The organism is Enterobacter sp. 725m/11, assembly GCF_011683705.1.
GTDB classification, from domain to species: Bacteria; Pseudomonadota; Gammaproteobacteria; order Enterobacterales; family Enterobacteriaceae; genus Enterobacter; species Enterobacter bugandensis.
The window spans coordinates 56,854-114,011 of record NZ_JAAQOK010000001.1 but is presented as its reverse complement, the minus strand read 5'-3'; the positions used below and the strand labels follow the sequence as shown (position 1 = coordinate 114,011).

54 protein-coding genes and 2 pseudogenes (2 of these 56 only partly in view) are annotated in these 57,158 nt (G+C 56.4%); 34 read left to right on the top strand and 22 right to left on the bottom strand.

What is annotated here, in order from left to right; genetic code table 11:
• Window positions 1–116, top strand: the final stretch of a protein-coding gene (locus tag HBA26_RS00540; protein WP_126345555.1) for a tagaturonate reductase. It extends 1,336 nt beyond the left edge of the window; only the last 116 of its 1,452 coding nucleotides appear in the window; the start codon falls outside the window, past its left edge; it ends in the stop codon at window positions 114–116.
• A gap of 200 nt (window positions 117–316) precedes the next feature.
• Window positions 317–1,231 (top strand): bestrophin family protein, encoded by a 915-nt coding sequence (locus HBA26_RS00535; RefSeq protein WP_028013153.1) that lies wholly within the window; start codon window positions 317–319, stop codon window positions 1,229–1,231.
• On the opposite strand, the gene HBA26_RS00530 is transcribed toward HBA26_RS00535, so the two are convergent.
• Window positions 1,219–1,767 (bottom strand): GNAT family N-acetyltransferase, encoded by a 549-nt coding sequence (locus HBA26_RS00530; protein ID WP_028013154.1) that lies wholly within the window; start codon window positions 1,765–1,767, stop codon window positions 1,219–1,221. The genes HBA26_RS00535 and HBA26_RS00530 overlap by 13 nt on opposite strands.
• A 144-nt stretch (window positions 1,768–1,911) precedes the next feature.
• Here HBA26_RS00530 and HBA26_RS00525 point away from each other — a divergent pair, with 144 nt between their 5' ends.
• The 6 genes from HBA26_RS00525 (at window position 1,912) to HBA26_RS00500 (ending at window position 7,381) form a co-directional block, all read left to right on the top strand.
• Window positions 1,912–2,382 (top strand): GNAT family N-acetyltransferase, encoded by a 471-nt coding sequence (locus HBA26_RS00525; RefSeq protein WP_063438013.1) that lies wholly within the window; start codon window positions 1,912–1,914, stop codon window positions 2,380–2,382.
• 12 nt (window positions 2,383–2,394) lie between these two features.
• A complete protein-coding gene (locus HBA26_RS00520; protein WP_126345554.1) occupies window positions 2,395–2,835 on the top strand; it encodes a GNAT family N-acetyltransferase in 441 nt (146 codons plus the stop codon).
• A gap of 143 nt (window positions 2,836–2,978) precedes the next feature.
• Window positions 2,979–3,974, top strand: coding sequence for an alpha/beta hydrolase (locus tag HBA26_RS00515; protein WP_048958215.1), 996 nt, complete (start codon window positions 2,979–2,981; stop codon window positions 3,972–3,974).
• A gap of 44 nt (window positions 3,975–4,018) precedes the next feature.
• On the top strand, window positions 4,019–4,759 hold the full coding sequence (locus HBA26_RS00510; protein WP_048999569.1) for a response regulator: 741 nt from the start codon (window positions 4,019–4,021) through the stop codon (window positions 4,757–4,759).
• The gene (locus tag HBA26_RS00505) at window positions 4,756–6,054 is read left to right on the top strand and encodes an ATP-binding protein (RefSeq protein ID WP_126345553.1); all 1,299 of its coding nucleotides are present in this window, start codon (window positions 4,756–4,758) and stop codon (window positions 6,052–6,054) included. Before HBA26_RS00510 ends, HBA26_RS00505 begins: the two co-directional genes overlap by 4 nt.
• A gap of 136 nt (window positions 6,055–6,190) precedes the next feature.
• Window positions 6,191–7,381 (top strand): cytochrome c biogenesis protein/redoxin, encoded by a 1,191-nt coding sequence (locus HBA26_RS00500; RefSeq protein ID WP_126345552.1) that lies wholly within the window; start codon window positions 6,191–6,193, stop codon window positions 7,379–7,381.
• Between the two features lie 6 nt (window positions 7,382–7,387).
• Here HBA26_RS00500 and tam read toward each other — a convergent pair whose 3' ends face one another.
• A complete protein-coding gene (tam, locus tag HBA26_RS00495; protein WP_045260523.1) occupies window positions 7,388–8,146 on the bottom strand; it encodes a trans-aconitate 2-methyltransferase in 759 nt (252 codons plus the stop codon).
• Between the two features lie 83 nt (window positions 8,147–8,229).
• Window positions 8,230–8,814 carry an NUDIX domain-containing protein gene (locus tag HBA26_RS00490; protein ID WP_063154080.1) on the bottom strand — a complete coding sequence of 195 codons (585 nt, stop codon included), beginning with the start codon at window positions 8,812–8,814 and terminating at the stop codon, window positions 8,230–8,232.
• 86 nt (window positions 8,815–8,900) lie between these two features.
• On the opposite strand from HBA26_RS00490, the gene HBA26_RS00485 reads away from it, so the two are divergent.
• Complete coding sequence (locus HBA26_RS00485; RefSeq protein ID WP_126345551.1) at window positions 8,901–9,656, top strand: DeoR/GlpR family DNA-binding transcription regulator; 756 nt, start codon at window positions 8,901–8,903, stop codon at window positions 9,654–9,656.
• A 57-nt stretch (window positions 9,657–9,713) separates the two neighbouring features.
• On the opposite strand, the gene HBA26_RS00480 is transcribed toward HBA26_RS00485, so the two are convergent.
• Complete coding sequence (locus HBA26_RS00480; RefSeq protein WP_126345550.1) at window positions 9,714–10,085, bottom strand: VOC family protein; 372 nt, start codon at window positions 10,083–10,085, stop codon at window positions 9,714–9,716.
• 99 nt (window positions 10,086–10,184) lie between these two features.
• Window positions 10,185–10,628, bottom strand: coding sequence for a PACE efflux transporter (locus tag HBA26_RS00475; RefSeq protein ID WP_048958800.1), 444 nt, complete (start codon window positions 10,626–10,628; stop codon window positions 10,185–10,187).
• A 386-nt stretch (window positions 10,629–11,014) separates the two neighbouring features.
• On the opposite strand from HBA26_RS00475, the gene HBA26_RS00470 reads away from it, so the two are divergent.
• Window positions 11,015–12,052, top strand: coding sequence for an aldo/keto reductase (locus HBA26_RS00470; RefSeq protein WP_126345549.1), 1,038 nt, complete (start codon window positions 11,015–11,017; stop codon window positions 12,050–12,052).
• Between the two features lie 141 nt (window positions 12,053–12,193).
• On the opposite strand, the pseudogene HBA26_RS00465 reads toward HBA26_RS00470, so the two are convergent.
• Both HBA26_RS00465 and HBA26_RS00460 read right to left on the bottom strand, forming a co-directional pair.
• A pseudogene (locus HBA26_RS00465) lies at window positions 12,194–13,373 on the bottom strand (aldo/keto reductase).
• A gap of 46 nt (window positions 13,374–13,419) precedes the next feature.
• Entirely contained in the window at window positions 13,420–14,406 is a 987-nt protein-coding gene (locus tag HBA26_RS00460; RefSeq protein WP_049137955.1) for an aldo/keto reductase, read from the bottom strand.
• 211 nt (window positions 14,407–14,617) lie between these two features.
• Here HBA26_RS00460 and HBA26_RS00455 point away from each other — a divergent pair, with 211 nt between their 5' ends.
• Window positions 14,618–15,526, top strand: coding sequence for a LysR family transcriptional regulator (locus tag HBA26_RS00455; RefSeq protein WP_126345547.1), 909 nt, complete (start codon window positions 14,618–14,620; stop codon window positions 15,524–15,526).
• Between the two features lie 36 nt (window positions 15,527–15,562).
• Here the strand turns inward: HBA26_RS00455 and HBA26_RS00450 are convergent, their stop codons facing one another.
• A complete protein-coding gene (locus tag HBA26_RS00450; RefSeq protein ID WP_047368561.1) occupies window positions 15,563–16,462 on the bottom strand; it encodes a LysR family transcriptional regulator in 900 nt (299 codons plus the stop codon).
• 176 nt (window positions 16,463–16,638) lie between these two features.
• Entirely contained in the window at window positions 16,639–17,751 is a 1,113-nt protein-coding gene (locus HBA26_RS00445; protein ID WP_069732955.1) for an alkene reductase, read from the bottom strand.
• Between the two features lie 97 nt (window positions 17,752–17,848).
• Here HBA26_RS00445 and HBA26_RS00440 point away from each other — a divergent pair, with 97 nt between their 5' ends.
• The 9 genes and pseudogenes from HBA26_RS00440 to HBA26_RS00400 all read left to right on the top strand — a co-directional run bounded on the left by HBA26_RS00440 (window position 17,849) and on the right by HBA26_RS00400 (window position 24,535).
• Complete coding sequence (locus HBA26_RS00440; protein ID WP_072032014.1) at window positions 17,849–18,232, top strand: helix-turn-helix domain-containing protein; 384 nt, start codon at window positions 17,849–17,851, stop codon at window positions 18,230–18,232.
• 184 nt (window positions 18,233–18,416) lie between these two features.
• A complete protein-coding gene (locus HBA26_RS00435) occupies window positions 18,417–18,737 on the top strand; it encodes a superoxide dismutase (RefSeq protein ID WP_166720725.1) in 321 nt (106 codons plus the stop codon).
• A pseudogene (locus HBA26_RS00430) lies at window positions 18,715–19,047 on the top strand (type 1 glutamine amidotransferase domain-containing protein); the annotation flags it as partial. The gene HBA26_RS00435 and the pseudogene HBA26_RS00430, both read left to right, overlap by 23 nt.
• 84 nt (window positions 19,048–19,131) lie before the next feature.
• A complete protein-coding gene (locus tag HBA26_RS00425) occupies window positions 19,132–20,079 on the top strand; it encodes an aldo/keto reductase (protein WP_126345545.1) in 948 nt (315 codons plus the stop codon).
• Window positions 20,080–20,181: 102 nt separating this feature from the next.
• Window positions 20,182–21,216 carry an amidohydrolase family protein gene (locus tag HBA26_RS00420; RefSeq protein WP_126345544.1) on the top strand — a complete coding sequence of 345 codons (1,035 nt, stop codon included), beginning with the start codon at window positions 20,182–20,184 and terminating at the stop codon, window positions 21,214–21,216.
• 150 nt (window positions 21,217–21,366) lie between these two features.
• Window positions 21,367–21,939, top strand: a complete 573-nt coding sequence (locus tag HBA26_RS00415) for an NAD(P)H-dependent oxidoreductase (protein WP_126345543.1) — start codon at window positions 21,367–21,369, stop codon at window positions 21,937–21,939.
• A gap of 2 nt (window positions 21,940–21,941) precedes the next feature.
• Complete coding sequence (locus HBA26_RS00410; RefSeq protein ID WP_126345542.1) at window positions 21,942–22,961, top strand: aldo/keto reductase; 1,020 nt, start codon at window positions 21,942–21,944, stop codon at window positions 22,959–22,961.
• 59 nt (window positions 22,962–23,020) lie between these two features.
• Complete coding sequence (locus HBA26_RS00405; RefSeq protein WP_194385846.1) at window positions 23,021–23,716, top strand: antibiotic biosynthesis monooxygenase; 696 nt, start codon at window positions 23,021–23,023, stop codon at window positions 23,714–23,716.
• A gap of 15 nt (window positions 23,717–23,731) precedes the next feature.
• Window positions 23,732–24,535 (top strand): carboxymuconolactone decarboxylase family protein, encoded by an 804-nt coding sequence (locus HBA26_RS00400; RefSeq protein WP_049137962.1) that lies wholly within the window; start codon window positions 23,732–23,734, stop codon window positions 24,533–24,535.
• A gap of 118 nt (window positions 24,536–24,653) precedes the next feature.
• Here the strand turns inward: HBA26_RS00400 and HBA26_RS00395 are convergent, their stop codons facing one another.
• On the bottom strand, window positions 24,654–25,559 hold the full coding sequence (locus HBA26_RS00395) for a LysR family transcriptional regulator (RefSeq protein ID WP_048958224.1): 906 nt from the start codon (window positions 25,557–25,559) through the stop codon (window positions 24,654–24,656).
• Window positions 25,560–25,676: 117 nt separating this feature from the next.
• Here HBA26_RS00395 and HBA26_RS00390 point away from each other — a divergent pair, with 117 nt between their 5' ends.
• Window positions 25,677–27,077 (top strand): MFS transporter, encoded by a 1,401-nt coding sequence (locus HBA26_RS00390; RefSeq protein WP_126345541.1) that lies wholly within the window; start codon window positions 25,677–25,679, stop codon window positions 27,075–27,077.
• An 83-nt stretch (window positions 27,078–27,160) separates the two neighbouring features.
• Here HBA26_RS00390 and HBA26_RS00385 read toward each other — a convergent pair whose 3' ends face one another.
• Genes HBA26_RS00385 through HBA26_RS00375 form a run of 3 tightly spaced genes read right to left on the bottom strand, consistent with a single transcriptional unit; the run spans window position 27,161 to window position 29,871 of the window.
• A complete protein-coding gene (locus HBA26_RS00385; protein ID WP_126345540.1) occupies window positions 27,161–28,156 on the bottom strand; it encodes a DUF2891 domain-containing protein in 996 nt (331 codons plus the stop codon).
• A 9-nt stretch (window positions 28,157–28,165) separates the two neighbouring features.
• Window positions 28,166–29,152, bottom strand: coding sequence for a DUF979 domain-containing protein (locus HBA26_RS00380; protein ID WP_041909955.1), 987 nt, complete (start codon window positions 29,150–29,152; stop codon window positions 28,166–28,168).
• Window positions 29,149–29,871 (bottom strand): DUF969 domain-containing protein, encoded by a 723-nt coding sequence (locus tag HBA26_RS00375; protein ID WP_028013182.1) that lies wholly within the window; start codon window positions 29,869–29,871, stop codon window positions 29,149–29,151. Before HBA26_RS00375 ends, HBA26_RS00380 begins: the two co-directional genes overlap by 4 nt.
• A 199-nt stretch (window positions 29,872–30,070) precedes the next feature.
• Here HBA26_RS00375 and HBA26_RS00370 point away from each other — a divergent pair, with 199 nt between their 5' ends.
• Window positions 30,071–30,616, top strand: a complete 546-nt coding sequence (locus HBA26_RS00370) for a winged helix DNA-binding protein (RefSeq protein ID WP_041909953.1) — start codon at window positions 30,071–30,073, stop codon at window positions 30,614–30,616.
• A 1-nt stretch (window position 30,617) separates the two neighbouring features.
• Here the strand turns inward: HBA26_RS00370 and glgX are convergent, their stop codons facing one another.
• Genes glgX through treZ form a run of 3 tightly spaced genes read right to left on the bottom strand, consistent with a single transcriptional unit; the run spans window position 30,618 to window position 36,961 of the window.
• Complete coding sequence (glgX, locus tag HBA26_RS00365) at window positions 30,618–32,693, bottom strand: glycogen debranching protein GlgX (RefSeq protein WP_126345539.1); 2,076 nt, start codon at window positions 32,691–32,693, stop codon at window positions 30,618–30,620.
• A gap of 15 nt (window positions 32,694–32,708) precedes the next feature.
• On the bottom strand, window positions 32,709–35,177 hold the full coding sequence (treY, locus tag HBA26_RS00360; protein WP_126345538.1) for a malto-oligosyltrehalose synthase: 2,469 nt from the start codon (window positions 35,175–35,177) through the stop codon (window positions 32,709–32,711).
• Window positions 35,174–36,961 (bottom strand): malto-oligosyltrehalose trehalohydrolase, encoded by a 1,788-nt coding sequence (gene treZ, locus HBA26_RS00355; RefSeq protein ID WP_126345537.1) that lies wholly within the window; start codon window positions 36,959–36,961, stop codon window positions 35,174–35,176. The genes treY and treZ overlap by 4 nt, the downstream gene beginning before the upstream one ends.
• A 132-nt stretch (window positions 36,962–37,093) precedes the next feature.
• Between treZ and HBA26_RS00350 the strand changes: the two genes are divergently transcribed.
• The 4 genes from HBA26_RS00350 to HBA26_RS00335 all read left to right on the top strand — a co-directional run bounded on the left by HBA26_RS00350 (window position 37,094) and on the right by HBA26_RS00335 (window position 40,495).
• On the top strand, window positions 37,094–37,621 hold the full coding sequence (locus HBA26_RS00350) for a GNAT family N-acetyltransferase (RefSeq protein WP_041909946.1): 528 nt from the start codon (window positions 37,094–37,096) through the stop codon (window positions 37,619–37,621).
• A gap of 77 nt (window positions 37,622–37,698) precedes the next feature.
• The gene (locus HBA26_RS00345) at window positions 37,699–38,451 is read left to right on the top strand and encodes a 5'-nucleotidase, lipoprotein e(P4) family (RefSeq protein ID WP_047365145.1); all 753 of its coding nucleotides are present in this window, start codon (window positions 37,699–37,701) and stop codon (window positions 38,449–38,451) included.
• Between the two features lie 141 nt (window positions 38,452–38,592).
• On the top strand, window positions 38,593–39,579 hold the full coding sequence (locus HBA26_RS00340; RefSeq protein ID WP_126345536.1) for an MBL fold metallo-hydrolase: 987 nt from the start codon (window positions 38,593–38,595) through the stop codon (window positions 39,577–39,579).
• A 4-nt stretch (window positions 39,580–39,583) separates the two neighbouring features.
• Complete coding sequence (locus tag HBA26_RS00335) at window positions 39,584–40,495, top strand: LysR family transcriptional regulator (protein ID WP_126345535.1); 912 nt, start codon at window positions 39,584–39,586, stop codon at window positions 40,493–40,495.
• Here HBA26_RS00335 and HBA26_RS00330 read toward each other — a convergent pair.
• A complete protein-coding gene (locus HBA26_RS00330; protein ID WP_126345534.1) occupies window positions 40,486–41,370 on the bottom strand; it encodes a LysR substrate-binding domain-containing protein in 885 nt (294 codons plus the stop codon). The genes HBA26_RS00335 and HBA26_RS00330 overlap by 10 nt on opposite strands.
• Before the next feature lie 113 nt (window positions 41,371–41,483).
• Here HBA26_RS00330 and HBA26_RS00325 point away from each other — a divergent pair, with 113 nt between their 5' ends.
• Entirely contained in the window at window positions 41,484–42,971 is a 1,488-nt protein-coding gene (locus tag HBA26_RS00325; protein WP_126345533.1) for a UbiD family decarboxylase, read from the top strand.
• 24 nt (window positions 42,972–42,995) lie between these two features.
• Here HBA26_RS00325 and HBA26_RS00320 read toward each other — a convergent pair whose 3' ends face one another.
• Genes HBA26_RS00320 through opgC form a run of 5 tightly spaced genes read right to left on the bottom strand, consistent with a single transcriptional unit; the run spans window position 42,996 to window position 47,102 of the window.
• Window positions 42,996–43,421: an ATP-binding protein gene (locus HBA26_RS00320; RefSeq protein ID WP_069732941.1), complete on the bottom strand. Its 426-nt coding sequence runs from the start codon at window positions 43,419–43,421 to the stop codon at window positions 42,996–42,998.
• Window positions 43,422–43,760 (bottom strand): STAS domain-containing protein, encoded by a 339-nt coding sequence (locus HBA26_RS00315; protein WP_028013194.1) that lies wholly within the window; start codon window positions 43,758–43,760, stop codon window positions 43,422–43,424.
• On the bottom strand, window positions 43,750–44,964 hold the full coding sequence (locus HBA26_RS00310; protein ID WP_126345532.1) for a SpoIIE family protein phosphatase: 1,215 nt from the start codon (window positions 44,962–44,964) through the stop codon (window positions 43,750–43,752). Before HBA26_RS00310 ends, HBA26_RS00315 begins: the two co-directional genes overlap by 11 nt.
• Before the next feature lie 9 nt (window positions 44,965–44,973).
• Window positions 44,974–45,873, bottom strand: a complete 900-nt coding sequence (locus HBA26_RS00305; RefSeq protein WP_126345531.1) for a hypothetical protein — start codon at window positions 45,871–45,873, stop codon at window positions 44,974–44,976.
• Between the two features lie 11 nt (window positions 45,874–45,884).
• Window positions 45,885–47,102: an OpgC domain-containing protein gene (opgC, locus tag HBA26_RS00300; RefSeq protein WP_048999590.1), complete on the bottom strand. Its 1,218-nt coding sequence runs from the start codon at window positions 47,100–47,102 to the stop codon at window positions 45,885–45,887.
• A gap of 280 nt (window positions 47,103–47,382) precedes the next feature.
• Here opgC and HBA26_RS00295 point away from each other — a divergent pair, with 280 nt between their 5' ends.
• The 7 genes in view from HBA26_RS00295 to HBA26_RS00265 are tightly spaced (at most 11 nt apart) and all read left to right on the top strand, a layout consistent with a single transcriptional unit that may run on beyond the window.
• Complete coding sequence (locus HBA26_RS00295) at window positions 47,383–49,200, top strand: cellulose synthase catalytic subunit (RefSeq protein ID WP_126345530.1); 1,818 nt, start codon at window positions 47,383–47,385, stop codon at window positions 49,198–49,200.
• On the top strand, window positions 49,197–50,516 hold the full coding sequence (locus tag HBA26_RS00290) for a DUF3131 domain-containing protein (RefSeq protein ID WP_126345529.1): 1,320 nt from the start codon (window positions 49,197–49,199) through the stop codon (window positions 50,514–50,516). The genes HBA26_RS00295 and HBA26_RS00290 overlap by 4 nt, the downstream gene beginning before the upstream one ends.
• Window positions 50,513–52,060 carry a DUF3131 domain-containing protein gene (locus HBA26_RS00285; RefSeq protein WP_126345528.1) on the top strand — a complete coding sequence of 516 codons (1,548 nt, stop codon included), beginning with the start codon at window positions 50,513–50,515 and terminating at the stop codon, window positions 52,058–52,060. Before HBA26_RS00290 ends, HBA26_RS00285 begins: the two co-directional genes overlap by 4 nt.
• Window positions 52,045–53,439, top strand: a complete 1,395-nt coding sequence (locus HBA26_RS00280) for a DUF3131 domain-containing protein (protein ID WP_126345527.1) — start codon at window positions 52,045–52,047, stop codon at window positions 53,437–53,439. The genes HBA26_RS00285 and HBA26_RS00280 overlap by 16 nt, the downstream gene beginning before the upstream one ends.
• Window positions 53,436–53,861: a globin gene (locus HBA26_RS00275; protein WP_166720723.1), complete on the top strand. Its 426-nt coding sequence runs from the start codon at window positions 53,436–53,438 to the stop codon at window positions 53,859–53,861. The genes HBA26_RS00280 and HBA26_RS00275 overlap by 4 nt, the downstream gene beginning before the upstream one ends.
• 11 nt (window positions 53,862–53,872) lie before the next feature.
• Window positions 53,873–56,539: a PAS domain-containing hybrid sensor histidine kinase/response regulator gene (locus HBA26_RS00270; protein WP_126345526.1), complete on the top strand. Its 2,667-nt coding sequence runs from the start codon at window positions 53,873–53,875 to the stop codon at window positions 56,537–56,539.
• Window positions 56,536–57,158, top strand: partial view of a glycoside hydrolase family 2 TIM barrel-domain containing protein gene (locus HBA26_RS00265; protein WP_126345525.1) — the start only. It continues 1,552 nt past the right edge of the window; only the first 623 of its 2,175 coding nucleotides appear in the window; its start codon is at window positions 56,536–56,538; its stop codon lies beyond the right edge, outside the window. The genes HBA26_RS00270 and HBA26_RS00265 overlap by 4 nt, the downstream gene beginning before the upstream one ends.

Below are 57,158 nucleotides of genomic sequence, written 5' to 3'. Positions count from 1 at the left end.
AAGCGCACTGGGAGCAGGACCTGACGAAGGTGGACGGTCTGGTTGATCAGGTGACGCGGGATCTTGATGCCATTCTGCTGAAGGGCATGCGCGCAGCGGTGAAGCCGCTTTGCTAATTACGTGACCCGGCTTCGGCCGGGTTTAAACAGGCATTATTTTAGTTACAACATACTATTTACCCTGTTTTTAAAATCAAATGCAGCACCGTGCGGTTTTCATTCTTCAGGTGAGAGAATGCAATGTTCCGTTAACATGCTTGCAACCGTGATGGGGATCACGTTTAATAGCCACGCTCTTTTCTTGCCTGAAACTCACTATGATTGTTCGTCCTAAACAGCACTGGCTACAACTGATTTTTGTCTGGCACGGTTCGGTACTTCCCAAAATCTATACCCGACTGCTGCTCAACTTCCTGCTTTCTATCGCCGTTATCCTGATGCTGCCGTGGTATACCTCGCTGGGCATCAAATTTACCGTGGCGCCATTTAGCATTCTCGGCGTGGCGATCGCAATCTTTCTTGGTTTCAGAAACAACGCCTGCTATTCACGCTACGTTGAGGCTCGCCAGCTGTGGGGGCAACTGATGATAGCGGCACGCTCGCTGTTTCGCGAGGTAAAAAACACTTTGCCGGACGATAAGCACCTGGGGGAATTTGTCCGCCTGCAGATCGCCTTTGCCAACTGCCTGCGCATGACCCTGCGCCGGGAAATGAACGCTGACCAGCTCTCTCGCTATCTTGCCCCGGACGTTTTAGCTCAGGTAATGGGCGCCAACTCGCCGGCGAACCGTATTTTGCTGGTCATGGGGGAGTGGCTGGCCGTGCGGCGGCGTAACGGGCAGCTTTCGGACATCCTGTTCCACAGCCTGAACAACCGCCTCAACGATATGTCCATCGTCCTTTCCGGCTGTGAACGGATTGCGACAACGCCAGTGCCGTTTGCCTATACGCTGATTTTGCACCGCACGGTGTATCTGTTCTGCATCATGCTGCCGTTCGCGCTGGTTGTGGATCTGCACTACATGACGCCGTTTGTCTCGGCGCTGATCTCATACACCTTTATCTCGCTGGACACCCTGGCGGAAGAGCTGGAAGACCCGTTTGGCACAGAAGATAACGACCTTCCGCTGGACGCCATCTGCAACATGATGGAACGCGATCTGCTGCAGATGAACGATGAAGAGAACATTCCGGAAAGGCTGATGCCGGATAAGCACTATCAGCTGACCTGATGGGCGTTCCACTCGTCGCGGGTGATCTCCCACAGTTCGGAGTCCAATATCCCGCTGACGTAGGCTTTCTTTTCCGTTCTGATGAGCCGCATGCCGCTGCTGTCTGAAATACGACGGGAGCGGCTGTTCGCGGCGGCCTTCGGCGCCCGCAAAACGGGTTTGTTGAGCGTATTAAACCAGTAATCCGTCGCGGCAATGCTGGCCTCACGCATATATCCCTGTCCCTGAAACTCCGGCGCCAGCCAGAATCCGCGGTTATTATCGTCAACATCGTACAGACAGATAATCCCCATCAACGCATCCGGCACCTCACGACGGCGGATGCTCCAGATCCAGGCTATCCCTTTTGCCATATCCGGCAGCGCGACGTTATTCACATAGTTTTCCGCGCCATTATCCGGGTAGGGCCAGGGCACGGAAGAGACCAAATAGCGAACGATCTCCCAGCGCGGATACAGCTTTTGAATCTGAACCGCATCTTCGGCGACCAGCGGTTTCAGCAGGAGACGTTCTGTCGTGAGGGTCGGTATTGTCATCTGCGGATCTCCTTATTTAAGCGTTATGTTTTTGTTTGCGTTCTGGTATTTTCATCTCTATCACATTCTGGTGAGGCGTGCTGTGGTTATTCACTACCAAAAATGGGCAACGTCTCTTTAATGGCGAAATATTGAAGAGGTGATATGACGTTACGAACTGCTCATCCACAGGAAGCCGAAATACTCTGGAATATACGCAATCAGGCGATTCGTCACGGCTGCAAAACCAGCTACGACGCTGACGTGATTGCACGCTGGACGCCGGATCTTATGCCCGAGCATTACCGTCAAATGGTCATTGATTACCCTTTTTACGTGGTGGAAGACGAGAAGGGCGTCATTGCGGCTACCGGCTATCTGGATCTCGATACCCATTGCCTGGAGGCCATATTCACCTTGCCCACAGCCACCGGAAAAGGCATGGCGACCCGAATTATCGAGGCGCTTACACACGAGGCGCGCAGCCGGGGGATAACCCGCCTGAGGCTGGATGCAACGCCTAACGCCCACGCCTTTTATCAGAAGCTGGGGTTTGTGACGCTGCGCGAAAACTATCATCACTCGCGTATGGCGGGGGCTGATTTACGCTGTTTTGAAATGGCAATCGACTTGTAATGTGAGGAACGCATGGCTGTCACGGTAAGACCTCTACGCGAAGATGACTATCCCCAGTGGCGACCGCTGTGGGATGGCTATACCCATTTTTATGATTGCTACCTCGAGGAGTCCGTTACCGCATCGACATGGGAAAGGGCGCTTTCAGCGCATTCACCGATGTTCTGTCGGGTGGTAGAGAAAGACGCAAAGGTCATCGGTTTCGCAATGTGTGTTCTGCACGAAGGAACCTGGTCAACCGCGCCCATCTGCTATCTGGAAGATCTGTTTGTTGATGCAGCCGAGCGCGGCGCGGGAGCGGGTAAGGCGCTGATTGATGCCTTGATAGCGGAAGGCAAGCGCGAAGAGTGGTCAAAGCTCTACTGGGTTACCCGGGAGAACAATCCGGCACGTAAACTCTACGATCGATACGGTGACGCTGACGATTACGTTCGCTATCGTCTCTCCCTTTAAGGCAGCAGCCTGTGTTTGTATCACACTGTATCAGTGTTCCAGATACATACACAGGCTTGCAATAAACGCGTTTCCGCACATATCCGCTATACATTGAACTGTTGTTATATCTCCGTGAATTGTACTCAACCGGAGATACCAACATGTTCAGCAAACTCGCTTATTCAACGCTTGCTCTCACCGTTTCCCTTGGCACCGTCATGTCATGTCAGGCCGAAGTCACCGGCACTAACTTAGCGGCGGCTTTCGATCGTCCACAGCAAATTAACGCCGGCGATCTTAACGTCGGGTATGTCGACATTGGTCCTAAAGACGGCCAACCGGTCATTCTGTTACACGGCTGGCCCTACGATATTCACAGCTACGCTGAAGTCGCGCCTGCGCTGGCGGCAAAAGGCTATCGCGTGATTGTGCCTTCTCTGCGCGGCTACGGTACTACGCGCTTCCTGTCGGCAAAAACGCCGCGCAACGGCCAGCCTTCCGCGATGGCGAAAGATATCGTGAACCTGATGGACGCCCTGAATATCAAGCAGGCGGTGTTTGCAGGCTATGACTGGGGTGCCCGTACGGCCGATATCGTTGCGGCGCTGTGGCCAGAGCGCGTTAAGTCGCTCGTTTCGGTAAGCGGTTATCTCATCAGCAGCCAGCAGATTGGTAAACAGCCGTTGCCGCCAAAAGCGGAGCAGCAGTGGTGGTATCAGTTCTATTTCGCCACCGAGCGCGGCGCTGAAGGCTATGCCAAAAACACGCATGACTTCGCTCGTTTGATCTGGTCTCAGGCCTCACCTGACTGGAAATTTAGCGACGCAGTCTTTAACGCCAGCGCCAAATCCCTTGATAACCCGGATCACGTTGCGGTAACGCTCAGCAACTATCGCTGGCGCTTAGGGCTGGAAAAAGGCGAGCGCAAATACGACGCCTACGAACAAAAACTGGCCACGCTGCCGAATATCACCGTTCCGACGATCACCATCGAAGGCGGAAACAACGGGGCGCCGCATCCGGCACCGCAGGCCTACGCGGGTAAATTCACCGGTAAGTATGAACACCGTACCTTCGGCGCAACCGTGGGGCACAATCCGCCTCAGGAAGATCCGCAGGATTTCGTCAAGGCAGTTGTTGACGCTGACAAACTCTGAAATGTGCTATTTTCAGTACGTTACCCTTCGGTCTGGAGATTTCGGTGGAGCATATTGATCATATCCTTGTCGTCGATGACGACAGGGATATTCGTGAACTGATTATCGACTATCTCGTTAAGTCCGGTTATCGCGCCTCCGGCGCGGCAAACGGCAAAGAGATGCGCGTCGTGCTGGAGAAGCAGCATATCGACCTGGTGGTGCTGGACGTTATGATGCCCGGCGACGACGGGCTTACGCTGTGTCGGCAATTACGCGTCGGGAAATATAAAGATCTGCCCATCCTGATGCTGACGGCGCGCAACGAGGAGACGGACAGGATCCTGGGTCTGGAAATGGGAGCCGACGATTACGTCGTAAAGCCTTTCGTCGCGCGAGAATTGCTGGCGCGTATCAAAGCGATTTTACGCCGTTTTCGCACGATGCCGCCCAATTTACAGGTGACGGAAGCAGGGCGGCTGGTGACGTTCGGCGAATGGCAGCTCGATACCGTTGCCCGCCACCTGATCGACCCGGAAGGGGTGATTGTGGCGCTCAGCGGGGCGGAGTATCGCCTGCTGCGCGTTTTCCTTGACCACCCGCAGCGGGTGCTGACCCGCGATCAGCTGCTCAACCTGACGCAGGGCCGTGACGCCGAGCTGTTTGAACGCTCAATCGACCTGCTGGTTAGCCGGGTTCGCCAGCGTCTGAATGAAGATGCCCGTACGCCCGCGTATATTAAAACCGTGCGCAGCGAGGGCTATGTGTTTACCATGCCGGTCACCATCATAGAGGCTAACGAATGACGCTCTGGCCTCGCTCGCTGCTGGCCCGCTTGCTGATCGTCGTGCTGCCCGGCCTGTTGCTCGCCAATGCCCTGAGCCTGACGCTGGTCATGATAGAGCGAATGCACAGCGCCCGAACGGTGATGCTCGGTAATCTGGAATACGATGTCGCGACCAGCGTGGCTATTTTAGACCGCTTACCCGCCAGCGAGCGCGCGGCCTGGCTGCCGCGACTTGAACGGGGTAACTATCGCTATATTCTGGGGCCGGGAGAGCCCGGGAACGCGCCGACGGACAAGCGCTCCCGGGACGCCATCCGAACCTTAAAAGCGACGCTTGCGGAACAGTACCCGCTCAGCTTCACCGCCGTTCCCGGCGCCATTTCACATATCCAGGCGCATCTCACGCTACATGATGGCGCACCGCTGACCATTGACCTGATCCCTCGGATGCCGCCGGTCGCCAGCTGGCTGCCCGTTGTTCTTATTCTGCAGTTGCTCGTGCTGGCTGCCTGCTCCTGGATCGCCGTACGCCAGGTGATACGGCCTTTTTCACAGTTTACCCGCGCGGTAGACTCCCTGGACCCGGCTGCCAATTCGCCAATGACGGAAAAGGGGCCGATCGAGGTGCAGCGGGCAGCACATGCCTTCAACGCGATGCAGGCGCGCATTCAGTCCTATCTCAGGGAGCGGGCGCAGATCCTGGCATCCATATCGCACGATCTCCAGACGCCCATTACCCGCATGAAGCTTCGTGTTGAAATGGCGGATCAGCCTGACCTGCGCGACAAGCTCTTAAACGACCTTGATAACATGTCGCGTCTGGTGCGGGAGGGTATTGCGTATGCCCGGTCATCAGAATCACTGGAAGAGACCTCGCTGAAGCTGGAGCTGAACGCCTGGATAAACAGCATCGCCTGCGATTATCAGGACATCGGTAAAAACGTGCAGTTTCAGGCAGGCGAAAACCGTTTGCCCATCGTCACGCGTCCACAGGCGCTGCGCCGGGTGTTGACCAACCTGCTGGATAACGCCCTGAAATTTGGCGACTACGCCACCATTAGCATTGATGACTCGGCTGCCGGAGAGGTGGTGATTCACATCATGGACGGCGGGCCTGGGATACCGGATGCCGAACTGGAGGCGGTATTACAGCCGTTTTATCGGGTAGAAACATCACGCAACCGCGACACCGGCGGGACAGGACTCGGCCTGGCGATCGCAGCGCAGCTCACCGCTCAGCTGGACGGAAAGCTAAAGCTGGAGAACCGCGCAGAGGGCGGGCTGGACGTTTCGATTACTCTCCCGCGCCTTTAATTGTACGGTTCTGTATCTCCCCGCGAGGCCGATACAGAGCCAGACAAAAAACCACGCTTTTACACATATCCTGAACACATCCGCACGATGAAATAGCCTCACTGCAGCGTCGCAGGACTTGTATTGTGAGGTGTCTATGTTTCTGATAATTGCTTTCCTGGGCGGGATGATAAGCCTGCTCAGTCCATGTACGCTCCCGGTAATTCCTCTCCTGTTCGCCGGTTTTCAGGGGCAGCGGCGACATATTCTGGCGCTGCTCGCGGGGATGATCGTCATGTTCACCCTGGTGGCGATGGTCGTCACCGTCGCCAGCGAGTGGATAGCAGAGGCAACTATCGTCGGGCGCTGGGTCGCGCTTATCGTCCTGGCCACGGCCGCGCTGGCCTTAATTTTTCCGGCCTTTGCCCAGCGTATCGCCGGGCCGGCAGTCAGCGCGGGAAATGTCCTCAACACCCGAAGCGGGCAAACGCGTGGTATGGCATCGGCTTTTCTGGCCGGGCTTGCTGTCGGGCTGCTCTGGTCTCCCTGCGCGGGACCGATTCTGGGCGCCATTTTCAGCATCAATATTGCCGGACACTCGGCCATTGCCACAGGAGCCTTGCTGGCCGCCTATGGTAGCGGCTGCGCGCTGATGCTGGGCCTGCTCGTTTTCGGAGGCCGCACGCTGATGGCGCCGCTGAGAGCAAGATCGGCGCTGATGGAAAAATTACGTCAGGGGGCAGGCGTGGTGATGTTAGCGGCCGTTGTCTTTAACGCAACGGGGATGACGTCTGTTCTGCAAGGCGCAAACGGCGTCGCGGATCGTCTTGAAACCGCGCTGCTGAATCTGGCAAAGCCCGTCGCGCAACCGGCGAAGCTTCAACCGGTCGTCATGACCGAGCCCAGCAGCCAGCTGCCTTCATTAAGCGGTGGAACAGGGTGGGTAAATGGTGACCCTGTCACGTCTGAATCACTGCGCGGGAAGGTGGTTCTGATCGATTTCTGGACCTGGGACTGCATTAACTGCCAGCATACGCTTCCGCACGTGCGCGACTGGGCAACAAAATACCAGTCTCAGGGCCTGGTCGTCATAGGGGTACACACGCCTGAATACCCCTGGGAGAAACCGATCGCCTCGGTGAAAAACGCGGTAAATAAATGGCAACTGCCGTACCGGGTTGTGACGGACAACAACTATCAGATCTGGAACGCTTTTGGCAACCAGTACTGGCCCGCGCACTACTATTTCGATGCTAAAGGTCAGCTACGCTATACCTCGTTTGGCGAAGGGAATTATGAGCAGCAGGAAAAGATTATCCAGCAGCTGCTCAAAGAGGCCCGTTCATAGCGCCGTTCAGGGCTGACGCTGGGCAACCATAAACAGTCGAGGAAAAGCCAGCAGTATCTGCCCGTTTTCCTGGAGCGGATACTGCTCTTCCAGCAGTTCATGGTAGCGTTTCAGGAAACGTTGCTGCTCGCTCTCGTTCAGTTCCTGGAGCCACGGGCGCAAACCGGTCGCACTGACCCAGTCAATAATGGCCTGGTGCGAACTCATTTTATGGAAATAGGTTGTCCGCCAGATATCCACATCGCAGCCGGCCTCCGACAGGATATCGTAATAAGCATGCACGCCAGGCAGCGGCTCGCGGCCACGGTCCGGGTAGCCTTGCTCCAGCGCCACTTCACGCATCGCCACATGCGTGGGCTCAAGCCAGTTGTCCGGCATCTGGATCGCCAGCACGCCATTGAGCGCGAGCAGTGACGCCAGATGCGGCAGGAGATCGTAATGGTCAGGTATCCACTGTAGGGATGCGTTCGCATAGATGAGGTTCAACGGCTGGCCTGGCCTGAACTGGCGGATATCGGCCTCAACGAACTGACAGTCGGGCAGTGCGCTGCGCGCCTCTTCCAGCATAGCCGGTGAGTTATCGACGCCGACAATCTGCGCTTTTGGCCAGCGATGCTGCAACAGCGCGGTGCTGTTTCCCGGCCCGCAGCCCAAATCGGCAATGGTGGCAACGTCACTCAGGGGAATTCTGGCAAGCAGCTCGGCGGCAGGGCGCGTTCGTTCAGCGCCGTATTGCAGATAAAGCGAAGGGTTCCAGTCGGCCATCTTCAGATCTCCGTTTTGCGTGTTTCAGCAAGGATAGCACAGGCCGACACCTGCACCGGGACAGGCGTCGGGCGACCGGCAGGTTACAGAATGCCTTTCAGTGCAATATGGTAGAGCAGCATGATGGTTTTTCCGTCGACGATTTTGCCCGTATCAATTCCCCGCAAGGCCTCTTCAAAGGGCATTTCCAGCACGTCGATATCTTCTCCCTCCGCTTTGATACCGCCGCCTGCGCTGGTTTTGTCCTTCGGCTGATACTCGGCAATATAGAAATAGAGTTTCTCCGTTACGGAGCCTGGGCTCATGTAGGCTTCAAAGATTTTCTGCACGCTCGACACGTTAAACCCGGTCTCTTCTTCCGCCTCTGCTCTAATGCGGCTTTCCGGATCCATGTTATCAAGCAGGCCGGCCGCCGCCTCAATCAGATTGTCCTCATGGCCATTAATAAAGACCGGGAAGCGGAACTGGCGGGTCAGAATCACCGTTTTTTGGTCACGGTTGTAGAGCAGGATCGTGGCGCCGTTCCCCCGGTCATATACTTCACGCGTTTGCCGCTGCCATTCGCCATCGCGTCTTTGCAGGTCAAAGGTATATTTTTTAAGTAAGTACCAGTTATCGGACAGGGTTTCACTGTCAATGATGCGCACATCTGCACGTTTTGATTGCACGTTTCGTCCTCCTTACGTAGAGTAACTATCAATATCAGCATTATCGTGCACTTTCAAGATTAAACATGCAACATCAGGAATACATCATGCTCACCAGTCAGCGAAAACAGTTGATCCTTGAAAAACTCGGTGCCGAAGGTCAAGTCCAGTCAAAAGCGCTTAGCGTTCTCTTCGACGTCTCTGAAGACACCATCCGACGCGATTTGCGCGAGCTGGCGGCAGAAGGGCGTTTACAGCGGGTTCACGGCGGCGCGCTGCCGTCGTCTTCCGCTACTGTGCCTTTCGCGGAACGACAGTCCGTTAAAATGGATGCCAAAAGAAAGGTGGCGCAGAAGGGGGCGCAGCTGATTTCTTCGGGCCAGGTGGTGATCGTTGACGGTGGAACGACCACTTCAGAACTGATCGCCTTTTTACCGCATGACCTGCGTATTACCGTGGTGACGCACAGTCCGAGCGTTGCCCTGGGGCTTGTTAATCATCCTTTTATTGAGGTGATTCTGATCGGCGGCCGTTTGTATAAACACTCGATTGTCGCCGTCGGCGCGGCGGCCATCGAAGGTATCGAAAACATTCATGCGGATCTGTTCTTTATGGGCGTGACCGGTATCCATCCGGAAGCAGGGCTGACGACCGGAGATTTCGAAGAGGCGTGCATCAAACGTGCATTTTCCGGCAGAGCCGCCGAGACGGTTGTCCTGGCGTCGCCGGAAAAAATAAATACGGCGTCATCATTTGTTATTGGCGATGTGGCGCTGGCGAATACGATTGTCGTCGAAGGCGATACCGACCGCGGCTGGGTCAATGCGGTATCGGAAAAAGGGGTATCGGTCGTATTGGCCTGAGCGTGAGCCAGCCAGAAAACTGGCTGGCGCGGGTACTCGCAAGCGAGTGAAATTAAGTTATCTTTCTTCGGGGGCATGGCATACCGCTTCGATATTATGACCATCAGGCGCAATGACAAATGCGGCATAGTAATTTTTACCGTAGGAGCGTAATCCCGGTGCGCCATTGTCGTGTCCGCCTGCGCGCAGCGCGGCATGGTAAAAGTCATCAACCTGCTGGCGTGTCGTGGCCACAAAGGCCAGATGAAGCGGAGCGGGTTTATCATTCGACTGAAAAAGGCAAAGAGAAACATCGCCGGAACTCATTTCGACGCCATAGTCAGGAGAGCCTTCATCGACGAGTTCGACACCGAGCGGTTGAAGCGACATGAGGAAGAAGGTTTTACTTTTCTCATAATCGCTGACGCCGAATTTTACATGATCAAACATTATGGACTCCTCAAAAGTGATGGTGAAATGAGAAGTATAGAAAGAGAGTGGAGTCCAACACGATCAAGGGGTTGCGAATGTGACCGATATCAATACTCGCTACACAGCAGACCGTTTACTCCCTACGAATGTCCAACGCAGATAATCATAGAGCCAGTTAAAAAGCATCGTGTATGGCAGGAAAAACAGTACAAGGCCAATCTCAACAAAAAATGCCTCCGCGATCGTTAAATTCAGCATGAACATGGCCACAGGGATTAAGGAGATGATAAGGCCCGTTTCAAACCCAACTGCATGGATGGCGCGAACGAGAAACGTTCGTTGAAACTGATGTTTTTTCTGAAGGGCGTCAAAGAGCTTATTGAAGAAAAAATTCCAGACCGTTGCGGTAAGTGCAGATATCACCGACAACGAACCCGACTGGAGTACCGAAACGTTCATCAGCCACGCAAGAGACAGAGCGATGATAACGTTGGCCGTCACTTCAAAAATGACAGCGTGGAAAATCCTTTCTTTAAAGCTTTTATTGAGTTCGATTTCCATAGTCTACAGCAGCGGTGGTCAAAGCCAGGAGTATATCAAACGTCTTTTAACATTGGATAAACGTAGAAGTTGGGATTTCACAAGCTATCAATGAACCGGGGCAATCAAATCACGACCGTAGAAAGGCAGATTTTGACTGGTATTACGTTGGTGCGCATAATGTATATTATGTTAAATAAGAATATTGCCGTGCCTCAGGAGGTATCCCTCCTCAGTCTTGAGGATTCACCGTTGGCCACGCAGTTTGTATGTAAAACCCACTGACGATTACGCCCATCTGTGAAAAAAACTCATAACACCATTCGATGGCGCATGCTGGTTCCCTTCATGTCAGTGCAATACCCTTTCACATACAGAATTGCTGGCAATAAAAGAAGGAACACAGAATGAAGTATGTGAATCTGGGTCGTAGCGGTTTGCAAGTCTCCCGTCTTTGTCTCGGTTGTATGAGCTATGGTGAACCTGAACGCTTGCCTCAACCCTGGTCCCTGGATGAAAAGGCGTCACGTCCGCTCATCCGTCAGGCGCTTGAAGCAGGAATTAATTTTTTTGATACCGCGAATATCTACTCGGGCGGAAGTTCTGAAGAGATCACTGGAAAAGCGCTGAGAGAAATGGCCAGACGCGATGAGATCGTTGTGGCGACAAAGACCTTCTTTCCGTGGCGCAACTCCCCCAATACCGGGTTTCTTTCCCGCAAGGCCATTTTTCAGTCTATTGACGATAGCCTGATGCGCTTAGGCATGGATTACGTGGATCTCTTTCAGATTCACCGCTTTGACCACTCCACGCCTGTTGAAGAGACCATGGAGGCTCTGCATGACCTCGTTAAATCAGGAAAAGTACGTTACATCGGCGCATCATCTATGGAAGCCTGGCGCTTTGCAAAAATGCAGCATACGGCAGAGCGTAACGGCTGGACCCGATTTATTACAATGCAACCGCAATACAACCTGCTTTACCGGGAAGAAGAGCGCGAGATGCTGCCCCTGTGTGAAGACCAGGGCGTTGGTGTGATCCCCTGGAGTCCGATGGCACGCGGCAGGCTCACGCGCGACTGGAGTGTCACGTCCCGACGAACGCAAAACGATGCCTTTGCGTTAAAAATGTATGAGAACGCAGCCCTTCTGGATAAGCCCGTTATTGATGTTGTTGCCAGCATTGCTGAAAAGCACCATGTGCCAAGAGCCCATGTTGCAATTGCCTGGTTGCTATCAAAAACGGTCATCACAGCACCGATCATCGGCGCGACGAAACCAGAACATCTTTCCACGGCTATCAGCGCGCTGGACTTTTCACTTAGCGATGCCGAAATCATGGAACTCGAGGCACGCTATCTGCCGCACCCCGTCGACGGGATCATTCCCCCGCTTCCGGATATGCCACCTTCACTCACACCGCCTTCAGCAATACAGGACTGTTAATGCCCTACCCTGGCCCGGCGTTGGTTCGGTTCCGCTGTTGGTGACAATGAACAACTCTTGATGTCCGGGTCGGATCGCCAGACAGGGAGACTTTACCTACAGTCTCCCTGTGACAGTAAGTATAAAGGTGGCCATCACCGTTTAACTTTTATCAAACTGACTTTCGGTAAACGGATCTGCGCGACCGCCCTGCAATGGGATCCTGGCAAGCGCTGCATCGATTTCGCGTAACTCGTTGTCCGTCAACCGGACTTGCGGTGCACCGCTATTTTCTATCAGGTGCGGATATTGCGTCGTACCCGGGATGGGGACAATCCATGGCCGTTGTGCCATCACCCAGGCCAGCGCGAACTGAACCGGAGTGGTGTTTTTGCGGCGGGCCCACGATTGCGCAAATTCAAGCAGTACCATGTTTTTGGCCAGGGCATCGGGCTGGAAGCGTGGCAGGTTATGCCGCCGATCTGTGCTGTCGAACCGCTGATCTGGATTGACTGCCCCGGCAAGGAAACTCCGGGCGGTCGGGCAGTAAGGTACAAAGCCGATACCCAGCTCTTCGAGTGTTGGAAATATCCGCGTCTCCGGTTCACGCCACCACATGGCATACTCACTCTGTACTGCAGTCACAGGGAGTACCGCATGTGCGCGGCGGATTGTCCTGGCACTCGCTTCCGACAATCCCCAGTGTTTCACTTTACCCTCCTGTATCAACGCCTTCACGGTTTCCGCCACATCCTCGATCGGCACATTCGGATCGGGGCGATGTTGATAAAGAAGATCGATGTGCTCCGTTTTCAGACGCTTTACGAGCCCTCTACGGCACGGCGAATATGGTCAGGATGGCTGTTAAGGGAGGTTGGCTTCCCCCCTCCACGCCGAAACCGAACTTAGTGGCAATCACCACACGATCGCGAACGGGGGCCAGTGCTTCCCCGACAAATTCTTCACTGAGATAGGGACCATACACCTCGGCAGTATCAAAGAACGTAATGCCTTGTTCGAAGGCGGCCCGGATGAGCGACACCATGGCTTTGCGATCGCGCGGACCACCGCCGTAATACCCCACCATGGGCAGACACCCTAGTCCCATGCTGGAAACCTCCAGCGAGCCGAGTTTACGCGTGGTTAAGGTCTCCTTCTGGACGGGAACAGCATCCGAAGGGGCGTTCGACGAGTCCTGACCAGCCGGGTTCGCCATCACTGCACCGCTCCTGCCAAGGGTGGTGGCGGCCAACGCCAGACCGGCGCCGGCGATCAGACAATTGCGACGATCCCGGGAAGCGGGTACGGAAGCAGAATGCTGGTCATGCATCATCTTGCTCATAAACTGGAACTCCCTATAGCGAAGAAAGGATTCATTAATTTGGTCATTACCAGGCATAAGCCTGGGGCGCTTCTCCCCCGGGGCCGGGCCAGATTTCGTCGAGACAGCTCATGGTGTCGTCTGATAGCGTGATTGTCGTTGCGTGAAGCGCCTGCTGGAGTTGTTCGACCGTACGAGGCCCGATAAGTGGAGCAGTAACCACAGGATTCTGCAGGAGCCAGGCAAGCGCCACATCGGAAGGGGTTTCGCCGAGGTCCTCACATAATCCTTCGAAGGCTTCCAGCTGCGGACGATACTGTTCGATTAGACGGGCAAACGCGGGCCTTGCACGGCGCCCGCTTGCCATCTTTTTCAGTACGCCGCCAAGCAACCCTCCGGCAAGTGGGCTCCAGGGAATCAGTCCCAGGCCAAAATGACGGCATGCGGGAATGACCTCCAGCTCAACGGTTCGGGCAGTCAAATTGTAGAGACTTTGCTCAGCAACCAGGCCCAGGGAATGACGGGCCGTGGCCACTGACTGCGCAGTCGCAATGTCCCAGCCTGCGAAATTGCTGCTACCGATATAAAGCACTTTTCCCTGCTGAACAAGGAGTTCCATGGCCTGCCAGACCTCTTCCCATGGTGTATAACGATCGATGTGATGCATCTGATAGACGTCAATATGGTCGGTCTTAAGCCGTCGCAAGCTGTCCTCGCAGGCCTTGCGAATATGGTAAGCAGAAAGACGGCGATCGTTCGGACCCGGTCCCATAGGCTGATAGGCTTTCGTCGCCAGAACGATACGGTCACGGTGGCCACCCTGCTGGAGCCAGCGACCAATAATCTCTTCAGACAGCCCCGAACCTTGCTGGATATCGGGTGATTGCTCGGTGCCATACACGTCTGCTGTATCAATGAAATTGATACCCGCCTCAAGCGCTTCATCCAGAATGCGGGCGCTGGTTTTCTCGTCGGTGACGTCACCAAAATTCATGGTTCCGAGACAAAGGCGGCTGACTTTCAGGCCGGTGCGGCCAAGATGCGTATAGTTCATACACGGCTCCGTTAGGTGAATGTTCCGCCCTGACTGACGGCCAGAGCACATAATTTTCAAGAATAACGAAGCACAATGTGTTCAGTGAGAGGCGATGGGTGGATGGACTTGTGAAAAAAATCCAGCAACGGATTAGCCCTGGTCGGTCTATGGTGTATATCATTTCCGTATCAACGCATTCGGCCTTAACGCACAAGGAAAACGATTCTGTATGCAAATAAGCAGAGCTGATGTCGCCGATCTCATTTATTTCATGGCTATTGCACGTCATCGCAGTTTCAGCCGTGCGGCGATTGAATTAGGTGTCAGTGCATCAGCGCTTAGTCATGCCCTGAAGGGACTGGAAACCCGGCTCGGGGTTCGCCTCCTTAATCGCACGACCAAGAGCGTTACCCCTACGGCTGCAGGTGAAGAACTGGTTCAGTCTGTCCTTCAGCCTTTCGACAAGATAGAAGGCGCGCTTGAATCGCTTAACCGGTATCGTAATACGCCTACCGGGCGTATCCGCATCAATGCAGCCGTTGAAGCGGCCAATCTTTTGCTTGCACCGATTATGCCCGCGTTTATGGATCGCTATCCCGATATTGAAATCGATATTGTGGCCAGCAACCGTATGGTTGACGTCACTGATGCGGGCTTCGATGCCGGTATCCGCTATGGTGGCACCGTCCCGGAAGACATGGTTGCCCGGCGTTTATCTGCCGATATTCGCTGGGTTATCGCCGCATCCCCCGACTACCTTGAACGCTACGGAACGCCTGAACATCCGGATGATTTGTTACACCATCGCTGTATAAGCAATCGTCTCGGCGACGATCGGATTTATCGCTGGGAACTTGAGCGAGATGGCGAAACGTACCAAATCACTGTGCCTGGCTCAGTGACGGTCAACCAGGCTGAAACGGGTCTTGTGGCCGTATTAGGCGGGGCCGGCCTGATGTATTTTCCGGAGCCTATTGTTGCACCCTGTGTGAAGGATGGACGGCTCCGCCTGGTGCTTACGGAATGGTCCCCGCTGGAGGAAGGTTTTTATATCTATTATTCAAGCCGCCGGCAACTGCCGACCGGGCTTCGCCTTCTGATTGAGTTCATACAGGAGGCCAGGCCTCTGGGGTTGTGAAATAGCGCTTCCATACGGGACGATGCGTTATCGTCTTTATCGCCCCGTAGCGGATATCAGAAAATCAATCAGGGCCTTCACTCTTTTCGTTTTGCCCGCGTTTTTGGGATAATAGAGATACACTGGCGGGTAGGTTTTCCAGTAGCTCTCCATCACGGGTATAAAGCGCTCCCTGTCCGGCTGTAACTGCCAGATGGGTTCAAACAAACGTCCAATTCCCAGCCCGTTACGGATCCCGTCTGCCATAACGTCAATATCGTTGCTGATTAACTGTCCGGGCATCTCAACCGTCAACTGCTCTCCGCGATCGTTCAGAATCAACGGAAGGATGCGGTTGTTAGTAATAAAACGGTAGCCAATCAGCTTGTGTTGACTGAGATCTGACGGCACCTCAGGCGTTCCATGCTCGCTGAGATAGGCTGAGGATGCATATAACCCTTCACGAAAGGGTTTCATTAACGGCCGTGCTACCACCCCACCCTCGAGGATATCGCCAAAACGGATCCCAAGATCAAAACGCTCTTCGATAACATTCACGGTACCGTCGTAAACCGAAATTTCCAGCTGTATACCCGGATATTGCTGACAGAATTTCGCCATTGCAGGCTTAAGAATTAACAGATAGGCAAAACGCGAGAGCGTGATTCGCACGATACCAGAGGGCTCCTGATTCTGGTCGCGAATGCTTTCAAGCGAATTTTCCAGCGACTCCACCGCCGCAGCGGTCTGTTCCAGCAACAGCTGCCCGGTTTCCGTCAGCTCAATACGGCGGGTCGTACGCACAAAAAGCGGATGGCCAATATGATCTTCCAGCAGCTTAAGCGCATTGCTGACGGAGGGAGGCGTAATTTCCAGTTTTCTTGCGGCTGCCGAAATATTGCCCTCACGTGCAATGCTCTGAAAGATCCGTATCTGGTTATATAGGGCGTTATTCATAATGTGTTCCTTAAGCAATCACTGCTTAATTGTTAACTACAGCCTAAGGATGCTTAAGTCAATAATATCCCTTTAGTTCGTTTTTACTGATGCTGCGATCCACTGTTAACCACGTATTTTGAAATACACCTGTACTCATTCAGATGACATTCACGGCACAGAATGGATTAAGGTATTCATGTTTTTTTACTTTTGTTTAGTGTGGGATAGTCAGTGTAGCCCACCGCATCGTTGTGTCCCGGCGCATAGAAGGTTGCAGGGTCCGGAACGTTGAGATCGCTGCCGCACGCAAATCTTGCGGGTAAATCGGGATTGGCAATAAATGGAACACCATAGGCGATGAGATCGGCCTCACCCTTGTTAATTGCATCCTCACCGGTCTGAGCATCATATCCACCATTCAGAATAAAAGTTCGCGAGAAACACTGACGAAGATAAGGTGCAATCCGCTGTGAACCTGCGACCGGAGCATCGGGCCCGGCAATACCTTCGGTAACGTGAAGGTAGGCGATGCCAATAGCGTCGAGTTGAGTCGCTAAATAACTGAATGTTTCAACCGGCGAAGAATCAGACATACCATGTAGCGACATGTTTGGACCAACCCTGAAACCAACGCGATCGGCGCCGAGCACTTCGCTCACTGCACTGACGACCTCCAGAGGAAAACGTGCACGGTTTATAATAGTCCCACCATAATGATCTTCTCGTTTGTTAGAACCGTCACGAAGGAACTGGTCAAGGAGATATCCTGAACTACCATGTATTTCTACTCCATCGAAACCGGCTTCAGAAGCTTTTTCAGCACCCTGACGAAACTGTGAGACGACATCGGCGATTTCACTTGTTAAAAGCGCGCGAGGGACAGGAGTTTGTGCTATTCCAGTAGACGTAAAAACGTCTGCCTCTGCATTAATTGCAGATGGGGCAACCGGAAGGACACCATCATGGAACTCAGGATGCGAAACGCGTCCGACATGCCACAGTTGCGCAAAAATAATTCCCCCGGCTTCATGAACTGCATCTGTTACGCGACGCCATGCCTCAACCTGCGCGAGGGAATATATTCCCGGTGTTCTTATATATCCGGTACCTTGACGGCTAACCTGCGTAGCTTCAGATATTATCAACCCTGCCTGCGCCCGCTGCGCATAGTAAACAGGAGCCAGAGGGTTAGGTACATTACCGGTAACGGCCCGACTGCGGGTCATTGGGGCCATTACCATTCTATTTTTTAGTGTCAATTCCCCGATGTTATATGGGGATAAAAGCGTAAGGGGGGCATTTTTCAAGGAGCAGTACCTTTATTCTCAGTAAGAAACGAGTCGTTTTGTTTTGTAACCAGGGCTATATTACATACCGTTATTTTACCCGCAAGAAGGCACATTCATGATACCGTCAGATAAACGGACAGCACCCACCTGCAATATTTTCACCCGCGAATTGCTCAGTCGGATTGGTGATAAGTGGAGTATCTTAATCATTGCTCATCTTGCCGAGGGACCTTTGCGGTTTAATATACTCAGACGTACCATCGGTCAGGTCTCTCAGAGAATGCTGACGTTAACACTGAGAAGTCTTGAACGAGACGGGTTAGTATCGCGGACGGTATTCCCTTCGATCCCGCCACGTGTTGAATATGAGCTAACACCACTTGGACGGACATTAATGGGGCCAGTTATGACACTTATAGACTGGTCCTTGATTCATCAGGGCGAGGTTGAAAAGGCACGTTCTGAATATGAAAGCCAGCCCGAGTTTTCGACTGATTAAGCCAGACTATTCATATACAGATGCAGGAACAGACATGTCTGGCATAGATTTACCCTGTCGCACTCCTCACCTGATTATTAAGTACAGACTAAATATGCTTAAGCCAATGGCCACCTAATCTTCTCAAAATGGCGCTCATATACTCTTCTCTCTTTCCCTTTAAACCTGAGAACAAGAGATACTTATGCGAATTTTATGTCTGGATATCCCCGCACCTGGAGCATCGCTGGAAAAGTATGCTCCACACCTTAACGCTGAAGCACTGCACGCCTGGGGATTGTATAAATCCGGCTTCATCCGCGACATCTACTTCCGTCAGGACAGACCTGGCGTCGCTATTTTTCTTGAATGTGACTCTGTCGATGAAGCGATGAACGTAATGGCCGAATTCCCGCTGGCAAAAGCAGGCTTATTAAGCTTTGAGTGCATTCCGCTTGGCTCCTTTATTAACTGGGAAAATCTCTTTGCCGCTGAATTTAAAAATAAAGAAAGTGTATGTAAGTGATGGGATTGTCGCAGCCGTCTGCCACGGACCTGCGGCTCTGGTTGACGCAAAGCTCAGCAGCGGCGAATACCTGGTGAAAGGCAAAAACGTGGCGGCCTTTACCAATAAGGAAGAGGAAGAAGTTCACACCACAGATGTGGTTCCCTACCTGCTTGAGACTGCACTCCGCGAGCATGGCGCGCTTCATCATGAAGCCCCGAACTGGTCTGAAAATGTGGTTACTGACGGTCGCCTTATCACGGGGCAGAATCCCGCTTCAGCGCACGGTGTCGGTGTGGCGCTGTTAAATGCCCTCCGCCAGCCAACTTAATTCATTCATCTGTCTTTCATCGTTACTCACCCTCTTTGGCCGGTTTACGTCAGCAACGTTCCGGCCTTTTTTCAGGAGCTGAATATGAAAACTCTTCCTCCAGTCGCGCTCGGCACATGGTCCTGGGGCACAGGCTTCGCCGGTGGCGACACCGTCTTCGGCAATCATCTTTCTGATACTCAGATGGCAGACGTGTTCACCACGGCCATGAGTAAGGGTCTGAATCTCTGGGATACCGCAGCAGTATATGGCATGGGGAGTTCCGAGGCAGCGCTGGGAGCATTAGTCCGTCAGTTCCCCCGCGAGGAGATGATTTTATCCACCAAATTCACACCGCAGATTGCGAACGAACAGTCAGCGCAGCCTGTTAACGATATGCTTGAGGCCAGCCTTGGACGTCTGGGTGTGGACGCGATTGATATCTACTTGATCCACAATCCCCTCGACGTTGAGAAATGGACGCCAGGACTGATCCCACTTTTACAAAGCGGTAAGGTCAAACGCGTCGGGGTTTCCAACCACAATCTGGCACAAATCAGACGCGCCAACGAAATCCTTAACGCTTCCGGTTATTCCCTCAGTGCAGTACAGAATCACTACAGCCTGCTTTATCGGGCCTCTGAAGAGGCCGGGATCCTTGATTATTGCCGACAAAATAACATCACGTTCTTTGCTTACATGGTCCTGGAGCAAGGCGCGCTCAGTGGTCGTTATGATTCAAATCATCCCATGCCTGCCGGGAGTGGCCGGGCCGAAAGTTATAACGCAGTACTGCCGCAGATAGAAAGATTAACCGCCGCCATGAAAAAAATGGGAGCCGAAAGGAATGCCAGCGTTGCACAGATAGCCATCGCATGGGCTATTGCAAAAGGTACCCTTCCCCTCGTTGGTGCGACTAAAGTCCATCACGTTCTGGACGCCGCATGCGCTTCAGACATCCAGTTACGCGATGAGGAAATCATCCTGCTGGAACAACTCGCCACAGAGACCAGAGTGGATACACGAGGCGCCTGGGAAAAACCGATGGTGTAAACCCTGTCCGGGACAGACTGTCATGAATGACACTCACGAACGGGCTGTTCCGGGCGATCCTAATCTGCATCACTTTTACTGCTTTGTATGAAGGGTGAGAATATGAAAATCATTTGCCTCGAAGAACATTATCTCGACAGCGAGTTAGGGCGAGCGTGTATGACTGTTGCGCTTGAGCAGGCACCTTTCCTTGGCGACTGGGGGAAAACCGTCGCTGATGGTCATAATCCTGACCGAAGCCGGCCGCAGATAGAAAAGAATGCGCTGATAAACGCGAAAGGCGCTGATTTGGGAAGCCGCCGCCTCAGGGATATGGATGAAGCTGGAATTACCCTGCAGATCCTCTCTGTGGGCGGATTTCCCCAGCTGGCACCCGGGGATGAAGCGGTAACATTAAATACGGCGGCAAACGACCGCCTTGCCGGGGCGGTAAGAAATCACCCGGATCGCTTTGCGGCATTTGCCACACTTCCCTGGGCACAGCCGGAAGAGGCTGAAAAAGAGCTTGTCCGCGCAGTTGAAAAACTGGGGTTTAAGGGGGCACTTCTGAATGGCCGACCCTCTTCATGCTTTCTCGATCATCCTGACTATGACTCCCTGCTTTCCCGCTTTAATAAACTGAATGTGCCACTCTATCTTCATCCCGGATTACCGGTTAAAAGCGTGCAACAGGCCTACTTCACGGGCTTCAATGCAGAGGTCAACGCCCGGCTCTCTATGTTTGGCTGGGGCTGGCATCACGAAGCCGGGATCCATTTGTTACGGCTGATGTTATCGGGCGCATTTGATAAATATCCCCACCTGCAGGTAATCAGTGGCCACTGGGGGGAGATGCTGCCCTTCTGGCTGCAGCGTCTTGATGACAGCCTTCCGCTGGCTGCAACGGGTCTGTCACGCACGCTAACGAGAACCTTCCAGGAACACGTTTACGTTACCCCGTCAGGTATGCTGACACTGCCGCACTTCCAGTTTATCTACGCGTTAATGGGGGCAGACAGGATCCTGTTCTCCGTTGATTACCCCTATCAGACCCTGGACGGTGTAAAAACATTTATCGACAGTCTGCCCGTCAACAAGGCTGAAAAAGAGGCCATCGCGTTTCGCAATGCGGAACGTTTACTGGGCATCATGGCGTAGTTCACGGGTTCATGATGACCGGGCACAATGAGAACAGTCGACCATTATTAGTTTTTGTCTAAAAGTGAATGAGCCTTTACTGCTCTAAAAAAAATAATGGTGTCACTCTATACTGGACTAAAAATTCACCAGCCTCTTTAACGTATTGAAATGAAAAATATCCTTGTTATTTCAGGTCATCCTGAGCTGAACCATTCCGTCGCCAACGCCACTATCCTTGACGAAGTGGCGACCGCCCTTCCCGATGCTGAAATTCGTCGTCTGGACTGGCTCTATCCGGACGGCAAATTCAATATCGCGGCGGAGCAGGAAAGTCTGCTCAGGGCCGATGTGATTGTCTGGCAGTTTCCTTTTTCCTGGTATGGGCTGCCCGGGTTAATGAAACAATGGCTGGACGAGGTCTTTGTCCACGGCTTCGCGCATGGCTCAACGGCGAAACTGGGCGGTAAAAAGCTGCTCCTCTCCTTCACTACAGGGGCGCCACAGGCGCTCTATACCGCTGACGGTTTCTTTGGCCATGCCATTGAAGAGTATCTTATTCCGTTCGAGACCACGGCAAGACTGTGCAATCTTGAGCTGCTGGCGCCGGTTTATACCTGCGGTATCAGCTATGCCGACCGGGATGTCGACAAAATCGCGCGGCAAAAAACGCTTGCCCGGGAACACGCTTCAAGGCTTGTCGATCTGCTCAATTCCGTCGTGAATAATCCAGAGGGAGAATAACAATGCAGTATACCCGGCTCGGTAAAAGTGACTTACTGGTCTCCCGCATCTGTATGGGATGTATGGGGTTTGGCGACCCGTTAACGGGCCAGCATCGCTGGACGCTGGACGAAACAGCAAGCCGGGACATCATCCGCTACGGTCTCGAAAAGGGTATCAATTTTTACGATACCGCCATCGCCTATCAGAACGGCTCCAGCGAGCGATACGTTGGCCGGGCGCTGCGGGAGATGGCAAAACGCGAAGACGTGGTGCTGGCCACCAAGTTTCTGCCACGAACCGCCGCGCAAATTGCCGCGGGGATCGGCGGAAAAGAGGCAATAGCCCGATCGCTCGACCAGAGCCTGCAGAATCTTGGGATGGACTACATCGACCTCTACATCTACCACATCTGGGATTACAACACGCCAGTTATTGAGGTGCTTGAAGCGCTGCATGCCGCCGTTACTGCGGGCAAAGTGCGCGCTATTGGTATTTCCAATTGCTATGCCTGGCAGCTGGCGAAAGCGAACGCCCTTGCCGAACGCGAAGGGCTGACGCCCTTTGTTTCCGTGCAAAGCCACTACAACTTGATTATGCGTGAAGATGAACGAGAGCTCTTCGGTCTGTGCGCTGAAGATGATATCGCCATGACGCCCTATAGCGCGCTCGCCAGCGGCCGTCTCGCCCGGAAAGAAGGCCACACGCGGCGAGCCACGGAGGATGATTATGCGCGCGGGAAATATGACAGCACGGCTGAACAGGATCGGATCATTATCGAGCGCGTCGCCGAGCTTGCTGAACGACATCAGGTGTCCATGACGGAAATCTCACTCGCCTGGCTGCTGACAAAGGTCACGTCACCTGTCGTAGGGGCCACAAAAAAAGATCACGTTGATGGCGCGGTAAACGCCGTAAATCTTCAACTGAGCCTTGAGGAAATCCGGTTTCTGGAAGAAACCTACCAGCCGCACGTTCTGACGGGGATTATTGCGCAAAACACGCCGCAAACGAAAGACGTTAAGCAGGTCTGGACGCCGTAGCAAACAGTCATTTCAGTAAAAGGATCAACGTGAAAAAGCCCCTTATGCTTTTAATTTGCATGCTAATAAGCAGCCCTGTCTTTGCAACAAAACTGGACGCGCCGGATAAGCGAGTGATGAATATCTTTGAGCTCGGCGTCAGGCCCGATCGGGACAAAGAGTTTGAAGACGTGGCCAGACAGACGATTTCCGCTTCGGTTGATCATGAAGCAGGTACGCTGGCGATGTACGCCCTGCAACGAAGCAACAAGCCACGTAAGGCATTCATGGTCGAATTCTATGAAAACGAGAGTGCTTACCGCAAACATCTGAATGCCGAACCATACAAGGCATTCGCTGCCCGGGCACCTGACATTATCGATCGGAAAAATAAAATCACTCTGGAGCCCCAATTTCTGGGGGACAAACACATCATACCGAATGAGCGAACCATTAATAATCTGGTGATCGTCGAGGTAAAGCCTGAATTTCAGACCGAATTTAAAAACATCGTCCTTCCTGAAATGGCCGAGTCGCTCAAAGTAGAGAAAGGCGTGTTAGCCATGTATGCCGCTACAGACTCACAGAGTCCGAACCGCTGGTATTTCTATGAGATTTACGCCAGTGAGGAGGATTATCAACTGCACCGACAAACGCCGCACTTCCTGGACTATCTCAGGCAAACGGCGCATATGAGCGCCAGGAAGGACGCTATCCCGGTAAAACCGGTATTTCTTCGTAACAAAGGCGGAATCAAACAGGATCCGCACCGTTGACCAGTGAGGATTAACATGAAAAGCGTAATTGCAGCGGCGGCCATGTCGCTTGTTATTTCTGATTTTGCTAATGCTGAGGAAACAAGAGGTAAAGCTATGATGAAAATTGAACCTTCAGCGATTCCTGAAGCTGATATTCGTTCTGTCTCACCGGCTCTTGCGCGCTTTGGTCGAGAAGCGATTACTGAAGATCTGTGGACACGCGATGCCCTCTCGCCCAGGGATCGTAGTATGGTGACCGTCGCCATGCTGATTGCCCGTAACCAGCCTGCCGAGCTTAAGCACTACATTGACGTCGCTCTCGATAGCGGCGTTACGCCAGCGGAATTATCAGAAATCATTACCCATCTGGCGTTCTACTCAGGTTGGCCAAATGCCATGTCAGCCGTCAGCGTGACCAAAGCAGTATTTGAAACTCGTGGCGTCACGGCAGATGCACTTCCTGAAGCTTCTCCGGACCTGCTTCCTCTCAATCAGGAAGCAGAAAAGCAGCGTTCAGAGACAGTGGAAAAAAATGTAGGCCCAATATCTCCAGGCCTGGTTAAATTTACTGCTGACCCCCTGTTCCTGGATCTCTGGCAAAGACCCGCGCTGAAACCCCGCGACAGAAGCCTGATTACGGTCAGCGCGTTAATCGCATCCGGACAGAGCGCGCAGATTGGCTATCACCTCAACAGAGCGATGGATAATGGACTTTCTGCTGAGGAAGCTGGGGAGATCGTTACCCAAGCCGCGTTTTACGCTGGCTGGCCAAACGCATTTACCGCTGCTCCTGTTGTCGGAGAGGTATTAAGCAATCGCTCATCGAGTAAAAGGTAATATTACTGAACACTAAAACCTGACGCACATCACAAAATTAGAACGAACGTTCGCGTGGAATCGGATGCGGTATCGACGCGCTTCATTCTCTCCGTGCCGAAAAAAGTGGCCTGAGCCGTCAGCGTACAGCGCGGCACACCTCCAGCACCTTTTCCCTGAGCCAGCGATGCGCCGGGTCCTTTTCCATGCGCGGATGCCACATCTGTGACACCGTAATACTCCGGGTTTTAAACGGCAGTTCAAAGACGTGCACGCGCTCGGTCATCGGCTGATTGAGCAGATAGAGCGCCGGCACCATGGCAACGAGATCGGAGACCAGCGCCACCGATAACGCCGTCGGGAACCCTGGCACCACGCTGGCAATTTTGCGCTTCATCCCGCGTTCCGCCAGCGCCTCATCGACAAATCCGTGTAACGAGCCGTCGGGCGAGGCCACCACGTGCCCCCAGGCGACATAATCCTCCAGGCTGACTGACGACAGCGAGGCCAGCGGATGCCCCTGGCGCACCGCGCCAACAAACCGGTCCTGAAAGAGCCGTTGCAGACGAATTTCAGGCCCCATATTGCTCTGCACGCCGATCTCCAGGTCAACCAGTCCCTCACGCAGATAGCGCGACGTTTTCTCAGGTTTCGGCGAAAAGCGAATGCAGACGTCGGGCGCCACCGCCGCCACTGCGGCAATGAGCAGTGGCCCAAACGCCACCACAAAGCCGTCGTTGGCTCGGATGGTGAACAGGCGCTCCATACGCTCAACATTCAGCGTTTCCGTGGAGGGTTGCAGTACTGCCCTTGCCTCATGCACGGCGCTTCTGGCCCGATCCCGGGTGGCTTCGGCCCAGGGCGTCAGCACCATCTGCCGACCGGCCCGCACCAGGATAGGATCGCCTGTCACCTCCCGCAGCCTGCTCAGGGTACGGCTCATGGCGGAGGTGCTCAGGTTTAAGCGCCGCGCCGCGCCAGCCACGCTGGCTTCGGCCAGCAGAACGTCGAGCGCAACCAGAAGGTTAAAGTCAGGATCGGACACGATGGCTCCTCAGATAAGGCGTTATATGCAACGATAAAGTGCAAGCGCTGCGTCTTCCGCCCTGTATACCCCATGATTATAGTTTCGTCATTACTATTCTTATGCGGAGTAACGACGATGACGCTCTTTTCAAACCAGCCCGGCGATGAAGGCTTACCCGGTCATGAACGCGCCCGGGTGATGGTCGCCGTCATGACCACCACGCTGATGGGCGTCTTTGACGGCACCATGATCAACATCGCTCTGCCCTCCATGGCAAGGGCGCTGCAGGTCCCCGCGAACGTTGCTGTGTGGTTTGCCAACGGTTATCTACTATCGGCGGCAATGACGCTGGCCATCTTCGCGGCGCTGGCGGCGCGCGTGGGCTTTCGACCGGTTTTTCTTGCCGGGCTTGCCACCTTTACGCTCACCTCGCTCGGCTGCGCGCTGGCGAAAACGCCCGACATGCTGATCGGGATGCGTATTCTGCAGGGCATCGGCGGCGCGGCTACCCTGAGTATCGCCCCGGCGATCCTGCGTTCCGTTTTTCCGGGGCGACTGCTTGGGCGTATTCTTGGGCTGCACGCCCTGCTTATTGCCGCCAGCACGGCGATTGCCCCTGTACTGGGGGGAACGATACTGGACGCGCTGAGCTGGCAGTGGCTGTTCGCCATTAACCTTGTTCCGGGAAGTATTGCCCTGTTGCTGGCATGGCGGGCGTTGCCGCGCCAGTCGGACGTTGACCGCTCCCCCTTTGATGCGCCGGGCGCCGCGCTCTCCGCCGTGCTGTTAGGTTCTGCAATCATGCTGGCCGACAGCCTTCAGCACATAACGCAAGGCATTAACCCAGCAGCCGCTGGCTGGGGGCTTCTCACGCTGGTCAGCGCTATCGCCTTCGTCTGGCGTATTCGGCGCGCGCGCAGTCCCATACTGCCGCCCGTTATGTTCAGAAACGGACGCTTAACCCTCGCCGCCCTGACCTCGCTGGCCTCGTTTGTCAGCCAGGGCATCACCTTTGTCGCGCTGCCGTTCCTGTTTCAGAGCGTGTATGGCTACAGCCCGGTGGTTTCGGCGCTGCTGTTCACCCCGTGGCCAATGGGCATCGTGCTGATCGCACCGCATGCGGGGCGCTGGGCAGATACCCTTTCCGCGCCGCTGATCTCGACTATCGGCCTGATGATTTTTGTCGGTGGGCTGGTCCTGCTGGCGACGTTGCCGGAAAACCCGTCCGCATGGAATATCTGCCTGCGCAGTCTGGTTTGCGGGATTGGGTTTGGCTGCTTCCAGAGCCCCAATAACCGGGAAATGCTCTCTAATGTGGCACGGGAATATGCCAGCTATGCCTCAGGGGTGTTGTCTATCGTCAGGACGTTCGGGCAATGTCTGGGGGCCGCCACCGTGGGGGTGCTGCTTGCGACGACCGGATCAGAACACGATCGGGCCGTGCATCTGGCATTGTGGATCGCCGTCATCGCCTCGACGGGAGCGGTTTTGTTTAGCCTGAGCAGGATGCGCCCTGCGGTTCGGGCTTCAGCCTGAATCGCCCGGCGGCGCTACGTTTGTACGGTACAACGGCCGGGTAAGGCAAAGCTGCCACCCGGCATAAAAGACGACTCGTTCGTTTATTCAAGCGCCAGCAACGCAAAGCTCGCCAGCCAGTGCCCGCCGCTGTAGTGGCTGCCCACCACGTGCCCGACGCTTGCCGCCAGGTGTTTTGCCACGGCATCACGCAAGGCCTGCTGGGCCGGGTGGTTTACCGGAAGCGCCCTGGCGATATGCTTCATACACCAGGCGCGGCTGAGGTTTAACCCATCCAGATGGGCAATTTTCGGGTCGGTACGGTCGCTCACTTCCGCCGGGTTCATCAGCGCCGCAATGGAGCCGATATCCGGCAGAAACGCGTCAAACCAGGCCGGGAAATTCTCTGCGACCTTGCTCATCAGCAGCGCTTCCGTCAGCGCACCAGAGATGTACTCATCGCCACCCGGCTCGTAGTGGGCCGGGTAGCGCGTGTCGGCGAGATAAAACCGCTCCGCCGCCGTCACAATCGCCTGCTCAAGCGCGCTATCTTCCACGGCTCGGGCGTAGTCCAGCCCCAGCGCGAGCGCAAACGCCGTGTTGTAGTGCGTTCCGACGCGGATCGGATAGGTTAGCTTGCTGAGGTAATCCACCAGCCGGTTGCGAATATCCTGGGTGAGCGGCTCCAGCGTCTGGTACCAGCCTGTGGCCTGCGGCAGCGACGATTGTTTCATCTCCTGGGCCAGCGCCAGCAGCCATCCGTAGCCATACGGCCGCTCAAACGAGGCGCGGAACGGCGCGGTGAAATAGGCCAGCTCCTTCGCCACGTTCTCGTCGGTCAGGTGCTCGTCGAAAAGCGCGACGATGTCATTCCGACACGGTAGATCAGGATAGAGGCGCACGCAGCGCAGCAGCAGCCAGTAGCCGTGCACCGCCGAGTGCCAGTCGAAACAGCCGTAGAAAATCGGGTGCAGCTCGCGAGGCGGCAGAACGTCACCGTCATCATTCAGCAGATGCATGATGTGGTTCGGGTATTCCTGGCGCAAATAGGTTAAAGGCATGCGGGCAAACGCGTCAGCCTGATGTTGCGTCAATTCCATAACAGCTCCTTAGCGAAACACGAGGAAATACATGAGGAACACGTTCACCACCAGCAGGGTTAACGCGGTCGGGATCTGGATCTTGATCACCTGATATTTGTCTTTCAGCTCCAGCAGCGCGGCGGGAACGATATTGAAGTTCGCGGCCATTGGCGTCATCAGCGTGCCGCAGTAGCCCGCGTACATGCCGATCGCCAGCAGCGGCGCCGGGTTGCCGTGATGCACGTTGATCAGGAACGGCAAGGCGATCCCCGCGCTCAGCACCGGGAAGGCCGCAAAGGCGTTACCCATGATCATGGTAAACAGCGCCATCCCCACGCAGTAAATGACCACCAGCATGAAACGGCTGTCCGGGTTCACGAACAGGCTCACCACCTTCTGCACCGAATCACCGGTATTGGCCGCCACGAACACGCCGCCGAGCATGGCCAGCATCTGCGGCAGGATCACCGCCCAGCCGATGGTATCGACAAGACGACGGGACTGGCGAATGGCGTGCAGCGGCGTGCCTTTGGTCAGCCACCAGCCGGTGAGGATCGCCGCGACGCAGGCCACGCACAGCGCCGCCAGAGTGAGCTGTTTCTGGTCGAGAAGGTAAACACCGCCAATCGACACCCCCTTCAGGAACAGCGTCCCGATTACCGTCACCACCGGGATCATCAGCGCGGGCAGGAACAGCCAGTTTTTAAGGCGGTTTGACGAGGCAATGCGCTCCTCGTCGGAGGCCATTTTATAGTGGCCTTTCCCGACCAGGCCAAAACCCGCCAGCAGCGCGATTGCGATAACGCAACCGCCAACGATCCGGTACGCCAGCGATTTGCCCAGCTCCTGAACCATCAGGTCACCGAACAGGAAGATCCCGCCGAATAAAAACCAGAACAGCGCGGTGGTAAAACGCTTCGGATTAGCGCGGTCGCGCAGGGTCATGACAACCAGCAGCATCACAACAAAGCCGATCAGGTAATACACGCGGTTAATGGTGATAAGCGTCATCATTGCGCGGCCCCCTGCGTACCCTGCTCTGCACGCCAGGCCATGACGTCGCGGCGGATGCTGGCATCCAGGCGCAGCAGGCGCGTCATATGAATAATCAATGCCGCAATGGCGGTGGGAATGGCCCACAGGCCGATATGCAGCGGCTCGATCCCCTCGATCCCGTTTTCCTTAAGAAACGCGTCAATCAGCAGCACCGCACCGAAGGCGATAAAGATATCTTCCCCAAAGAAGACCGCGATGTTATCGCACGCCGCGGCATGGGCCTTGATTTTGTCGCGAATGTGCTGCGGCAGTTCGCCGTATTCGTTCAGCGCTGCCCCTTCGGCCATCGGGGCCAGTAGCGGGCGTACCGTCTGGGCATGGCCGCCCAGCGACATCAGCCCCAGCGCGGCGGTGCCTTCACGCGCCACGAAGTAGAGCATCAGAATACGCGCCGAGGTGGCGCTGGCGATCTTCGCCACCCAGGCCTGGGCGCGCTCTTTAAGCCCGTAATATTCCAGCAGACCAATTACCGGCAGGATCAGGATGAAGGTCGCCAGCGATCGGCTATTGACGAACTTCTCGCCAAAGGTCTCCAGCAGCATCCCGAAATCCATCCCGACCAGCAGGCCCGTCGCCAGACCCGCCACCACGACGACCAGCAGCGGGTTGAAGCGCAGTGCAAAACCAATGACCACGATCGGTATCCCGATCAGCGGCAACAGCGTAGTACCGTCCATAACGTTTACCCTATCGAAAGTGAGCGTTGCGCGCCGACGGCTATTTTTTTAATTTGCGGCGAGCGATGTTGTGTTTTTCGCCAGGCTTCACAAAACCTGCGCTAAAAAGCTATATCTGAACCTCAAAAACATGTAAACAAATTATCAATAAAATGTTCTTATTTTATCGACGAGTTTACATTTCTGGCTAAGGAACGTTATGACCTCGAAAAAGAGTGCTTCACCCGATTGCAACGATATCAACGATGGCCGGATCGTCTCCTCCCGCCATCTGGTGTCGGAGCGCTGCGCGGAACTGTCAGAGCTGGAGTACGCGCTGATCATGACCGGCAACGCGTTTAACAAGTGGATGGTGCGCTGCATGGCCGCAGCCGGAGAGCCGGATATGGGCGCTTTTGACGTCTCGCTGCTGCATCACGTGAACCACCGCGACCGCAAGAAAAAGCTGGCCGATATCTGCTTTGTTCTCAACGTGGAAGATACGCATGTAGTGACATATGCCCTGAAAAAGCTGGTTAAAGCGGGCTACGTGACGAGCGAAAAAGCGGGTAAAGAGCTCTTTTTCTCCACCACGGAGGAAGGGAAAGCGTTGTGCATGAAGTACCGGGACGTGCGCGAAGCGTGTCTGATCGCCATTCATGCGGAGAGCGGCATTTCCGGGAAATCGATCGGCGAAACCGCGCAACTGCTACGCGCGATCTCCTCCCTGTATGACACCGCCGCCCGCGCGGCGGCATCCCTCTGAACTACGGACGTCTGAACAGGGTAATGCTGCGTCCGGCCAGTTCGTACTCTACGGTTTCGGTGAACGCTGTCCCGGCGGCAGCGTCATCCGCCGTAGAAAACTCCAGCACCCATCCCCCTTCGCCAAACTGCGGGATCTGGAACGGCACGGTGCCTTCAAACGGATTGAACAGCATCAGCACGTCGTGCCAGATGCCGTCCTCCTGCTGAAGATCCGGCCTGCTGATGGAGACCCCGAGCGTTGAGCCTTCATCCCACTGCTCGGCCTGCTGCGGACCGCCTCCGGCATTGAACCAGCGGATCTCCAGCCCATCGCGCCAGCTCTCACGACGCAGCAGCGGCTGCTGCGCGCGCAGGGCAATGAGCCGGCGGGTGAACTCGCGCAGCGCCGCGTCGTTTTCAGACAGCCCCTTCCAGTCGATCCATGAGATCTCGCTGTCCTGGCAGTAGCCGTTGTTGTTGCCCTTCTGCGTGCGGCCAAACTCGTCCCCCGCCAGCAGCATCGGCGTACCGTGGGAGAAAAGCAGCGTGGTCAGGAAATTACGCTTCTGCCGTTCGCGGGTGGCGATAATGTCCGGGTTCTCCGTCGGCCCTTCTTCGCCATAGTTGTACGACCGGTTATCGTTATGCCCGTCGTTATTGTCCTCACCGTTGTCGACGTTGTGCTTCTCGTTGTACGACACCAGGTCATTCAGCGTAAAGCCGTCGTGGGCGGTGATAAAGTTGACGCTGGCCCACGGGCGACGCCCGCGCAGGTCGTACAGATCCCCGGAGCCCAGCAGACGCGCGGCAAAGTCCGTCGAGACGTTGTCCCCCTTCCAGTACTCGCGCACGGTATCGCGGTATTTGTCGTTCCACTCTCCCCAGCCTGGCGGGAAGCCACCGACCTGATAGCCGCCGGGGCCAATATCCCAGGGCTCGCCAATCAGCTTGAGCTTAGAGAGCACCGGATCCTGGGTAACGGCGTCGAAAAAGCCCCCGCGCGGATCGAACCCCTCAGGCTCGCGGCCCAGAATCGTCCCCAGGTCGAAACGAAAACCGTCAATGTGCATGGATTCGGCCCAGTAGCGCAAGGAATCCATCACCATCTGCAGCACGCGCGGGTGGGAGGTATTCACCGTGTTCCCCGTCCCGGTGTCGTTAATGTAATACCGGTGCTGGTCCGGCAGCGTGCGGTAGTAGCTGTAGTTATCAATGCCCTTGAATGAAAGCGTTGGCCCCAGCTCGTTACCTTCCGCCGTGTGGTTGTAGACCACGTCCAGAATCACCTCGATGCCCGCGTCATGATAGGCGCGCACCATGTCGCGAAAGCCCTGGATCCCCGCCGGGCCATAGTAGCGCGACGCCGGAGCAAAAAAGCCGAGCGTGTTATAGCCCCAGAAGTTCTTCAGGCCACGGTCGAGCAGATGCTGGTCGTCCGGGAACCAGTGAACGGGCAGCAGCTCCACCGAGGTAATGCCCAGACTCTTGATGTAGTCGACCGAGGCTTTATGTCCCATCCCCTCGAACGTCCCGCGCAGCTCGGGCGGGATGTCCGGGTTCATCTGGGTAAAGCCCTTCACGTGGCTCTCATAGACGACGGTATGTGGCCAGGGCACGTTTGGCCGGTTGTTGTCCTGCCAGTCGAAAGCGTTCGGATCGATAACCTTGCATTTCGGCGTGAACGGCGCGCTGTCCCGCGTATCGAAGCTAAGATCCAGTTCGTCATGCCCCAGCTCATAACCGAAATGGGCGTCGTTCCAGTCGATATCGCCCACCAGTTCACGGGCATACGGGTCAATAAGCAGCTTATGCGGGTTAAAGCGGTGACCGTTTTCCGGATCGTAGGGGCCGTAGACGCGATAGCCGTACAGCGCACCGGGTTTCAGGTCAGGCACATAGCCGTGCCATACCTCATGGGTATACTCCGGCAGCTCCAGCCGGGCGATTTCTGTTTTCCCGGACGGGTCAAACAGACAGAGCTCCACCCGCTCCGCGTGCGCGGAGAACAGCGCGAAGTTAACGCCCTTCCCGTCATAATTCGCCCCCAACTGCTGGCCATGACCGGCCCGAATTTCAAACGTAGTTTCCTTTGCCATTTTCGTTCTCCACGATTATTCGCAGGTAAGCAGAACCAGTACACATCCCTTTTCTGACGTTAAATCCAGCGTCTCTTGCAGAATGCGGCTTTCACCGCTGAACAGATCCCGATAGCGCTTCCCGGCCAGTTCGTCGGGTATCGCTACCGTGGTATTGACCCACAGCTGATGATTATCGGTGATGCCAAAAACCAGACGCGGCACGGCAACGATCAGCGCCTCCTCGTCTTTAACGCGCGCATAGACAATCAGGTTCTCCTCGCGCTCACCGGAAACCTTGAGCGGCAGCCAGTCGCCGTAGCGGAAAAGCGCGTCGTAATGTGGTCGAAGCCGCAGCAGCGTGGCGGTGACAAACTGCTTTACCCTGCCGTCCCGCCAGCACGCCGGGTGTTCAAACACTGAAGCATCCGCCGCGCTGAGGTTTTGCACCAGCGCGTTGAAGTCCGGCTCCCGCCGGTTATCCGGGTCGACGAGGCTAAAGTTGAGCGCCTCGCTGCCCTGATAGATATCCGGCACGCCGGGCGCCGTCAGCTTGATGACCGTCTGGCTGAGGCTGTTCATCAGCCCGGCGCGGATAAAGGGCTGCATCGCCTCGCTGAAATCGTGCAGGAACGGGGCGTTATCCGGGGAAAGCAGATGCCGCGCATAGCTCAGCACCACGCTCTCATAGCTCTCGTTGCTGTCGATCCAGTCGGTGCGCTGCTTCGCCTCGCGAAGCGCTTTCTCAAGGAAGCCGAGGAAACGCGTCTCCAGCGATGCAAGCCCTTCGGCATCGTCAGGCGACAGCGTGGCGGGCCAGACGCCCGCCAGCGCCTGATAGATCATCCAGGTATCGGCGGCGTTCGGCGCGGTGCCGTCGTTGAGAAAACGCACCTGGGTCTGGTTCATCTGCCGCCAGCGGGCGAGATTTTCTCCCCAGCGTTCCGGCGCCTCCGTCAGGGTGTAGAGCCGCGCCCGGGCATCTTCTCCGCGCTTGGTATCGTGCGTGGAGGTGCCCAGCAGCGCGTCGGGCTGACGGGCGAGACGAATGCGCATCTCCTGGTGAAAGCGGGATAACGAGAACGCGCGCGGTGTCGGGTCAGCGCCCACTTCATTGAGCGCAAGCTCAAGGTTCAGACGAAAAAACAGCGTATCTTCCACCGACTTCGCCATCAGCGGCCCGGTCAGCTGCTGGAAGCGGGTTCTGAAAAGCGCGGCGCAGTCGCGGCAATCTTCCGGCAGATCGCCGGTAAGAATGCGGACAATCAGGCTCAGGGCCGCTTCGGACGTATTTACGCCGGCGACCACGCGGCTAAGCAGCGCCACGTCAGGTGGGGTTAATCCCTCGCGAGTGCCGTAGGTGCGGTACACCGGAAAGGCGATAAGCAGCTCGCGCAGCGCGTGGCGGATCTCCTCGCGCAGCAGCGCAACGTCATTGCGGCGGGCCAGATCGTCCGCAAGGTTTAGCAGCGTGGTGAACTCGCCCTCAAAATTACGATCGGTCATCAGACCCTTGGCATCGCGCAGTTCGGCGTGGCGATCGACCGAGACGCCCAGCGTCTCGTCGTGGATTGTCTCCAGGTGCGAGAGGTTATCGTCGTCGACCAGCACCTCCGCCAGCGAGGCGATAAACTCGTAGCCGGTGGTGCCGGAAACCGGCCAGTCGGTGGGGAGCTGCTCTCCCTTCGCGAGAATTTTTTCGACCGTGATGTAACAGTCAGGTCCGGCTGCCTGCCGCAGCTTCTGCAAATAACCCAGCGGATCGGCCAGGCCGTCAATATGGTCAATGCGCAGGCCGTCAACCACGCCCGCGTGAACCAGCTCAAGAATGAGACGGTGCGTATCGTCGAAGACCGCCTCGTCTTCAACCCGTACGCCTACAAGACCGGTGATCTCGAAGAAGCGCCGCCACGAGAGCTGCTTCGGCGCTTCCCGCCAGGACATCAGCCGCCAGCTCTGCGCCTCATGAAGTTCGGTGATGCTTTTATCCTCGCTGTACGTGCCCGGATTAAGCGGGTACGCCGTGTCGTAATAGACCAGAGAGGCTTTATTCGTGACAGGGTCACGTTTTAACGTAATGGCACCCTTCTCCAGCTCCGCCTCAAAGGTGTCGCCGAGAAACGGCAGCGTAAGCGGGCGCGACGCGTCGATATCGAAATAGCGGAAATAGCGGCTCTGCTGGCCGTATTCAATCACGTCCCGCCACCAGGCATTTTCCAGCGAGGTGGACATATGGTTCGGGACAATATCCAGAATCAGCCCCATGCCAGCCTGCCTGAGCGCCGCGGCCATGCGGTCAAACCCTGCCCGACCGCCAATCGCGGGGTCAATTTCATTCGGGTTGGTCACGTCATAGCCGTGGGTGGAACCCGTTGTGGCGGTAAACACGGGCGAGGCGTAGAGGTGACTGATGCCGAGGTCTTTCAGATACGGCACCAGCTCGACAGCGCGGTCAAACGTCATGCCGTTGCGGAACTGAATACGGTACGTGGCGGAAGGGATCATAACGATGCGTCTCCATCAGCAAAGCGAACGACAATACTGTTCGGCGGCAAAACGTCGTTTACCTCCGGCCAGGCGAAGCGCGTCTCCCCTGCGAGCGCGGGCACGTCGACAGGCTTAGGGCCAATATTGAGCGCCAGAGAGAGCGTCCCGGACGGGAAGCGCCAGCTCACCGCCACCATGCCGGGCGCGGTCTCGATCGCCTTGCCCTCAACGATGCCGCCCTGATGCAGAAGCGGAACGATATAGCGATGGCGCAACGTCAGCAGGTGGCGGGTGAAGCGCAGCCACGTTTTCCCTTCGTCGGTAGCAATCTTATGCCAGTCGAGTTTTGAGCGAACGAAGGTGTTAACGTCGTTCGGATCCGGGACGGCTTCATCGTGCCCGGCGTGGCCGGTAAACTCTTTCGCGCGCCCTTCCCGCACCGCTTTTGCCAGGTCGCCGTGAAAATCGGTGAAGAACAGGAACGGATGCGTTTCACCGAACTCCTCGCCCATAAACAGCAGCGGGATATGGGGAGAGAGCAGCAGCGCGGCAAGCAGCACCCGCGTCCTGTCGGCCCCCGCCAGGGTGATGAGCCGCTCCCCCTGGGCGCGATTGCCGGTCTGATCGTGGTTCTGAATGAAATCGACGAAGAACTGCGGCGGCTGGGTACGGCACTCCACCCCGCGAGATTCCCCGGTTTGCAGCGAAATCTCGCCCTGGTAGACAAACCCTTCCGCCAGCGCACGGGCGAACTTTTTCTCCGGCTCACACGCAAAATCCTGGTAGTAGGCGTGCGTTTCGCCGGTGGCAAACACGTGGGCAGCATTGTGGAAGTCATCATTCCACTCGGCGGTGAACAGCGGCGTGTTGCCCTGTTCATCGCGCGGATGCAGGAAAATCACGTTGCGGCTGTCTTCCGTGGTCAGGTGAACGTGACGGTGCGGGATCGCCTCGCGGATCTTCGCGGCAATCTCCTCCAGAATGTGCGTCCCGGAGCTGTCTTTAATCTGGTCGATGGCATCAAAGCGCAGGCCGTCCAGACGGTACTCCGTCAGCCAGTAGAGCGGTGCGTCGGTGATGTACTGCCTCACCGGCTCGCGCTCGTAAGCGATGCCGTTGCCCCACGGCGTCATTCGATCCGCATCAAAAAACGCGGGCGACAGCAGAGGGAGATAATTCCCCTCCGGGCCGAAGTGGTTGAGCACGATATCCAGCACCACGGAAAGCCCCAGCCCGTGCGCGGCGTCGATAAACGCGTGAAAATCCTCCGGCGTGCCGTAGGCAGCGTGCGGGGCATACAGCAGCACGCCGTCGTAGCCCCAGCCGCGGGTTCCGCCAAACTGGGAAACGGGCATCACTTCAAGCTGGGTGATACCGAGCTCCGCCAGATAGGGCAGCTTGTCGATGGCCGCCCGGAAGGTGCCCTCCGGGGTAAAGGTGCCGACGTGGAGCTCGTAAATGACCGTCTCTTCCCACGGCCGCCCTGCCCAGTCCTGGTTAACCGGCTGATAGCGTCGGGGATTGATAACAACCGATGGCCCGTTAACGTCGCCCTTTTGCGCGCGCGATGCCGGGTCGGGTACCGTCATGCCGTCCTGCAGGACAAACTGATACTCTGCACCGTGCGTGACGCCGGGGACGTCTGCCTGGAACCAGCCGTGCCCCACCGCCGTCATCGGCACGTCGGTGGCAGCCAGACGTAGCGTAAGTTCTTTCTGTCCTTCTGCCCAGACGCGAAAACGTACCACGTCATCGGAAATAAACTCAGCACCCCACTGCTTTTGAAATGTCCTGAATTCCATTCATTGTCCTCGAATGACCCACATTTTACGCGGAACGAAGTACAAGCTTAGTTCAGGATCACAAGTGCGTGAGCTCAGCGGATTTAACCGCGTCGTCTATTCTTTATGAAATAACTCACTATCGGGAATACTATGCAGATTCGAAAAGGATTAAATACGGACCTCGTCCGTCTTGAATGTTGTGACTTTTCTTTCACCATTAGCCACATTGCGCGAGAGCCCTTTATCCATTGTGATTTGCATATTGAAGCCGTCGCCGAACCCTGGATAAAAACCTACGAACTCGACATCCAAACGCTTGAAAACCATTGCGTTAATCCGGACGCCATATTTCTTGTTGCGGAAACCGATGACGGTGAATTAGCCGGATTTATTACCGCGTCAATCGGCTGGAATAAATTTATTTCAGTGGATTATATTGCCGTTGATCGCACCAGACGCAGAACCGGCGCCGCGCAAAAATTAATGGCTGCCGCGCACGTGTGGGCCCGCAGCGTAAACGCGCCGGGATTACGCCTTGAAACACAAAATGTGAACGTCTCCGCCTGTCTGTTTTACCGTAACTACGGGTTCACCCTGGGCGGGTACGATCGGTATCTCTACAACGCCTTACCGGAAAAAGACGAGGTCGCCCTGTTCTGGTATTACATGCTGGTGTAGCGCCGCTGCCTTCATATTTCTGTCATTGAACTTCATTACGCTTTCGGGATTTTAACCACGGTGTTGAGGAAAGAAGTGTGAATTCAATGGCTAAGGCATTACTGCTGGCATTACCCGTTTTGAGTGCAGCGGCGACGGCCGCTGAGCGCGAGCTGTGTGAACCCAAAGCGTACGAAATGGCGCTGCGCTATCAGCAGAAATCGGCTGAGATTCTGGCCCTTCAGCTGCAGACGTATCGGTTTGCCACCGAGCGTTTCAACGAAAAATTAAAAGATCTGAAAACACCTGAAAATTACGCTGTGGTGATGGACCTGGATGAAACGGTGCTGGATAACACCCCTCTGCTGGTGCGCGACATGGCGCAGTGTCACGACTATACGAAATGGGATACCTGGAGCGACTGGGAAAAACAGGGAAAGCCCGGCTTAATCCCGGGAGCGAAGGCGTTTCTTGACCATGTGAATCAGAGCAAGGTCAGGATCTATTATGTTTCGGATCGTATGCAGGAAAACAAAGCCGACACGCTGAAGACGTTAAACGCTCTCGGCCTGCCGCAGGTGTCTGACGAAAGCGTGCTGCTGGATACGGTCAGCAAGGAAGAGCGCCGTCAGAGCATCCTCAAAAAGCAGCAGATCGTGATGCTGTTCGGCGACAGCCTGCCGGACTTCGCCGTACAGTTCAAAAACAAAAAACCGAGCGAGCAGCAGCGTGAACTGGTTGAGGCCAGCGCGGAACACTTCGGCAACGACTGGATTGTGCTGCCTAATGCCGCTTATGGTGCCTGGTCCAGGGCCACGCTGGATAGCTGGAACGCACCGCTGAAAAAATAACGCTTTACGGGCCGGGAAAGGCTTCACCACCACCCGGCTGTTGCGCTGTGCTATTTATCTCGTTTATAGGTCCTATCATTTCTGAGCAGGTTCTTATAATTTTACGGAGCAGTAAGATGAGCGCTTTCAAAGGAGACTCGTATGCTTACCGTGAAAAAACTTGCTCTTTCCACGCTGATTTCCAGTTCATTGCTGTTCTATCCTGCGCTGCAGGCCTCGGCCGAAACGCCGCAGCACGTCGTTAAACAACCAGCGGGCGGTTACAGCGTGCAGGTCGGTGACGTTTTGGTAACGTCGTTTACGGACGGGACCGTTGCGCAGGATCTGCACAAGCTGCTGCGCCGGACAACGCCGCAAAACATTGATGCACTGCTCGCGAAAAACTTTCAGACAAACCCGGCGGAAGTGTCCATCAACGCCTTCCTGATTGCGATGCCCGAACACAAAATCCTGGTGGATACCGGCTCGGGCCAGCTCTTTGGCCCTGGCAACGGCGGACGTCTGATTGAGAGCCTCGCCACCCAGGGAATCAAACCCGAGGACATTACTGAAGTCTTGCTGACCCACGCCCATTCCGACCACGCGGGTGGCCTGGTGAAAGACGGCAAGGTGGTGTTCAGCAACGCGCGCGTTTTCGTTGGCAAACCGGACATCGACTTTTTCTTTAACGACGACAATCAGAAGAAAACCGGCTACGGCAAGAGCTACTTCGATGTCGCACAGAAGACCTTAAAACCCTATCTTGACGCGGGTAAAGTGGTGCCGTTTAGCGGCACATCGGAGATTCTTCCGGGACTGACCGGCACGGTTCATCCCGGACACACGCCGGGTTCAGCCTTCTACACGCTGACAAGTAAAGGCGAGAAGATCACCTTTGTCGGCGACATCATTCACGCAGCGGCGGTCCAGTTCCCGCAGCCTGCGGTGACCATCACCTACGATGAAGATGAGAACAAAGCGGCAAGCGTACGCGAGCATGCGTTCGCTGACTTTGTGAAAAATAAAGACCTTATTGCCGCGCCCCATCTGCCTTTCCCGGGCATCGGCTATGTGACGAAAGGTGAGAAAGGCGGCTATGCCTGGGTCCCTGTTACCTATACCAACCGGGACGCCAGCGGCGCGAAGTAGAGTGATGTCGCGTATATCTGACATGGACATCGACCTGCTCCTGGCGCTGGACGCCCTGCTTCAGGACAGGAACATCACTCATGCGGCCACGCGGCTGGGCATCAGCCAGCCCGCGCTCTCTGCCCGACTGGCGCGTCTGCGCACGCTCTTTGGCGAACCGCTGTTTATTCCCTCCCCACATGGACGTGGGGTGTTACCCACACCGAGAGCGGAGGCGTTGAGGCCACAGGTTGAAAGCGTGCTACGCGGCATCCGCGCGATGTTCGCTCCCACCACGTTTGAGGCGCAAACCAGCAGCCGGACATTTGTTATCGCGCTGCATGAAAACCCGGCGCTGATGCTCGGCACCGCGCTGCTTAACCAGGTGAGTACCGATGCCCCCGGCATCCGCCTGCGCTTCGCCCTGCCGGAGATGGTAGACCTGCCGCAGCAGCTGGAAAACGGTGATGTGGATATCTACATCGGCGTGAGCGCGGGCGCCCATGACGGATGGGTGAGGCGCAAACTTCTCGACGACGCGTTTGCCACTGCCCAGCGCAAAGCTCATCCGCGTGGAACAGGTCCGTTAGATTTGGAAAGCTACTGCGCGCTTTCCCATCTGGTGGTGTCGTCGGCGGGAGATCCCTTTACCGGATTTGTCGACCAAACCCTCGCCGGGCTGGGCTATCAGCGACACGTTGCCATGTCCACCCAGAGCTACGCTATGGCGCCTGCGCTGGTTGCCGGTACCGACCTGGTATGTACCCTGCCGGAACGGATGCTGAAGCAGTTTGCCAGCATACTGGATATTTTCCCACCGCCGCTGCCGCTCCAGCCGATTACCATCAACATGTACTGGCACCCGAAAAACAGCCAGGATCCGGCGAACGCCTGGCTGCGCGGGCAGCTGCTGCGGGCCGCCGGACGTCAGGTGTGATCGAGCGTGACCAGAAACTTTTTAAGCACTTCTGAACGAATAATCCGGTGGCAAACCAGGGTGAGTTCGCTCTCCCGCAGCCGGTCGAGGATGTCCACGTAGACGACATTCTCAACGCTCACTGCCTTTGCCGACACGGGCAGCAGCGCCAGCCCAAATCCGGCCGCAACAAGGCTTATCACCGTGGGCACGTCGGTCGCGTTTTGCACCACGTCCGGCTGAAAGCCCGCGCCGCTGCAGGCGTCATAGAAGTACTGCTCCAGCCCCATTCCCTCCGGATCGCGCAGCGAGATCCATTTTTCGTCTTTCACCGACGAAAGCGTCAGCGCGGACGATCCGGCGAGCGGATGCTGACGAGAGAGCGCCAGCACCGTTTTCTCCGAGGTGAACGGCCGGCTTTGCAGATCGTCAGGCAGCGACGGCAGCGGCGCGCGGATGATGGCCACGTCCAGCTGGTTGCTCTGCACGGCGGCGTAGAGCGTCTGCACATTTCCCGTCATCAGGGACATGGTAATGGCCGGCCAGCGGCTGTGCATCTGGCGCAGCGCGGCGGGTAGCCTGCCGTCAAACATCGCACTCGACACGCACCCCAGGTTTAACTCCCCCTGCTCGCCCCGTGCCGTTTGTCTGGCATCCAGCACCGCCTGCTCGGTCAACGAGATGGCAAGCCGGGCTTTGACCAGAAACGCTTCGCCCGCGGGCGTCAGGGTTAAGCGGCGGTTCGCCCGGCTGAAAAGCGTGACGCCTAAACGTTCTTCCAGCGCCTTTATCTGCTGGCTCAGCGCCGGTTGGGCGATGTTCAGATGCTCGGCGGCCCGGTGCATGTGGAGCTCTTCGGCAACGACAATGAAGTGGCGCATCTGACGAAACTGCACGAGACGTCTCCCTCTATTGATATAAATTTACTTATCAATTTAACAGAAATGATGAAATTGATGCTATTGGTCTTTGCCATAAAAATGGAGGTATTCAACCGAGGGAGGAAAATATGGAAAACCAAGTCAACGATCTCCGCAGCGCCATCGCCTTACTGCAGCGCCACGAAGGCCAGTATATTGAAACCGATCATCCGGTCGATCCCAACGCGGAACTGGCGGGTGTCTATCGCCATATCGGCGCAGGCGGCACGGTCAAACGTCCGACCCGCACGGGTCCGGCCATGATGTTCAACAGCGTTAAGGGCTATCCGGGCTCCCGCATTCTGGTGGGCATGCACGCCAGCCGCGAGCGCGCGGCGCTGCTGTTAGGCTGCGAACCGTCTGATCTGGCAAAACACGTTGGCCATGCGGTGAAAAAGCCGGTCGCACCGGTTGTCGTTCCGTCCTCGCAGGCCCCCTGCCAGGAACAGGTCTTCTATGCTGACGATCCTGACTTCGATCTTCGCAAGTTGCTTCCGGCACCGACCAATACGCCAATTGATGCCGGTCCGTTTTTCTGCCTGGGGCTGGTGCTGGCAAGCGATCCGGAAGACAGCTCGCTGACGGATGTCACCATTCACCGCCTCTGCGTGCAGGAGCGCGACGAGCTTTCCATGTTCCTTGCCGCCGGGCGACATATCGAAGTCTTCCGTAAAAAAGCGGAGGATGCCGGAAAACCGCTGCCGGTGACGATCAACATGGGTCTCGACCCCGCCATCTATATCGGCGCATGCTTTGAGGCCCCTACCACGCCGTTTGGCTACAACGAGCTGGGCGTCGCCGGGGCGCTGCGCCAGCAGCCGGTCGAGCTGGTGCAGGGCGTTGCGGTCAAAGAGAAAGCCATCGCACGGGCGGAAATCATCATCGAAGGCGAACTGCTTCCGGGCGTGCGCGTAAGAGAGGATCAGCATACCAACACTGGCCACGCGATGCCGGAGTTCCCGGGCTATTGCGGTGAGGCGAATCCCTCCCTGCCGGTGATCAAAGTGAAAGCCGTGACCATGCGCAACCACGCGATCCTGCAGACGCTGGTGGGACCGGGGGAAGAACATACCACGCTGGCCGGACTGCCGACCGAGGCCAGCATCCGTAATGCCGTTGAAGAGGCAATTCCGGGCTTCCTGCAAAACGTCTATGCCCATACCGCGGGCGGCGGTAAGTTCCTCGGCATATTGCAGGTGAAAAAACGCCAGCCGTCAGACGAAGGACGCCAGGGCCAGGCGGCGCTCATCGCCTTAGCCACCTATTCGGAGCTGAAAAACATTATTCTTGTCGACGAAGATGTGGATATTTTCGACAGCGACGACATCCTGTGGGCGATGACGACGCGCATGCAGGGCGATGTGAGCATCACCAATATTCCGGGGATCCGCGGCCACCAGCTGGATCCGTCCCAGTCGCCGGATTACAGCACCTCGATTCGCGGCAACGGCATTTCCTGCAAGACGATCTTCGACTGCACGGTGCCGTGGGCGCTGAAGGACCGCTTCGAGCGCGCGCCGTTTATGGAAGTGGATCCACGTCCGTGGGCGCCGGAGCTGTTTGCCGATAAGAAATAAAATCACGCGCGTATGGCCCGTATGTCATACGCGTATTTTCTTTTCAAGCGTGGCGATATTTTCACCCGCCACGCGTTCAACAGTGAAACGATCGACGCTCAGCAATATGAGCATTAGCCCCCTGCCGCTCTCCAGCAGCGGCGACATTTCGCAGAAACGGTCTCGCCGGGCGATCTCAAGACGCTCCTGCGGGAACGCGTCACCCGCGTCGATAAAAACAAGGCTGACGTCATTGCCGCGGATGGCGAACTGTACGCTAAAGACGCACGAATTATCCTCATGAAGCGCGTAGCGGATGATATTCGTTGCCACTTCACAAACGGCGAGATCGAAGGCGAAACGCCACTCGTCATCGACGGGAAGCGCGCTCAGCCTGTCTCTCAGCCAGTCGGACAGCGGCGTCAGGGACGCGATCGCCGCCGGAAATTCAGCATGCTCTGGCCTCTGCATCTACTGCCCCAGCTGCGCAAGCGCGCTATGTTTATCCGGATAGATACGGAAGATGCGATCCATTCGGGTCAGGGTGAACATGTTCATGATCCCGGGGTTCAGAGAGCACAGCGCCATGTCGCCTTTCCCGTTCATCAGCTTAAACAACGACACCAGCATCCCCAGCCCGCTGCTGTCGATGAAATCCACTTTGCTAAAGTCGACGATTAAGGCTTTACGATCGCTGCCGATTTCCTCCGTCACGGACGCTTTAAACGTCGCAGCAACGGAGGCGTCCAGCCGTCGGACCGCGGGCGTGAGAATGTTGGCATGCGGTAATCGTTCGGTGTTAATTATCATTCTGTTCTCCCTGACGCTCAATCACGAGCAGTGACACGTCATCGGTTAAGGCGATCGGTTCATCACGGTTTGCATTGCGCCAGCCGGTCAGGTGGTCACCGAACCGCGGCAGGAGCTGGTCAACGGGGAGCCGGGCATGCTCATGAAGCCAGCGTTCGAGACGTAGCGGGCCAAACTGCTCGCCGCTGACGTTCTCACACTCGGTAATACCGTCACTGAATAAGCATAAGCGATCCCCCGGATGGAGGGTAAACGCGACGTCTTCCCAGCTCAGATCCGGGATTAGCCCGACCGGCGGTCCGCCATCGCCCACGGACGTGACGGCGCTGTCCGCATTCACAATGAAGGGAGTAGGATGCCCGGCCTGGCACAGCCACCCTTCACCAGTCTCTGGATCGATCACGCCGTAAATGAGCGTGAAATAACTGGTGATGTCGCTCTCTTCACCGCAAAAGCGGCTGTTCAACATCCTGACAACCTCTGCAGGTGACTGAATCCCCCCCTCTTCGGTAAACAGAAAGCGATCCACCACCCGGCCATGTAAAAACTGGCGAGCCACCGCGAGGGACATCATCGCGGCCCCCACGCCGTGACCCGAGACATCAACGCAATAGAATCCCAGATGTGAATCCAGAGGGAAAATATTGAACACATCGCCCGAAACCCAGGCTGACGGCAGGAAAAGCCAGTCGGAGAAGTAGTCGCCATAGCGTAAGCGGCGTGAAGGCAGCACCGAGTGCTGAACTCGCGCAGCCAGTTCCAGATCTTTTTCAATCTGATGCAACGCTTCACTCAGGCGCTTGTTGTGCGCCGCGAGGGTCGCCTCCAGCGTCAAAATACGGACCCCGGCATGGAGCCGCGCCCGCAGTTCAGCCTGCTCAACGGGCTTACTCAAAAAATCATCCGCTCCGGCATCAAACCCCTGCGTCACGTCCCCGGCATTCTCGCGGGCCGTCAACAGGATGATATACACGTAGCGGCCAAACTGACGGTTGCGGATGGTCTGACACAGCGTCAGTCCGTCCATTTCCGGCATTTCCCAGTCGCTTATCACCATGCTGACCGGCTGGCTGGACAAGATTTCCAGCGCGTCGACACCATTTTCCGCCTCGCTCACGATATATCCCCACTGGGTGAGCATTCGGGAGAGTAACCGACGATAAATCAGCGAATCTTCAACGATTAACACGTGCAGCGCCGACATACATCCCTCCTAAAGCGGTAAGAACCAGATGAGGCTCAAGGTCCCTTCCCTGAATTTTGCATTCCCGTCGCCGTGCCCCGGATAGCGCGTTCCTGCATAGTTCGCGTACTGGATGGAGAACGAACCCGGCGTATAGCCGGCATAACCGAAGCTGTAGCTGTAATCGCCGTTCCAGGGCTGCTGCTGGCTGCTGTCCGGGAACCAGAATGCCGTCGCGCGAACGAAGAAATGTTGTTTGAAGGTGTAGCCGCAGCCGCCGAGCATGACGTTTTTATTTTTGCGGATGTCATCGCTGCTGAGGTCGTAGTAGCGCGGTACCCAACTGTACCCGACCTGGCAAATGATGGAATCCCCTTTATTAATCAGGAGCGTGTTTTCAACCGGTTTCGGTAGCGAAAACTTATAGGCCAGAGTGAAGGCGCCCTGTTCGAAATAGGTGTGTCGTCGGCTGCCCGATGTCCAGAAATGGTTATCGCCGTAGTTGCTGTAAACCAGACTCACGGTGTTGGCGTGCCAGTCATCGTAGCCGAAGCTGTAGCGAAAATCGGCGGTGTAGCGGCTGGTGTCTCTGACCGGCAGTCGGGACGTAATGTTGGCAAACCAGAAGCTGTAGGGGGAATACTGAAGGCTGAGATTCAGCGTCTGGTTAATCTTTTTCTTTTCCGTGGCGGTGTCTGAACTGTTAGGAATGCTCATCCACTGCTCTTTCAGTCCCGAGCTAAAGCTCAGCGCACCTGAGAATTTCTTGTCGTTACCCGAGAACAGGCGCCCCCAACGGCTGGTAAAAACGCCTGCCTGAACGGGTTCACCGTTCTTATCGCGCAGGGTTTCTTTATCACTGCTTTGCGCCGCCTCCGCGGCGGGTATCGCGGCGAGCAGCACGCCCGCCAGAAGCCATTTTTCGCGCATAACCGCCATCCTTAGTTAGGTATCCAGCGTGCGCCGACGTCGTATTTTGCCATCAGCCACAAAATACCCAGTGCCGCCGCATGCACTAACGTGTTCTCTATCCAGGCGTGACGCCATAAATCGAAGGTGATGAACTGACTCACCAGCAGCACCACGTAAACATGCAAAATAAAGGTATAGAGCGAGTGCTGCCCTAGCGGGATGAGGAACCATCCCAGCAGGCGGTTGAGCGGCGTCCAGCAATACGTCAGCACCAGGTAGACGGTGACCATCAGGGCGATATCGTTCAATACCCGCACCGGGCCCAGCCCATTCTTCGCCGCCCAGGTGTGATAAAACGAATTGAAGCTGTCAGGCGGGATGACGTGCATCAGCAGCGCGGGCGGCATAAACGGGTTGGTATGGTTCTGGGCAACAAATCCCAGCACCAGTGACACCATGACCAGCGCCACCACCACCCCTTTGCCCGGGGGCGTCCGGGCGAACGAGAGCAGTTCGGCTTTATACCAGCCGCTGGCCATGCCCAGCACAAAGATGAACTGCCAGGCGAGCAGCGGGAAGGCAAATTCGAATTCCGACGGCGTCAGCCGGAGCGGCCACCGCTGCCACAGGCTGTACACCAGCAGCGACAGCCCTAACAGCCACCAGACTTTTCCTTTCTGCAGCATCCCTAAAAATAGCGGACTGAGTAGCAGCAAAAAGATATACAGTCCGAGAATTTGCGTCTGGTGGGGGCCGATCTGCAAATAGAGAATAATGTTGAACCAGGTCTCTTTAATTTGCGGCGTCACAGGATAAAGCGACCAGCTTTGACCTGAAAATCGGTCGGTAAAATGGGTGACCTCGAAAACGTTAATATGTGGGATATAGGCCAGCAGAATAAACGACACTATGATAATGATATTTACGCGATATATTTTCCATGCCCTGAGATAAAGGCCCCAGGAAACCGTAAGCAAAACCACTTTTTGCAGACGCGCGCGATTCAGCATTCCCAGCATAAACCCGGAGAGAATGACAAAGCCTTCTGCACCTGTTGTTAACCCAAAACGCTCCCAGGAGAATATATTAAATATCGACATCACCTCCGTATGCGCCACGACCATCATGACGAGGGCAATGCCGCGCATAAAGTCAATTCTCAGGTCACGGGCACCTGCAACGGAATACCTCCATGTTATTGATTTAGCGTCATCTTCTTGCGCAACCGACGGCGCAACATGGCTCATAGGGTGTCCTTTGCCTGAAAACGAAAATTAAGGTCTAAATAAAGTAGATAGTCTAAAGGAATAGTAACTGCAATTTATCACCGGCAGATGAAACATATTAAGCAGAATTAAATCCAAATTAACCACCACTTCATATTAATAAAAACGACGCTGGACACTTTTATTCGGCGTTCTACACTTATCTTAAATCTTGTTTACTCGCTATTTTCTTTCGCTTTTGGGCAACTGTCTGCGCAGCAGAATGGGTCTGCATTTTCACGGAATCAGGAACGCCGGAACTATGGATTTTTATTTTTCCCGTTTTGAACATCGTCGTCCTCCGGAACCGTTAACAACACCTCGTTGGGTCATGATGACCTGGCAGGTATTAGCGGTCGCGGCACTTATTCTGGGTGCAAATTATATTTACTGGCGCTGGACCGCCTCCCTGAATACTGACGCACTATGGTATGCCATACCGCTGGTCCTCGCCGAAACGCTGGCGTGGATAGGGACCGTGCTGTTTACCATCAACTTATGGAAAGAACAGGATCCCCCCCAGTGTCCGCCCCCCGGCGAAATTAACGAATGCCTGTTTCCGGAAGAGGCCGTAGAACCCCGTCCTGTTAAAGTGGATTTGTTCATTGCCACCTACTCGGAAGACACCGAGCTGGTCAGGCTGTCCATTCGCGACGCCCTGAAGATGGCCTACCCGTACCCGATTGACTACCGGATCCACGTGCTTGATGACGGCCGCCGCCCGGAGATGAAAGCCGTCTGCGACGAGGAAGGCATTAACTATATCAGCCGCCAGACCAACATCGGCTTTAAGGCCGGCAACCTGCGCAACGGTCTTGAGCAAACCGACGGTGATTTCATTGTTATCTGCGACGCCGATACCCGCGTATTTCCCACCCTGCTCAGCCATACGCTGGGCTATTTTCGCGATCCGGACGTGGCCTGGGTGCAGACGCCGCAGTGGTTCTTTGACCTTCCGGAAGGAGAAAATCTTTCACGCTGGGGCCAGCGAAAAGCCGGAAAAGTGGGCTATGGTCTGGGCTGGCTGATTCAAAAGTGTGTTGGCCCGGTCACCGTAGGCCGCGACCCGTTTTTTAACGATCCGCGCATGTTCTATGACGTGATCCTGCGGCGGCGCAACTGGGCTAACGCGGCTTTCTGCTGCGGCGCGGCCTCCATCCACCGGCGGGAGGCGGTCATGCAGGCCGCGCTGAGAAGCTACGTCTGGTCCGTCGAAGAGGAGATCCATCGCCACACCCGCGACATCCGCGATGAAGAAACCCGCGAAGCGCTGCAGGAGGCGATGCGCCCGCACGTGGCGTTTGACACCGAGCTCACCCCCTACAAATTTCACGTCTCCGAAGATATTTACACCTCGGTGCTGCTGCACGGTGACGCCGCGCGACGCTGGCGCTCGGTCATGCATCCGCGGGTGGAGTCGAAGATGCTCTCTCCGCAGGATATGCTGACCTGGATGATCCAGCGCTTTAAATACGCCGCCGGCTCGCTGGATATTTTGTTCCATGACAATATCTTCAGCCGTCGCCGCTTCCGGCTTTCCCTCCCTCAGACGCTGATGTATGCCACCACCTTCTGGTCTTACATGGCCTGCGTGTGGAACACGGTATTTTTGATTTCGCCCATTATCTATCTGTTCACCGGCATTCCGCCGGTATCCGCATGGTCGACGCCGTTCTATCTCCACTTTCTCCCCTTTTTTATCTTCTCTGAACTGGCGTTTATGTTCGGGACATGGGGGATCTCGGCCTGGGACGGCAGGGCCTCTTACCTCTCCTTCTTTTCCATGAACCTGCGCGCGCTCAATACCGTGCTGCGGGGCGAGCAGATCAAATTTCACGTCACGCCAAAAGAGCGGCAGACGGGCCGTTTTCTCTACCTGGTGAAGCCGCAGATTGCCATTGTGGTGCTGACCCTCGCAGGGCTTATCTGGGGCGGTATTCAGGTGGCGCGTGGACAGGTGGACGACCCCTCCGGCTACGTCATCAATATTTTCTGGGGAGGGGTGAACATCGCCGCCATGCTGCCGCTGATTTTCGCGGCCATGTGGACGCCCGCCGAAGAGGATGAGGTCACCCAATGAGGATACGTGATGCCCTGCTGCCCGCGCGCAGCTACCTCACCATTTTGCTCGGGTTCCTGCTCGGCTTTGCCATTGTGGTCTGGGTGGAGAAACAGATGCCCACGCGCGTGGAAAGCAGCGGCGGCATCGCGCTCAGCAAAGACTTCCCGCCGCTGCCTGCGAAACGCGCCCTGACCTATGACGAAGCCATCTGGGCGCGGGTCGCCTGGCAATACTACGTGAATAATACCCAGCCAAACGGGCTGGTGAATGCCAGCGACGGTGAACCCTGGCTGAGCCTCTGGAGCGTGGGAAGCTACCTGTTGGCGACCGCTGCCGCAGAGCAGCTCAACATTATTTCCGCCGATGAGTTCGACGAGAGGATCGGTACGGCCCTGTTCGCGCTGGGGCAGCTGCCGCTCAACGAGCGAGGCCTCCCAGCCGCGTATTACCATGCCGACACCCTGAAAATCCTCGGCAAACCCGACGCCTCGGCAATTGGGCTGAGCCGCCTGCTGACGGCGCTTCAGACCCTCCTGTGGCGCTATCCTCAGCACGCGGCGGCTATCCACGATCTCTTCAGCCTCTGGAACACCGGCGCTCTGATTGAACATAACGTCCAAAGCCAGGCGGCCGTGCCGCTCCATCACTGGACGCTGACCGATGACGAACAGCGGGACAGCTTTGGCTATCGTCTCTATGCCAGCCATACGCTGCGCCTGATTGACAGCGCGGCAGGCCTCGCGGTGACCAACCCGCCTGAAGGGCAAAAGATGATCGATCTGGACGGCGTGATGGTGCCGGATGAAGGGCTACGCACGCCCTGGGGCAAGCAAACCTCCCTGATCAGTCTCCCCTACCTGTTAACCGGCCTTGAGCTGGGCTTTGACGCGCAGAGCGCTGAGATTGCGTGGCGGATTATGCAGATCCAGCAGCGGCGTCATAGCCTGCGCAGCCCAAAACAGCCTGTCAGCACGGATTACGCCGAACCGGCGCCGGATTACGTCAACGATCTGCCGAACAGGCAGCCGGTACAGGCGCGCAACCTGCGCGACGAGGTGCCGGAGAAAGTGGCAATTACCTCCACCCGCACCGCGTTTGCCTGGTATGCCCTGTTCCGCAACAGCTGGAGCGAAGCGCTGCGCCAGCAGGTTCTGCCGCTTCAGGTACCGGGTAAAGGCTGGCAGCGCGGATTAAATCTTAACAACAGCGTCAATGCCGTCGTGGACGCCGATACCAATGCCATTGTGCTGGAAAGTCTGTCTTACATCGCGCATGGTCAGATGCTCTGTCTGGCCTGCCTCTACACTTCCCCCTCAGCAGGAGCAACGCCATGAAGCCACGATCCCCGATCCTTTTCCACCTGCTCACGGGAATAACGATCTGCTGGCTGGCGTTATCGACCGTGCGTGCGGACACCGAGCTTCCTGCATCAGGTTACTCCCCGCGCAGCGGCGAGCTGACGGTCCGAGAGATGACCATCGCGAAAAACGCCTGGCAGTATTTCGTCACCAACTATCAGCCCACGACGGGCCTGGTGAATGCGGTCAACAAATTTCCCTCCACCACCATGTGGGACAGCGCCTCCTATCTGGCCGCCCTGACGGCGGCGCGCGAGCTCGGGATCATTGATAAAGCGGAATTTGACCGCCGGATGCTGAAATTTCTCGCCACGTTAAACACCCTGGTACTGTTCCGCAACGAGCTGCCCAACAAGGCCTATAACACCATCAGCGCCCAGAAGGTGGACTACACCAACAAGCCCGGCGAAATTGGCTTCTCGGCGCTGGATATCGGGCGAATGCTGGTCTGGCTGAAAATCGTCAAAGAGCGCTATCCGGAATACGGCAACAGCATTGATAACGTGGTGCTCGGCTGGGATTTCAGCCACGCGATCGACCCATGCGGCACGCTGTACGGGGCCTATCTCGAGAACGGCCAGCCGAAGTACGTTCAGGAAGGTCGGCTGGGCTATGAAGAGTACGGCGCGGCCGGGTTCCAGCTTTGGGGGTTTAATACCTGTAAAGCCAGCCGTCCGCAGCCTTATGAGCTGGCCGAAATCTACTGCGTGCTGGTCCCGTACGATACGCGCGACCCGCGCAACACGTCGCAGCATAACTACGTGGTGACGGAATCCTACCTGCTCTACGGGCTGGAGTTCGGCTTTGATAAACCGACCGACCGGGATAACGCCCCGCGCGACTACTCCCTGACGTGGATGAAAAACTTTGCTGACCGCGTTTATCAGGCTCAGGAGAATCGCTATACCATTACCGGCGTCCTCACCGCGCGCTCCGAGCACCAGCTCGATAAGGCTCCTTACTTCGTCTATGACACCGTCTTCAGCGACGGATACAACTGGAACACCATTACCGATAAAGGCCAGTTCGTCCCCAACGCTGCCGCAATATCGCTGAAGGCGGCGCTGGGCATGTGGGTGCTGTGGAACTCCCCCTATACCGACCGCCTGCTGAATACCATTGAGAATGCCAACGAAGAGGGAAAAGGCTACTACGAAGGGCTGTATGAAAACGGTGACGGCCCGATCAAAGAGTTCACCGCGAACAATAACGGCATCATGCTGGAAGCCCTGCTGTTCAAGAAAGAGGGAAAACTGCTGGCCTTCAACACCGACAACCCAAAGAGCAAGGATTTTGCCCCCTCGCTGTGGGATCGCAAACTGCTCGATCAGTTTGAAGAGAACAACGCGCTGCGCAGCCGTCCGTTCCTTAGCAGCACACCGGCCATAAAAAGCTGGTGCGACCGGACCGGCGTCACGCTGCGTACCAAACCCGCCTGTCAGGCCTGTCAGTGCGCGTCATGCAGCGTGGACGAGCCCGTTAAACTGCCTCCGGTGACTGCGCAATGCTTAAAACCTTAGCCAGAGGGCTCGCGGGATTACTCCTTGCAGGCGGGGTCATCTTTGCCCTGTTTGGCCATCAGGGCGCAGGCTGGCGCTGGCTAATCCACGGCGGCTGGCACTCCAGCGCGCGTATCGCCGCCCTGACGCCGGAAGAGCAGACGTGGGCGACGATCGCCTGGCGCTATTTCGTCAATAATACCCAGCCGCAAACGGGTCTGGTCAACGGGAGCGACAAACAGCCCCGCGTCACGCTCTGGCAAATGGGCGATACGCTTATCGCCCTGCTGGCGGCAAAAGAGCTGGGGCTGATTGAGGACGCCGAGTATGACGCTCGCTTAACCCGTCTCATGGGCACCCTTAACCGCCTGATGCTGACCGATGCCCGAACGCCGGGTCGACTCTATTCCAGCCAGACGGCGACGCCAGTCGACTTTAGCGGCAAGCCCAGCAAAAACGGCTGGTCCGCGCGCGACATGGCGCGTCTGATGCTCGCCCTGCGCCTTACCGCAGAGCGGGAGCCGCAGTACAGCGAATACCTGGATAAAATTATCCTGCGCTGGAATTTCTGCCCGGTCATCGATAGCGAAGGCGAACTGTGGTCCTCTTCCCTGCAAAACGGTCAGCCGGTCGTGCGGGAGGAACTGCGGCTGGGCGAAAGTGAATATGCCGCGACGGCGTTTCAGCTGTGGGGATTTTCCCCGGATAAAGCATTTACGCCCCCGGCGCACCACGTCATCATCGCCCAGCGGCGTCTGGATGTCGATGCCCGCGATCCGCGCACCACGTGGCAGCCCTCTCTGATTACCACCCTTCCCTATATGCTGCCGGGCCTGGAGTTTGGCTGGGAGCCAGAAGGCGTTGCGGCCGATCTGCAACAGCGTCTGCGCAAGCAGGCCGAAAACGTCTGGCTAAGCCAGAAGACCCGCTGGGAGACCGATAAAATCCTGACGGCCAGGGCAGATTTCACGCTCTCTCAGGCGCCCTGGCATATCCAGGATACCGTCTGGGGAAATGGCTATGCCTGGAACTCTGTCGGAGACGATGGCCGGGACTACACCCGTTTCGCACAGGTATCGACTAAAGCGGTTTTTGCCCTGTGGGCGCTGTGGGATACCCCGTACACCGACGTGCTGATGACGGTCACCAAACACCTTAACGATCCGCAGAAAGGCTGGTATGAAGGCCGTCAGGAAGCCACGGGCGATACCAACGCTGCCTTAACCCTCTCGACCAACGCCACGGTGCTGGAAGCCCTTTTCTTTAAACACAACGCCGGGCCTCTGTTTGACGTGCGTCGGTCGAAGAAAGAGAGCTACTTCTCACGCCGTCTGGCGGAGCAATACACGCCCATCGGGCACTGTCTGCCGGGCGAAAGCACCATAAGGAGGACGCCGTGAAGTTCTATCGCGATCTGTTTGAATCCAGCCTGAACCGCGTCTTTCCGAATAATGAAAAAACCGCGTTTTTTCAGACGTTCTATGACGCCTTCGTCCATATGTCACCCGAAACCGAGGCGCATTTTTCTCGTCTGCCGGATCGGGAGGGCCAGCAGACCCTGTTTAAAAGCTTCTTCGCCATGCTTGCGGTCGACGGCGCCCTGATCGTCCCTGATTTTCTCGAGCGCCTGGCGCGGGAGCAAAGCGACGACGGCCTCCACCTTCCCCCGCGGTTTTTTGCCCTTTGGCGCGAAGCGATGTTGAACGCGGTGAGCCTGAGCGATCCGCAGTGCGACGATGAGATCCTCACCGCCTGGGCCATGGCGATCGCGCCCGGGCTGGAATACCTTCGCCGACAGGCAGAACTGCACTACCGCGCGTAGGGGGAATCACGATGAGTTCATTCACGTACGATCTTAACGCGCTGCCGGCCGCCGTCATGATTTATGACCGCGAGGAACGCCTGCAGGCCTGGAATCACAACGTTGCCCTGTTTTATCCGGTCATAACCCCGTGGCTGACGGTGGGAACGACACTTGAGGCGCTGGCGGAACGCTTTATCGACGCCGTTTACAACGTCGACCCCGGCCTGCGCCAGACGCTGCGCGAGTCGATCGTGCGCAACTGTCGGCAGGATAAACACTGCGAGGTGCGCCAGGCGGGCCAGCGGCGGATCTTCGTCCAGCATCAGCGGCTTGCGGACGGCGGTATTGTCAGCCTGCACAGCGATGTTACGGAGCTGGATGAAGCGCAGCGCGCGCGCCACCAGCTGCATGACGACTTTCTGCTGACGGCGGAATCCATTCATATCGGGATCTGGGACTGGCAGGTTTCCGGCGACACGCTCCAGGTCAACGATACCCTGCTTGCCATGCTGGGCCAGTCGCGCACACAGTGGCGATATCCGGTGCGTTTTCTCCTCAATCAGGTCCACGAGGACGATCGCGCAGCGCTACGCAAGGCGCTGCACGCTTCGAAGCAGGATCATCGTCCGGTCTTTGAATGTGAAATTCGCGTGCATCACCCTACCGAAGGGCTGCGCTGGATGCTGCTGTCCGGCCAGGTGGTTACGCTCTCCATTGAGGGAAACGCAGAGCGCGTTATTGGCACGCTGCAGGATATTACGCGGCGCAAAGAGGCTGAAATTCAGGCGTTCGCCTCGGCCATTGAGGCACAAAAAGCCAATGAGGCAAAAAGCGCGTTTCTGGCGAATATGAGCCATGAAATTCGTACCCCGATGAACGGCATTATTGGCATGACCCAGCTGTGCCTGGATACGTCTCTGAGTGCCGATCAGCGTGACTATCTGACCCTGGTGATGAGCTCCGCCCAGTCGCTTCTGCATATCATCAACGATATTCTCGACTTTTCCCGAATTGAAGCCGGCAAAGTGGAGCTGGAGACGGAACCCGTACCTGTCCGCCCCTTTATTCAGTCGCTCATTCGCCCGCACATGCCGGGGGCGAGCGAAAAAGGCATCGAGCTGCTGGTTGATATTGCGCCCGACGTTCCCGACGTGCTGCTGGTTGACGGCGCGCGGCTGCGGCAAATCCTGACCAATTTGCTGGGCAACGCGCTGAAATTTACCCATCAGGGAGAAGTGATCCTGGTGGTTGAGCCCGGCGATAGCGCGAATCGATGGCGTTTTCGCGTGCGCGACAGCGGCATTGGCATACCGGCAGATAAGCAGAAGGCTATTTTTGAAGCCTTCAGCCAGGCGGATAACTCAACCACCCGCCGCTATGGCGGTACGGGGCTCGGGCTAACCATCTCGGCAAGACTGGTTGCGGCCATGGGGGGCGAATTAACGGTCTCCAGCGAGCCGGGAAAAGGCAGCGAATTTTCGTTCTCGCTGCCCCTGGCGGCGCAGACCCTTGCGCCCGGAGAGCGCCCACATAGCCAGCACTTTAACGGTGAACCCGTACTGGTGGTTGATGATAACGCGACCAACCTGCGGCTGCTGGCCGCGATGCTCAGCCAGATGGGACTGAAACCCACCTGCGTTAACAACGCCAGCGAGGCCATTGATCGGGTTAGAACGGGAACGGCGTGGCCCCTGATCCTGCTGGACGCACAGATGCCGGATATGGACGGCGTGTCTCTGGCCCTTGAGCTTTCGGTTCTGCCACAGGTTGCTGAAAGCCATATCATCATGCTGAGCTCCATGAGCCGACATTTTGATATCAATATGCTGAAGCGGATCGGAATCAAGAACTATCTGCATAAGCCTATCGCCCAGGATGAATTACATCAGGCGATTGCCGCCGCGTTTGAACGTTCGCCAGCACCCGTGGGTGAAAGCACGCCCGCGCCTGTCGCCTCGCCTGCAGCCACGGGACTGCGGATCCTGCTGGCTGAAGATAATCTGGTCAACCAGAAGGTCGCCGCGCGCCTGCTCGAGCGGCTCGGCCATAGCTGTCAGATCGTCGACAATGGCGTCGCGCTGCTTGAACGCTGGCGCGCGGATACGTGGGACGTTTTACTGATCGACCTTCAGATGCCAGAGATGGACGGTGAGACCGCCATTCGCCTGCTTCGTGAAGAAGAGCAGTCTCGGCCCGGACCGCCTCAACCCACCGTCGCCATGACCGCACACGCCATGCAGGGGGATAAAGAGCGCTGCCTGAACATGGGGTTCGACGGCTACATTGCCAAACCCATCAGCCAGGAGCGTCTCGCTGAAGAGATTGCCCGCGTGCTCCAGCACCACGAAGACGCCTCCGGTTTTCCGGATGAAGCACGCCTGCTGAAGCAGTGCGCTGACGATCCCACCCTGGTACAGGAGCTGCTGGCCCTGTTTGGCGAAGGGCTAAATGAAGCAATCAAAACCATTACCCAGGCGATCGACAGCAACGACCGCGAGGCGCTGCGACGCGCGGCCCACAAGCTGCGCGGAGAAGCCGTCACCCTGGACTTCAGCACGCTCGCACAGCAGCTGCAGGTGCTGGAAAGCGACGCGCATACGCTGGATGGGCGCCAGCTTGCGGCCCTGAAAGAAAATCTTCGCCAGGAATCGCTGCGCCTGATGGCGTGGCTCAACGCGCGCGGGGTAAACAAATGAACGCTCGCAACTGCACGCTGCTCGTTGCCCTGTTGACCACCCACGCGGTGGCGAATTCTGCGCCGGTCAGTTGGTCTCTGGCCGGAGAATGGCAGGTTCAGGATGCCAATGACAGCGCACATCCTGCCGCATCAGGCTGGCATCCGCTTCAGGTTCCTGCCAACTGGTACAGCGCCGGGTACGATCATCAGGGTGCGCTGTGGTACAAGCACGCGTTTACCCTGCCCGTGCAGCCCCCCGACGTGATGAGTACCCTGGTGTTTGACGGCGTCGATTACCTGGCAGAGGTGACCCTGAACGGCCAGCCGCTGGGCAAGCATGAGGGCTACTTTCAGCGCTTTTCGCTGGACGCCAGCCCGGCGTTACAACGTCACAATCGGCTCATCGTCAGGGTAGACAGCCCCTACGAAGATCCGCACAAGATCTGGCCTTTGCATAAAACGGTCATGAAGGGGGTTCTGAATCAGCATGACACGCGTCCCGGTGGCGCCTGGTCGCCGGAAGGACAGGACGCTAACTCGGGCGGCATCTGGGCACCGGTCCGGCTGCACCTTAGCCGGGGCGCCACCCTTGATGAGACCATCCTGCGGCCCGACTGGTCACAGGGGCTGACTCGCCC

Excerpts from the sequence above, each read along its gene's own strand:
- HBA26_RS00470 (WP_126345549.1), top strand. The coding sequence starts at position 11,015 with ATGAAGTATGTGAATCTGGGTCGTAGCGGTTTGCAAGTCTCCCGTCTT.
- HBA26_RS00380 (WP_041909955.1), bottom strand. The coding sequence starts at position 29,152 with ATGATGACGCTTATCACCATTAACCGCGTGTATTACCTGATCGGCTTT.
- HBA26_RS00515 (WP_048958215.1), top strand. The coding sequence starts at position 2,979 with ATGTTCAGCAAACTCGCTTATTCAACGCTTGCTCTCACCGTTTCCCTT.
- HBA26_RS00325 (WP_126345533.1), top strand. The coding sequence starts at position 41,484 with ATGGAAAACCAAGTCAACGATCTCCGCAGCGCCATCGCCTTACTGCAG.
- HBA26_RS00460 (WP_049137955.1), bottom strand. The coding sequence starts at position 14,406 with ATGAACTATACGCATCTTGGCCGCACCGGCCTGAAAGTCAGCCGCCTT.
- HBA26_RS00455 (WP_126345547.1), top strand. The coding sequence starts at position 14,618 with ATGCAAATAAGCAGAGCTGATGTCGCCGATCTCATTTATTTCATGGCT.
- HBA26_RS00450 (WP_047368561.1), bottom strand. The coding sequence starts at position 16,462 with ATGAATAACGCCCTATATAACCAGATACGGATCTTTCAGAGCATTGCA.
- HBA26_RS00480 (WP_126345550.1), bottom strand. The coding sequence starts at position 10,085 with ATGTTTGATCATGTAAAATTCGGCGTCAGCGATTATGAGAAAAGTAAA.
- HBA26_RS00335 (WP_126345535.1), top strand. The coding sequence starts at position 39,584 with ATGTCGCGTATATCTGACATGGACATCGACCTGCTCCTGGCGCTGGAC.
- HBA26_RS00400 (WP_049137962.1), top strand. The coding sequence starts at position 23,732 with ATGAAAAGCGTAATTGCAGCGGCGGCCATGTCGCTTGTTATTTCTGAT.
- HBA26_RS00310 (WP_126345532.1), bottom strand. The coding sequence starts at position 44,964 with ATGTCGGCGCTGCACGTGTTAATCGTTGAAGATTCGCTGATTTATCGT.
- HBA26_RS00280 (WP_126345527.1), top strand. The coding sequence starts at position 52,045 with ATGCTTAAAACCTTAGCCAGAGGGCTCGCGGGATTACTCCTTGCAGGC.
- HBA26_RS00385 (WP_126345540.1), bottom strand. The coding sequence starts at position 28,156 with ATGGAATTGACGCAACATCAGGCTGACGCGTTTGCCCGCATGCCTTTA.
- treZ (WP_126345537.1), bottom strand. The coding sequence starts at position 36,961 with ATGGAATTCAGGACATTTCAAAAGCAGTGGGGTGCTGAGTTTATTTCC.
- HBA26_RS00290 (WP_126345529.1), top strand. The coding sequence starts at position 49,197 with ATGAGGATACGTGATGCCCTGCTGCCCGCGCGCAGCTACCTCACCATT.
- HBA26_RS00370 (WP_041909953.1), top strand. The coding sequence starts at position 30,071 with ATGACCTCGAAAAAGAGTGCTTCACCCGATTGCAACGATATCAACGAT.
- HBA26_RS00390 (WP_126345541.1), top strand. The coding sequence starts at position 25,677 with ATGACGCTCTTTTCAAACCAGCCCGGCGATGAAGGCTTACCCGGTCAT.
- HBA26_RS00535 (WP_028013153.1), top strand. The coding sequence starts at position 317 with ATGATTGTTCGTCCTAAACAGCACTGGCTACAACTGATTTTTGTCTGG.
- HBA26_RS00405 (WP_194385846.1), top strand. The coding sequence starts at position 23,021 with ATGCTAATAAGCAGCCCTGTCTTTGCAACAAAACTGGACGCGCCGGAT.
- treY (WP_126345538.1), bottom strand. The coding sequence starts at position 35,177 with ATGATCCCTTCCGCCACGTACCGTATTCAGTTCCGCAACGGCATGACG.
- HBA26_RS00295 (WP_126345530.1), top strand. The coding sequence starts at position 47,383 with ATGGATTTTTATTTTTCCCGTTTTGAACATCGTCGTCCTCCGGAACCG.
- HBA26_RS00320 (WP_069732941.1), bottom strand. The coding sequence starts at position 43,421 with ATGCAGAGGCCAGAGCATGCTGAATTTCCGGCGGCGATCGCGTCCCTG.
- HBA26_RS00435 (WP_166720725.1), top strand. The coding sequence starts at position 18,417 with ATGCGAATTTTATGTCTGGATATCCCCGCACCTGGAGCATCGCTGGAA.
- HBA26_RS00340 (WP_126345536.1), top strand. The coding sequence starts at position 38,593 with ATGCTTACCGTGAAAAAACTTGCTCTTTCCACGCTGATTTCCAGTTCA.
- HBA26_RS00505 (WP_126345553.1), top strand. The coding sequence starts at position 4,756 with ATGACGCTCTGGCCTCGCTCGCTGCTGGCCCGCTTGCTGATCGTCGTG.
- HBA26_RS00520 (WP_126345554.1), top strand. The coding sequence starts at position 2,395 with ATGGCTGTCACGGTAAGACCTCTACGCGAAGATGACTATCCCCAGTGG.
- HBA26_RS00440 (WP_072032014.1), top strand. The coding sequence starts at position 17,849 with ATGATACCGTCAGATAAACGGACAGCACCCACCTGCAATATTTTCACC.
- HBA26_RS00530 (WP_028013154.1), bottom strand. The coding sequence starts at position 1,767 with ATGACAATACCGACCCTCACGACAGAACGTCTCCTGCTGAAACCGCTG.
- HBA26_RS00270 (WP_126345526.1), top strand. The coding sequence starts at position 53,873 with ATGAGTTCATTCACGTACGATCTTAACGCGCTGCCGGCCGCCGTCATG.
- HBA26_RS00350 (WP_041909946.1), top strand. The coding sequence starts at position 37,094 with ATGCAGATTCGAAAAGGATTAAATACGGACCTCGTCCGTCTTGAATGT.
- tam (WP_045260523.1), bottom strand. The coding sequence starts at position 8,146 with ATGGCCGACTGGAACCCTTCGCTTTATCTGCAATACGGCGCTGAACGA.
- HBA26_RS00285 (WP_126345528.1), top strand. The coding sequence starts at position 50,513 with ATGAAGCCACGATCCCCGATCCTTTTCCACCTGCTCACGGGAATAACG.
- HBA26_RS00305 (WP_126345531.1), bottom strand. The coding sequence starts at position 45,873 with ATGCGCGAAAAATGGCTTCTGGCGGGCGTGCTGCTCGCCGCGATACCC.
- HBA26_RS00415 (WP_126345543.1), top strand. The coding sequence starts at position 21,367 with ATGAAAAATATCCTTGTTATTTCAGGTCATCCTGAGCTGAACCATTCC.
- HBA26_RS00410 (WP_126345542.1), top strand. The coding sequence starts at position 21,942 with ATGCAGTATACCCGGCTCGGTAAAAGTGACTTACTGGTCTCCCGCATC.
- HBA26_RS00525 (WP_063438013.1), top strand. The coding sequence starts at position 1,912 with ATGACGTTACGAACTGCTCATCCACAGGAAGCCGAAATACTCTGGAAT.
- HBA26_RS00420 (WP_126345544.1), top strand. The coding sequence starts at position 20,182 with ATGAAAATCATTTGCCTCGAAGAACATTATCTCGACAGCGAGTTAGGG.
- HBA26_RS00425 (WP_126345545.1), top strand. The coding sequence starts at position 19,132 with ATGAAAACTCTTCCTCCAGTCGCGCTCGGCACATGGTCCTGGGGCACA.
- glgX (WP_126345539.1), bottom strand. The coding sequence starts at position 32,693 with ATGGCAAAGGAAACTACGTTTGAAATTCGGGCCGGTCATGGCCAGCAG.
- HBA26_RS00485 (WP_126345551.1), top strand. The coding sequence starts at position 8,901 with ATGCTCACCAGTCAGCGAAAACAGTTGATCCTTGAAAAACTCGGTGCC.
- HBA26_RS00375 (WP_028013182.1), bottom strand. The coding sequence starts at position 29,871 with ATGGACGGTACTACGCTGTTGCCGCTGATCGGGATACCGATCGTGGTC.
- HBA26_RS00315 (WP_028013194.1), bottom strand. The coding sequence starts at position 43,760 with ATGATAATTAACACCGAACGATTACCGCATGCCAACATTCTCACGCCC.
- HBA26_RS00500 (WP_126345552.1), top strand. The coding sequence starts at position 6,191 with ATGTTTCTGATAATTGCTTTCCTGGGCGGGATGATAAGCCTGCTCAGT.
- opgC (WP_048999590.1), bottom strand. The coding sequence starts at position 47,102 with ATGAGCCATGTTGCGCCGTCGGTTGCGCAAGAAGATGACGCTAAATCA.
- HBA26_RS00475 (WP_048958800.1), bottom strand. The coding sequence starts at position 10,628 with ATGGAAATCGAACTCAATAAAAGCTTTAAAGAAAGGATTTTCCACGCT.